We start from the raw sequence: 40,744 nt of genomic DNA, 5'->3' as shown, positions 1-40,744 counted from the left end.
GTCCACGCCTTCACCAATGGCAATGGGGCCCTCCAGACCCGCTTCCACCGGTTGCTGGGCGATGGCTACCGCGAGCGCTTGGCGCGAGGAGTCTGCACCGCCTGGGGCCTGGAGCGCGTGCTGGAGATCGAGGTCGCCACCGACTGCAATACGGCTCAGGCCGCGGCCTGCGGCGTCCTGCCCCCGCTCGGCCTGCCCGGCGAGCCCGCGGCGCCGGACGCCGTGCCCCTGAGCTCGCTGAGGCTCGCGCACGATCCGCCTACCGACACCCTGTTCCTGAGCGACGACCACGGGCCGGTGGGAGTGGCCTACCTCGGGCTCATCCCGCAGTACCGACTCGGCGGTTACATGTCCTGGCTGGCTCTGCTGGGCGATCCGTGGGCCCGAATGGCCCCCTTCGCGGATCACCGGACCAGTCGGAACCTTGACATGACCGGACCGCTGCCGGATGAGGTGGTCCACTCCCCGCGCTCCTCCCATGGGCGCCTGGTCACTCGTCGGGAGTCCTGGACCTTCCCGGCCTCCCGGGTGACCGAGCTCCTGGACCGCGACCTGGCGGCCACCCTGGTGAGAGTGGCGAGACTGCGCGATCAGTGGGGGATTCCCGCGGAGATCTACGTCCATCAGCACATGGATTCCCGGGCGGACCCCGGCGCCACCTTCGACGAGCACAAGCCGCGGTACGTGGACCTGCGGTCACCGGTGTCGCTGCTGGCGCTGCACGGCTGGATCGACCCCGACGTCGAGCACCTGACCCTGGTCGAGGCCCTGCCGACCAGGGATGAGCTCGCGGGTACGACGCCCGACGGCGAGGCGACGGTGCTGGAGTATCTGATCGGCATGCAGTGGCCCAAGTGGCCTAACGGATCCAAGGGATCGCAGGGATCACAGGGATCGCAGACCGGTGGAGGTGTCTGGTGACTACGGTGCAGAACGACGTCGGCGCGGGTTCGCGACCCCGGGCGGAGAGCGGCGGCCTCCCGACAGCCCCGGCAGGAGACCTCATGGCGACAGACCTTGCGGCGACGGGAGCCGGCCTGCTCGGCGGGACCGACCCGTCGGCGGCCAAGCGCTCGCCGGTTCAGGGCGACCCGGGCGCCGCCTCCGTTCGGGCGGACCGGGATGATCGGGACGACCGGGACGTCGATTGGCTGTATGCACGCATCTACTGCGGCGGCGGGGACGACACCGACGCCCTGCTGCCCGACATCGCACGGTGGGTGGATGAGGCCCGCGCCCGCTGGCCGATCCGCTCGGTCCACTTCCTGCGCTTCATCGACCTGCGCGGTCACCATATAAGGCTGCGACTGCAGGCCGCTGCGGATGTGCTGGACGAGGCCTTCGATCGTCTTGATGCTCTGGACGCGGCATCCTTGCGCGCGCGGGTGCGCGTGGTCGAGCTCCTGGTTACCGATCCGATGACCGCCCCCACCGGCAGCGGCCGGGCGGGCGCGGTGTGCTCGGTGTACGGGCCCGAGTACGACAAGTACGGCGGTCCGCCGGGGGTGGAGGAGGCCGAGCGGCATTTCGACGTCTCCAGCCGCTGGTGCCTGGAGAACCGGGTGTGGACGGTGACGCGTCCGCTGCCCAGGGTGGGTCTGACCGCTCGCTTCCTGGCACGTGCGGCCGCCGTCGGACCGCTGCCTGCGGATGAGCTGTTGGGCACGCACCTGCGCACGTGGGGGCCCCGGCTCCCCGAGCGTCTGCGCGACGGCGCCGTCCTCGGCCCTGTGGTGCGGCAGGTGCTCGGGTGCCGGCTGGAGGAGGAGCCGGGATGGGAGCGGGTCGATGACCTGGTTGAGCGGCTGGCCGCCGACGCCGCCCTCACCGTGCGCGGGATCGGTGCCGGTCCCGGCGGGCGCCGGGCGCTCGACGTCATGCACATGGACGCGAATCGTTTCGGCGTCAACCCCGCCGAGGAGTGCGTTGCCGGGGTGTGCGCCCGTTACCTGCTCGGTTCCGGCTGAGGCGGTAGAGACGGCAAAGTCGGCACCGGGCGGCTCCTGCGCTCGCGCTTCTGCCGGCTTCTGGCTCCCGCCAGTGCTTGCGCGTCGAGGTCGACATTTTAGTAAGAGTTCGTCGGGGTGACCGTCGAGCTCCTTCGGCAATGTCTCGTTGGGCGGGGGGGGGGGGGTGCGGGTGGGGACCGCCGGCCCACCCCACCACCGGAGTTGGTCAAGAATTGACGGTGGATTGAACGGTTCGAGGATCGTCGACCTTGGTCGACCGCATCACGATCGCGGTGATTGCTGCGCCAACCACTGCGATGGCGGCTGCTCCGAGGAACACGGCGGAGAACCCGTTCGTCAACTCCGTCAGGTCACCGAGTTGATCAGCGCCGAACACTGCTGCGATTGCGGTCATCACCGCGAGGCCTACAGCCGAGCCGACCTGGTAGCTGACGTTGACGATGCCGGAAGCCAATCCGCCCTCTTCCGGGCGTGCAGCCGAAATCGCCGTACCGAGTGAGGGAATGAACGCCAGCGTCATACCTGCCGCAGCCACGAGCGACGCCGGCAGTACGTCGACCCAGAAGTTGCCGGTGGGCCGGATCAACGACATCCAACCCAAACCGATTCCCAGTACCAGCAATCCGGCTACGATCATTGCTTTTGCGCCGAAGCGCGCCATGGCCCGTGGTGCCACGACGACCATGCCGAGCATGACGAAGATCGTCATCGGCAGCAGCGCCGCACCGGCCGGGAAGGCGCTGTATCCGAGCACTTGCTGCAGGTACAGGTTCAGGAAGAACCACATCGGTATCCAGGCAGCGCCGAGGACGAGCTGAGCGATGTTCGCGGCACCGAGGTTGGGCGCCTTGAAGATTCCCAGACGCACCAGAGGTTCCCGACGCTTCGACTGGATCAATACGAATGCACCCAACAGAGCGGCCGAAACGGCGAGCGCCAGCCACGTCTGCCCGGATCCCCATCCGACATCAGGTGCTCTGACGATGCCGAAGACTCCGACAGCAAGACCTGCGGTGACAGCGAGTGCGCCGAGGAAGTCGATCGACCCGGTACGTGCCGGTGCGTTCGGCATCAGGAGGGGAGTAGCGATCAGCGCGATGACAGCGATGGGAATGTTGAGGTAGAACACCCAAGGCCAGCTGGTGTATTCGGTGATGACGCCGCCGAGGAACACGCCGGCCGTACCGCCGGCCGGGGCGGCAGCGCCGTAGATGGACAGCGCCTTGGTCATCTCTTTCTGCGTGCTGCCGAACAGCATCATCAGCAAGGTGAGCGCCGACGGCGCGATGAGTGCGGCGCCTGCGCCCTGGACTGCACGGCCCGCAAGTTCGACGGCGACGTTACCGGCGGCACCGGCGACAACGGAACCGATCAGCAGGATCAGCCAACCAGCGGAGAACACTCTGCGGGCGCCGAACAGGTCGGACAGGCGGCCGCCGAGGAGGAGTAGCCCGCCGAACGCGATGACGTACGCATTGAAGACCCAGGTCAGGCCTTCTTGGGAAAAGCCGAGATCGCTCTGCATCTGGGGGAGAGCGACGCCGATGATGGAGGTGTCCATGATGACCATGAACTGAGCGGCGGCGATCAACGCCAACGCCCACCACTTACGGGTGGATTTCGGTTGTGTGGACATTCTGAGTTCCTTACCTGTACGGGGTATAGGTGATGCTTGTGTGGTCTAGGGGTGTCGTAAGCGGGCCTGGGTGACATCGGCGCAGCGCTTCGTTGGGGTGCACGGGGAAATGCTGCTCTTGGAACTCATTCGGCCGGCGCTCTGCGTAGATGCGCATCGGATCTCCTTCGAGTGAATTCAGGGTGTTCGAGTAGTTCGTTGCATACCCTAGGGGGGTATGGTACAAATTGCAACAGGTTCGATGTCAAGGAGTGCAGAACCTGACGCAGACGGCAACGAAAGTGCTGCCGACCCAAACTTTGGAGGGCAAGATGTTCAGCGACAACGGCTACACACTGGAATTGGCAACGTCGGAGGCGGCCGTCGGCAGCCATGTCCCCTTGCAGTTCCGGATCCTGGATTCGGTTGGAGCTCCGTTGACCCGGTACACCGACACCCACGACAAGCAGTTGCATCTGATCGTGGTCGGTCTGGACCTGACCGGATTCCAGCACGTGCATCCCGAATTGGACGAGAACGGAAACTGGCGTGTGTCAGTCGATTTCGATCACGCGGGAGACTACCGAGTCTTCGCTGACTTCACCCCGGACGGCGGTGACGGAATGACGCTGAGTGCGGATGTACGAGTCGCCGGGTCCTATGATCCTCGGCCGTTGCCCGCCGCTGCTGCCGTCACGACGGTCGACGGCTATACCGTCTCTCTCGAAGGCGCGGCCCATGCCGGCCAGACATCGAAGCTCACGCTCTCGGTCAGTCTTGACGGAATCCCGGTCACGGACTTGCAGCCCTACCTTGCCGCGTACGGGCATCTGGTCGCGTTGCGTGCCTCCGACCTCGCATATCTCCATGTGCATCCGGACGGTCATCCCGGTGACGGTGTCACGCCGGCTGGACCGGCAATCACCTTCTACGCCAACATGCCGAGCGCTGAGGACTACCGGTTGTTCCTGGACTTCAAACATGGCGAAGTGGTACGTACGGCGGAATTCACGCTGACGGCCGACAATGCGACCACGCCTGGGGCCGAACACTCGAGCCACGCGCACCACGGGCACTGAAACCGAATGCGTTTCGCAGCAACGGGAAAACGGGCATGGGCAATCGCCATGCATCCATCTGTTCGTGCCGTAGCGAAATGCGTGGCGATGTGCGCAGTGATTGCTCTGCAAGACAACGGAAGTCGAAGAGTCTCCGCACATCGCCCCGGTAACGAGAATTGTTGCGAAGTCACGCGTTGACGAATAGGAGGACATCGAATGTCGGAAGCGACAGAAGTGGGCAGTGCGCCAAGCAGTGCTCCAAACAGTGCCCAAGGCAGTGATGCGACCGGCGATGTGTGCTGCACGGGAGATTCGCACGGCTACATCACCGCCAAGGGCGACTACCTGGCGCGTCTGCGTCGCATTGAAGGTCAAGCTCGCGGCCTGCAGCGCATGGTCGACGAGGACAAGTACTGTATCGACATCCTGACGCAGGTGTCGGCGATGACCAAGGGCCTCCAGGCGGTGGCCATGGGCCTGCTCGAGGACCACATCGGCCACTGCGTCGTCAAAGCCGCTGTTGCCGGTGGGCCCGAGGCGGACGCGAAGATCAAAGAAGCGAACGAGGCGATTGCGCGATTGGTCCGCTCATAGAATTGTGATGAATGTTGATACCTTGGTGCGCATGTTCAGTATCGAGATCCGTCGTACATTCGCTGTGAGGTAGGGGCTTCCGGCACCGGTGCGGGACGCGAAGAACTTGCCGCCGCTGATGCCTGCCGAGGGTTTTCGCGTGACGATGCGAGTGGCGTTCTCGTTCGAGGACGACCAACTCGGAGAACGTGGATGGTTTGTCGACACGGACGCTCTGGACGAGTCCGTCGATCGATGTGCCGAGCAATTGGCGAGCGGTGCCTGGCCGGAGATTTTCGATTTCCGTCCGTCATTCGAGAATGTCGCGAAGTGGGCTTTCACTGAACTTGCGTCCAGCATTCCTCAGCTGACCTACGTCGAACTCGACAACGAGACGATCGGTGTGGCAACAAGATACGTCAGATCACAATGATCTGACGTATCTCGTTGACGCACCGCGTTCGGTCGACCGGCCTACTGGTAGAGGCGCAACGCAGAACCGATGAAGGTCTTACCGAATGCGAGTCCGGCCTTGTTGAAGTAGAAGCTCAAGACCGTATCTGCAAACGGGACTGCGGACACCGTTTTGGTGATCTGTGACTCGGCGTCCGCCCACTCCGCGCACGCTGCTTCGCCGGTCAAGCCGGATGCCTTGGCAACGGCTGCTTCGTAGGCGGGGTTGTTGATCGAAGAGAAGTTCTTACCTGCTGCCGGAGCAGGACCGGAGAAGAACGGGACGAACCCGCTGGGAACCGAATTGTTGATCTGGATCCACGCGATGTCCCACTGGTTGTTGTCCTTGCCACTGAGCATGACGTCGACAACCTTGGTCTGGTCGGCTCCTGTCACCTCGACGGTCGCACCGAGGTCGGACCATGCCGACTGGGTGAGCTCGGCTGCCGCGCTGCGCGCATCTTCGCCGGCAGCGTAGAAGAGGCGGAGGGTCAGCGGCTTTCCGTCCTTGCTTCGTTTGCCGTCGGAGCCGGCGGTCCAACCTGCAGCGTCCAGTGTTGCCTTTGCTGCGCTGAGGTCGAAGTCCGGAATGTTGCCTGCGACAGAGTCGTACACACAGGCTCGGGGCTCGACGGAGACAAGACTTGTTGCACGGGTGCCCTGGCCGCCAGTGATGACTTCAGCGAGATCGTCGAGATTGACAGCCTGGACGAGAGCTTTTCGAACGGCGGGATCACTGGTCGGATTGTCCGCAATCTGATTGAAGTACATCTGACCGGCGGGAAGTGGGCGCTGGACCGAGTCGAAATTGGCGGCATCGATGCGATCCTTGTCCGGACCGGCGATCGGAGATGCGCTCAGTTCGCCTGAGAGAAGCTGGTTTGCTGCGGTGCTGACATTGGGTGCCATGACAGCAATGACTGTCTTGGGGACACCCGGTGTGTCGGAGGTGGTGTCGTCGGGCCCCCAGCTGTAACCGTCACGACGCTCGAACGTGTAGTGGTCATTGGCCGAGACTTCGGTGACTTCGAACATGCCGGAGCCCAGCGACTTGTTGTTCGAGGCGGTCGGATCTTCGAGTCCGGCATCGCACATGATCGGGAGGCGACTGATGGTGAGGAGGAGGAACGGGGTCGGCGCCGGAGTGGTTACCGTAATGGTGCGGGTGGCGAGATCGGCAGTGGCCGAAGCGCCGATGGGAACTGTGGTGCCGCGTTGTTGTGAACCCTTGGCTGGATCGGCTACGAAGTTGATGTTGTTCGCGACGGTCTGCGCAGTCAGCGTCGACCCGTCGGTACAGGTCACGCCTTCACGAATGGTGAAGGACGCGGAGGTCGGCGTTTCTTCCCACTTCTCGGCCAACCATGGTTTGAATTCACTGGTTTCAGGATCCTGGTAGACCAGGGAGTCGTACGCCAGCTTCGAAATTTCCGCGGTTGCCGCAGAGCCGGACATGATCGGGTTGAGTGCACCCGGATCGCCTTGCAACGCGTACCGGAAGGTTCCGTCAGTCAGAGGCTCACCGCCGCCGGAGCCCGAGGACGTGCCTCCCGAGCTGCAAGCCGACAATACGAGCGCGAGCCCCGCGGTCGCGGCAAGCGTCGAATAGGAGCGGTGTTTCATTGTGCCTCCGTGAAGGAGCCGGGGCCCGGGAGTGAATCGTGAGGGCGCAGTCGAGTGTGACCGCTAAATCTTGGCGTAGGACGTGACGGGCATCTCGGTCGATCCTCACGAAAATCGGGCGGATTTTTGTTCGATTTCACGAAGGTTGGAGTTCTGGTTCAGTTCACGGGGAGTCGAGGTCACTTCGTCGTGGCCACCCGGTCTCCGTGAGCACGGTGCTGGCACTGACCTCAACGGGGAGGTGGGGTCGAGACCGTGGAGGTCTGCGTCGTCGTCGATTTCGGACCAGAATTCGTCCGCCGAAACATCAAGGCCGAGAACGATCCACGGCGGTCCGGCTTCTTGGAACGCGTACGAGACGGTTCCGGTACGCGGAACTGTCGTATCGAACAGTCGGTCTCCGACGGGATAGCCCTGCTGCTCGCCGACCAAAGTCAAGGTAGTCGGTTCGAAGGATGCATCGCGCAAAATCTTCTCGACTGCGCGGTCGAAGCTCTGCTGGACGCTGAACTCTTCGTCCGAGTTCGAACCGGTGAACTCGGGGAAATGCGCACAACACAAAACGTATGGGCCCGCTGAGTTGCAGTAGAGACGAAACACGGGAAATCCACCGGCCACGACGTGACGTTAGCAGGGCGTCGAAATGGAGAAGTTGCTGTTTCAGCAAAGATGGTTGCGTGAGTTGTGGAAGGTCGTTCATCCTGGGTGCATGAGCAACGAACACCACAATCACCACGAAAACTCCGATACCACCGAGAATCCGTACGCCAAGGCGGACGCACAGTTCTGGAACTCGCTGTACGAGGAACGCCCCGCGCGCTGGAGCGGAAATCCCAACCCACAGTTGATTGCCGAAGCCTCCGACCTGGAACCGGGCACGGCACTCGACGTCGGTTGCGGCGAAGGTGCCGACGCTTTGTGGTTGGCGCGTCGCGGGTGGAAGGTCACCGGCACCGACATCTCGTCGGTTGCGCTCGGCCGCGCCCAGGCTCACGTCGAGGGCGAAGGCGTCGACATCGAATGGCTGGAAGCCGACCTGACGAAGTGGGATCCGCAGGGGCGCTCGTTCGATCTGGTGTCCGCGCAGTTCTTCCACATGCTCGAACCCGCGCGCGGGGAATTGTTCCGTGCTCTCGGAGATCTGGTCGCGCCCGGCGGGAATTTGCTGATCGTGGGCCACTCACCTCACGAGTCGCCGACCGAGCACCATCGGGCCATGCTCCATACACCCGAATACGTGGAGTCGCTGTTCACCGATGGTTGGAAGGTGTTGGTCTCGGAGTCGCGGGAACGTGATCTTCCCGCGAACCCCGAGATGCATCACACGACGGATACCGTTGTGCTGCTTCAGCGATTGAGTGCGAGCACCGACAGCAACTCGTAAGCGACGTGGGCCGCTGCGATACCGGTGATCTCGGCGTGGTCGTACGCCGGCGCTACCTCGACGATGTCGGCGCCGACCACGTTGAGTCCCACCAACCCACGCAGTGTGTTCAACAATTCGCGAGAGGTCATGCCGCCCGCTTCGGGTGTTCCGGTGCCCGGAGCGTGGGCGGGATCGAGTACGTCGATGTCGACGGAGACGTACACCGGGCCACCGTCGAGGCGCTTACGCATGCGCTCGACGATGCTGGCGACACCGTCGACCTCGTAGTCGTCACTGCGGATCACCTGGAAGCCGAGGACGCGGTCGTCTTCGAGGTCCTTCTCGCTGTAGAGCGGTCCACGGATGCCGATGTGCTGCGAACGCTCCATGTCGATCAGGCCCTCTTCGCTGGCGCGGCGGAAGGGGGTGCCGTGGGTGAAAGGCTGACCGAAGTAGGTGTCCCAGGTGTCGAGGTGAGCGTCGAAGTGCAGGACGGCGATCGGGCCGTGATCGCGGGCCAGTGAGCGCAGGATCGGCAGTGCGATGGTGTGGTCGCCGCCGAGCGTGAGCACGGAGGAACCGTCGGCGCGCAGGTCGGTAACGGCGGACTGAACCGTCGTGAGAGCTTCCTGGATGTCGAAGGGGTTGACGCCGATGTCGCCGAAATCGGCTACCTGCTGGTTGGCGAAGGGCGAGACCTTCAGCGCCGGGTTGTACGGACGCAGCAGCTTCGACGCAGCGCGGATGTGGCCCGGACCGAACCGGGCACCGGGGCGGTAGCTGACACCCGAATCGAAGGGGATGCCGAGGATCGTCACGTCGGCGCGCGAGACCTCGTCCAGGCGCGGGAGACGCGCAAAGGTGGTCGGCTCGGCGTAGCGGGGGACGCGCGTGGCGTCGACGGGTCCGATGAACGATCCGGGGTTGTTGGTAGCCATGTGCAGAGGTCCCTGCTCTCGATTCGGCGCACACCGGGCGCCCTTCAGTGATGTAGCTCTCTGAGCAAGTATGGTTTCTTCAAGAGGCTCGGTTGTCAACCCCTGTTTCCTGAAAGGGACACGGCGGTCGTGAAGGAGTGGATTCAGTGGCCAAGGCGAAGGAAGTGGTCGAGCCGGTCGGACCGCGCATCGGGGCGAGGCTCAAGGCGGCACGTCAATCGAAGCGGTTGACCCTCGACGACCTGGCCGAGGCCTGTGGTGTGACCAAGGGGTATCTCTCGAAACTCGAGCGCGATCACGTCAACGCGTCGGTGGCGACCCTGATAAAGGTGTGCGCGGTGCTCGAGATCCCCGTCGGATCCCTGTTCGAGAATGCGTCCGCCGGTGAAGTAGTCCGCGCCGACGCCATGCCGCAAATCAGCTTCGGTGGCGAAAAGATGACGGAGTACCTGCTCACGCCTACCAACGAGCGTCGAATTCAGGTGCTGCTCGGCGAGCTGGAACCAGGCGGCGGAAGTGGTCGGGAGTTCTACAGTCTGCCGATCGACGTGAACTTCGTGCACGTGCTCGAGGGCGGCTTGCGGGTCTCGTTCGAGGGCGGTCGGACGGATCCGAACGGTGAGGCCGTCGATGCCGAAGACGTCGTACTTGCGGCGGGCGATTCCTTCACGTTCACGCCGACGCACAACCATAGTTTTCAGGCCGAAGGCTCGGTTCCGGCGAAGGTTCTGTGGGTCTTGAATCCGGCATTGCCGGAAGGGCCCCGCGCGTCGTCTTCGTGAGACTCGAATCCGTGAATGTTGATTCTTAGGAAACAAGAGTTGACATGATTGGCGGCACCCGTCACGCTGGTAGTTGTCCCCGTCACACACACCGTCGAAAATTGGCGTCACGGAACTCCTGAAGGAGCGCACCATGCATGTCGATTCAGTTCGAGTTGGCCTGTTCCAAGGTCCGCTCACCACTCCGGACACCTTTGCGTCGGTGGAGTTCAACCTCGCTGCAATCGACACTGCTGCCCGCGAGGCTGCGGCATCCGGTGCGAAGATCCTGCTGACGCCGGAGATGTCCGCAACCGGCTACGACATCGGCGAACTGGTGTCGCTACGCGCGGAACCGGCCGACGGCCCGATCTTCGATTCCGTCGCCGCGATTGCTCGAAGTGCAGGCATCGCAGTCGTCTACGGCTACCCCGAACTCGACGGGGGAGATGTCTACAACAGTGTGCAGGTGGTGGACCGCGACGGCACTTCGCTTGCGCACTACCGCAAGACGCATCTGTTCGGCACGCTCGACCGCGAACATTTCCGGCCAGGTGAGACCCTGGTGGTCGGGTTCGATTTCGAGGGCATCCGCTGCGGGTTGTTGATCTGCTACGACGTGGAATTTCCGGAAGCGGTTCGGGCCCATGCCGACGCCGGTACCGAATGGCTCATCGTGCCGACAGGGTTGATGACTCCGTACGAACACATTGCGCAGCAAGTGGTTCCGGCCCGCGCATACGAGAGTCAGATGTTTGTCACCTACGTCAATCGGTGCGGCGCCGAAACCGAGCTGACCTACTGCGGTCTCTCGTGCGCCATCGCACCCGACGGTGCCGAGTTGGCGCGGGCAGGGGGCGGCCAGGAATTGCTCTTCGCGGATATCGCCGCCGCCACCGTCTCGCAATCGCGCACCCTCAACACGCATCTCGACGATCGACGCCTCGATCTGTATCCCGACCTTTCTGTCACGACTGTCTCCAAGGAGAACCGTAGATGACCATCCCAGTAGCTCCGGACAGTTCCTCGGAACCCGGCAAGCAGCCGCCCCTCACGATGTTCGGGCCGGATTTTCCGTTCCCGTACGACGACTACGTTTCCAGTCCGGCGGGACTCGGCTCGGTGCCCGATCTGGCACTGGGTACAGAAGTTGCCGTGATCGGTGGTGGACTCTCCGGCATGATCGCGGCCTACGAGTTGCTCAAGGTCGGTCTCAAACCGATTGTCTACGAAGCTGATCAGATCGGTGGCCGGATGCGGTCGGTCGAGTTCGACGGGCACCCCGGGGTTGTCGCCGAGATGGGCGCAATGCGTTTCCCACCGTCGTCGACGACGTTGTTCCACTACCTGAACGAACTGGGTCTGCAGACCGAAGAGTTCCCCAATCCCCTTGCCGAGGTCACGCCGAGCACCGTCATCGATCTCAAGGGTGAGAGCCACTACGCGCACACTCTCGAGGATCTGCCGCCGATCTACACCGAGGTGGCGCAGGCCTGGCAGCGCACTCTCGAAGAGCATGCCGATCTGATTCCGTTGCAGCAGGCCATTCGTGACCGCGACACCGCAGAAATCAAGCGGATCTGGAACGACCTCGTGGTGCGCTACGACGACCAGACGTTCTACGGATTCCTCGCCGCGTCGAAGCACTTCAAGTCCTTCCACATGCGGGAAGTGTTCGGACAGGTCGGATTCGGTACGGGCGGTTGGGATACCGACTACCCCAACTCGATCCTCGAAATCCTTCGTGTGGTCATCACGGCCGCCGACGACGACCACCGCGGCATCGTCGGTGGATCGCAGCAGCTGCCGATGCGGTTGTGGAACCGCGCCCCGGCGCACATGGCGCATTGGCCTGCCGGTACTACGGTCGCTTCGCTCAACGACGGTGAGACGCGTCCCCGCGTCACCGAACTCCGGCGTACCGAGCCCGGCAACATCACGGTCACCGACTCCGAAGGTTTCATTCGCACGTATGCGAGTGCCGTTGTGACAGTGCAGAGTTGGATGCTGCTGAACAACATCAGGTGTGACGACGATCTGTTCCCGATCGACCACTGGACTGCGATCGAGCGAACTCACTACATGGGTTCGACCAAGGTGTTCGTTCTCGTCGACCGCCCGTTCTGGAAGGACAAGGACCCCGTGACCGGCCGTGATTCGGTGTCGATGACACTGACCGACCGTATGAGTCGCGGCACCTACCTGCTCGATCAAGGCGAGGGCAAGCCAGGCCTGATCTGCTTGTCGTACACCTGGTCGGACGATTCGCTGAAGCTGCTGGCGCTCGACGCCACCGAGCGCATGAACATCATGCTGCGCTCTCTCGAAGAGATCTACCCCGGCGTTGACTTCCGCAGCCACATCATCTCGAGCCCGGTGACGCTGTCGTGGGAAACCGAGCGCGACTTCATGGGCGCATTCAAGGCGAACCTTCCGGGGCACTACCGCTACCAGGAGCGCCTGTTCTCCCACTTCGTGCAGAATGATCTCGAACCGCGTCATCGGGGAATCTTCCTCGCCGGTGACGACGTGTCGTGGACCGCCGGCTGGGCTGAGGGCGCGATCCAGACCGCGATCAACGCGGTATGGGGCGTCGTCAACCATCTCGGCGGCGCTGCGCCTGCCGAGAATCCCGGACCCGGCGACGTGTTCGAGGAGCTTGCTCCGATCAGGTTGGGCGACTGAGCTCACCGCAACTGCCGAAATGTCGTGCCCGATGGGGGTTGGTACTCCTATCGGGCACGACCTCTTTCCGGTGATCCACGCAACACTGGAAAGTGTTCGGATCCAATAATTTCCAGGAGGGTGTTCAATGGCGAGCACATCATCGGCGACCAAGACCGCAGCTGCAGAATCGAGACCGGCAGGCGGTGATCGATCCGGTGACCCGGCGCTCGAACTGGTCGCCGAATTGGCAGCAGCGGGCCAGCGACTCGTCTTCCGTCAGGGCGACGACTTGAACAGCGATGCCCTGAGCAGTGACGATCTGACCTGTGTGGTGCTGTGGCCGTCCGGAGAGCCCTCCCTCTCCGATCTGTGCGAGAACTTCGAGTCCCTCGGACTCCGAGTTTCGACGCACCGCCCCCTTCCGACCGTTCTGGGTTCGGCGCACTACTTCACCTTCGAGCCGAGCACCTTCGACGGCAGTGCGCTGCAGAAGATGGCGGACGCCTTCGAAGCCGTCATCGCCGGACAGACCCGGATGGACGCATTCTCCAGTCTGATCGGACGAGCAGACATCACGTGGCGCGACGCAGAGTTGCTGCGCGCTGCGTGCCGTTTCCTCGCTCAGGCTCGTATCGGGTTGTCCGAGAGCTACATCGTCGGAGTGTTGGCAGCGAAGCCGCTCTTCGTACGGCAGGCAATCGAACTCTTCACCGCGCGTTTCGATCCCGCCGTAGCAGGTTCGCGTGAGACGGCCGTGGCCACCGCGGCGGCGGCCATCGACGAATCAGTCGACGGTGCAGACACTCTCGACGAGGATCGCGTCTTGCGCGGCGTTCGTTCGTTCCTGCAGGCGACTCTGCGCACCAACTGGTACCTGCGTGGTGAGTCCGGCGACCCGCTGCCGTACGCGTCGTTCAAGATCGACTCGCAGTTGCTCTCCACCCCGCAGAAGACCGTTCCCTTCCGCGAGATCTACGTCAGCGCACCCAATGTCGAAGGCGTTCATTTGCGTAGTTCGTCCGTCGCCCGTGGCGGCCTGCGTTGGTCGGATCGATACGAGGACTACCGCACCGAGGCCCTGAGCCTCATGAAGACCCAGAGCGTGAAGAATTCCCCGATCGTTCCTTCGGGTGCCAAGGGCGCGTTCGTGGTTCGGGGCACGTCGTCACCGACTCCGGCGCAGGTGCAGGAGTCGTACAGCACCTTCATTCGCGGCTTGCTGGACGTGGTGGACAACATCGTCGACGGCGCTGCGGTACACCCGGCAGAAGTAATCGAGTACGACGGTGAAGACTCCTATCTCGTCGTGGCAGCAGACAAGGGGACCGCACGGTTCTCGGACGTCGCGAACGGCATCGCCGTCGAGCGTGGTTTCTGGCTCGGCGACGCTTTTGCTTCCGGCGGTTCGGCCGGCTACGACCACAAGGCGATGGGCATCACCGCTCGCGGCGCCTGGGTAGCGGTACGACGGCACTTCGCCGAGCGCGACCTCGATGTCGACACCGATCCGTTCACCGTCGCGGGTATCGGGGACATGTCCGGCGACGTGTTCGGCAACGGAATGTTGCTCTCGCACAAGATCCGTCTGGTCGCGGCATTCGATCACCGCCACATCTTCATCGACCCGAACCCCGACACCGAGACGACGTTTGCCGAACGCGCTCGCCTCTTCACCGTGCCGCGCTCGTCCTGGGACGACTTCGACCGCACCGTGATGTCGCCTGGTGGTGGCGTCTGGCCGCGGAGCGCGAAGTCGATCCGCCTTCCGCTCGAGGCGCGGGCGGCCCTCGGAATCACCGAGGAGAAGCTGACCCCGCAGGAACTGATCCGAGCGATCCTGTGTGCTCCGGTGGACCTGTTGTGGAACGGCGGCGTCGGTACCTACGTGAAAGCGTCGACCGAAAGCAACGTCGACGCGGCCGATCCGTCCAACGACGCAGTTCGCGTCAGCGCTGACGAGTTGCGTGCGACGGTGGTCGGTGAGGGCGGCAACCTCGGCTTCACCCAGCGTGCCCGCATCGAATATGCCGCTGGCGGTGGCCGAATCAACGCCGACTTCATCGACAACGCGGCCGGCGTGGCTACCTCGGACCGTGAGGTCAACATCAAGATCGCACTCGCAGCGTTGGACTCGACCTCGCGCAATGAACTACTCGCGGCGGCCCAGGACGAGGTGGCCGCATCGGTGCTCGAGGCCAGTGAAGATCAGACCCTCGCGATCAGCCTGGCCGAGCACCGCGCACCGGCCCTGCTCGATCAGCACGAGCGGTTGATCGAGAACCTCGTCTCGGCGGGCGCCATGAAGCGACTGGAAGAATCTCTGCCCGACGCCAAGGCGCTGGCGGTCAGGGCGCGTGCCGGGCAGGGTCTCCTGCGGCCGGAACTTGCTGTGCTGGTGGCGCAGTCGAAGAACGTACTGACTGCGGAACTGGGCGCATCGACGGTCCCGGACAATCAGATCTTCGCCGATCGTCTCCCACAGTACTTCCCGCTCTCCGTCGTCGAGGCCGCACCGGACGCAGTCCGCGCACATCGGTTGGGCCGCGACATCATCATCACCTCGGTTGTCGACGAACTGGTCAACCGCGTCGGCCCCGGCGTGCTGTTCCGGCTGGAGGAACACCTCGGAGTCCACAGTCCGGAAGCGGCTCTGGCCTACGCAGTGGTCAGCGAAGTGCTCGGCACCGAGGAACTTCGGCGCGAGATCTTGAACTCGGAGCTGCGCGCCACCGAGCAGTTGCAGGCTCTCGATCGCTTGCAGCAGTTGTTGGAATCCGAGATGAGCTGGGTGTTGCGTCGCCCGGGAGCAGCCGGCCGGTTCACCGTGAACCCGCGAGCCGACATCGATCGATGGGCCGCGCCGGTGCGGGCTCTCACCGAAGGGCTGTCGGCAAGTGAGCGCATCGAGGCTTCTTTCGGGGCGCTCGCCCTGGCTGACATTGCATTGCAGGAGAATACGACGGTTCAGGCCGCAGCTGCGATCTACCGGGAACTCTCCGACACCCTCGATCTGGGCGATGTTCTCGGGGGCGTCGACGTTGCCGTCGGTGCCTCGCATTGGGAGGTCATGGGCAGCGCTGCCGTCCACGCCAGGTTGACGGCGCGTTTCGCAGACCTCGTGTCCGGAGCGCTCGGAGAAGGTATTCCGGAGGTCGTCGAGTTGTGGACCGCCGCCAATCCGCAAGCGGTGCGCCGGTTCACGGCTTTGATGTCGAGCGTGAGCCGCAGTGGAGCGCTGGACACCGCCCGTCTCTGCACGGTCGACGCCGAACTCGAACTGCTCGTCCGCGGTGCGTCGAGCTTCGCTTCGGTGCATGCGGAGGAGCGTTCAGCGGCCCTCCCAGGCGAGTAGCGATAGCAGTAGTTCGGCTCTGACCCTGGCCTGCCCGAGGTCGCATTGCAGCAGTTCCTCTATGCGTGCGATGCGGCCTCGGAGGGTGTGCCGGTGAACACCGAGTTCGGCTGCGGCCGATTCCCATTGGCCGTTCGCCTCGAGATAGGCGCGCAGTGACGCGGCCAGTGCGGTTCCGTGTGCCTGGTCGTGTTCCGTCAGCACCGGGATGGTGTCCGCAGCCATGGCGATCAATGCGTCACGGGCAGGCTCGGATGCCAGAATCGTCGAACCACTCAGAGCGTCGAACTCGAGAATACGCGCCGTAGCCGTCGTGAGGTTGGCCGCGGCGCGGGCCTGGACGAGTGCGCGGGGTGCGTCGAGAAGACGGTGAGGGGTGCTGATTCCGGCACGCACGGCTTTCGCTTCGGTGGGGGAGAGCTGCGCCAGTAGTGTTTTGGCGGTGTCGATTGTGTCGGTTCCGCGGAGGAGGACGGTCAGCGAACCGTCCTCGGATTGCGCGAACAACGGCCGGCCTGCTCGTGCGAGAGCGTTGTCGAGTTCGCGAAGAACGGGGCCGAGTCCGGATCCGCGAACGTGGACGACACGGACGTTGCCGTGCGTGTCGCTCGCTTCGTCCAAGTACGACGGCACACCGTCCTCGGGGATTCGGCCGTCGAGTAAGAGCCCGAAAGCCATGGCGTTGAGTCGAGTTCGCTCGGCCCGCAGGCGAACCGGCTTCTCGAGTTCGAGAGTGAGCAGTGAGACCGCATGCCCGAGCAACACTCTGTCGATATTGCTCAGGGGCCCGGCGCCGGCCATTGCGAGGTAGCCGTGCCAGCTGTCGGTGACGCCGACCGGGGACAGTGTCAGCGTCCGTTCGGGCGTGCTCTGCGAGATCGACGCCGGAGCGTTGGGATCGCGAGTGGTGGCCGCGACCGCGCGAACCTCGGTGATCAACGACTTCTGGTTTGCCGGATGCACCGCGGTGATCCGATCTCCGACAAACGCCACCGAAGTTTTTGTGGCCGTGGCCAGTTCGCGCACGATGGCCGAGACGCCACCGCGCAGTGCAACGCGGGTGATGCGTGTCTGTACTTCTGCCGCGCGGAGTACCGATTCGTATTCCTGCTGGCTCAGACGGGTCATCACCGCGCGCGTGACTGCCGCGAACGGGGTCGTGAACGGCACTTCCAGCAGGGGGAGTCCGCGACTGCGGGCGGCGGCAATCAGGTCTGCGGGCACACTCTCGTGGGAAAGGCCGGTCCCGAAACCCAGAGCCGATACTTCTGCGGCGGCCAGACGGTCGATGTACTCGCTGTAGTCGGTGGCGTCCGCGCCCACCAGTGCCAGCCCGGTGGTGAGCACCAATTCGCCGCCGGAAAGCCACGGTGTGGGGTCCGTCAGCTCTGTGGCCTGCGCGAACGTGACGGGGTGGGTGGCAGCTGCTCGGTCGGTGAGCAGAGCCAGCGAGAGGTGTTTCTGGCGCAAGAGCCACGAGATCGGAACCGTCACCTGATCAAGGCTAGCTGTCGTTGCCGATATGGAGTAGTCCCGAACCTTCGGGTATCCATTTCGGCAGTGCTTGCGATGCTTCGCGCGTCGCATACTCGAATGCAATACACAACCGAGAGGGTGGTCACATGAGTGCAATCGAATACCGGCTTCCGCAGGAGCGTCGCATCGTCACGGAGTTCCCGGGCCCGCGCTCGGCTGCGCTCGCCGAACGCCGTAAGAAGGTCGTCGGCGCCGGCGTCGCATCCACCCTCCCGGTCTACGTCGCCGACGCAGACGGCGGAGTCATCGTCGACGTCGACGGCAACTCGCTGATCGACCTCGGTGCCGGTATCGCGGTGACCAGCGTCGGCGCTTCCAACCCGGCCGTCGTGTCCGCCGTTCAGGATCAGGTCGCGCACTTCACCCACACCTGTTTCATGGTCGCTCCGTACGAGGGCTACGTCGAGGTCGCCGAGCGTCTCGCCGAGCTCACCCCCGGTGACCACGAGAAGCGTTCCGTGCTGTTCAACTCCGGCGCAGAAGCCGTCGAGAACGCCGTCAAGATCGCCCGTCACGCAACCGGTCGCGACGCAGTCGTCGTCTTCGACCACGCGTACCACGGCCGCACCAACCTCACGATGGCACTGACCTCGAAGTCCATGCCGTACAAGAGCGGCTTCGGTCCGTTCGCCCCCGAGGTCTACCGCGTCCCGATGTCCTACCCGTACCGCGAGGGCCTCAACGTCGATGGCTCCAAGATCACCGGTGAGCAGGCCGCACAGCGCGCCATCACGATGATCGAGAAGCAGGTCGGTGCTGCCAACACGGCCGCCATCCTCATCGAGCCCATTCAGGGCGAGGGCGGATTCATCGTTCCCGCAGAAGGATTCCTCCCGACGCTCGTCGCGTGGGCCAAGGAGAACGGCGTCGTCTTCATCGCCGACGAGGTTCAGGCAGGCTTCGCTCGTACCGGCGCCTGGTTCGCCAGCGATCACGAGGGCATCGTCCCCGACCTGGTCACTCTCGCCAAGGGCATCGCAGGCGGCATGCCGCTCGCCGCTGTCACGGGCCGCGCCGAGCTCATCGACGCCGTCCACCCCGGCGGCCTCGGTGGCACCTACGGCGGTAACCCCGTCGCCTGCGCCGCTGCATTGGCGTCCATCGACCAGATGCGTGAGCTCGACCTCTGTGGCCGCGCACGCACCATCGAGTCGACCGTCGTCGGCCGAATGAACGCACTGGCAAAGGAACTCGACGTCATCGGTGACGTTCGCGGTCGCGGCGCGATGCTCGCCATCGAGCTGGTCAAGCCCGGTGGGCAGGAGCCGGACGCCGACATCACCAAGAAGATCGCCGCCGAATGCCTCGCTGCCGGCGTCGTGATCCTCACCTGCGGTACCTACGGCAACGTCATCCGTTTGCTCCCGCCGCTGGTCATCTCCGAAGAGCTGCTCGACGACGCGTTGACCGTCCTCGAGACCGCTATCCGCACTGCAGCACAGGGGAACTGACATGTCCAACGTCTCGGATCTTCTCGACTCGGTACCCAAGGGTCTCTGGCTCGGCGGCAAGCTCGTCCCGGCCGAGAAGACCTTTGCGGTCTACAACCCGGCAACGGGTGAGGAACTCGCCCAGGTAGCCGACGCCACCGCTGCCGACGGTATCCGTGCGCTCGACCTCGCCGCTGCGGCGCAGGAAGACTGGGCGGCCACTCCGGCACGTGTACGCGGCGAGATCCTGCGCACCGCCTTCGAATTGCTGCACGCCCGCGCCGAGGACTTCGCGCTGATGATGACCCTGGAAATGGGTAAGTCGTTGGCAGAGAGCCGCGGTGAGGTCAACTACGGCGGCGAATTCCTGCGCTGGTTCAGCGAGGAAGCAGTACGCATCGGCGGACGTTTCACGCAGGCTCCGGCCGGCAACGGTCGCATCCTGGTCACCAAGGAAGCCGTAGGACCGGTCCTCGCGATCACCCCGTGGAACTTCCCGCTCGCCATGGGCACACGCAAGATCGGACCGGCGCTGGCTGCCGGTTGCACCATCATCGTCAAGCCCGCCGAGGACACGCCGCTGACCATGCAGCTCCTCGGTCAGGTGTTCGCCGATGCCGGTCTGCCCGACGGTGTGCTCTCGATCCTCCCGACGTCCGACGCGGCCTCCATCAGTGGACCGCTGATGGAAGATGCGCGTCTGCGCAAGGTCACCTTCACCGGCTCCACTGGCGTCGGAAAGTTGTTGGTGCGCAATGCTGCTGACAAGCTGCTCCGCACGTCGATGGAACTCGGTGGCAATGCGCCGTTCATCGTCTTCGACGACGCCGACATCGACGCAGCTGTCGACGGCGCAATGCTCGCGAAGATGCGCAACGGCGGCGAGGCCTGCACCGCGGCCAACCGCATCTACGTCGCCAACTCGGTGCGCGAAGAGTTCACCGACAAGTTCACCGCCAAGGTTGCGGCCTTGAAGGTGGGCGCCGGTGACGCCGAGGGCACCAACATCGGACCGCTGATCAACACCAAGCAGCTCGCAACCGTCACCGGACTCGTCGACGACGCCGTGTCCAAGGGTGCTCGCGTTCGCACCGGTGGATCGGCACCCGAAGGCCCCGGGTTCTTCTTCACCCCGACGGTCCTCGACCAGGTGCCCGCCGACGCGCGCCTGCTGAAGGAAGAGATCTTCGGACCCGTTGCGGCAGTGGTCGGTTTCGACACCGAAGACGAAGCGATCGCGGCTGCGAACAACACCGAGTACGGTCTCGTGGCGTACTTTTACACCCGCGACATCGACCGTGCAATGCGCGTCTCGGCCAAGCTGGACACCGGCATGGTCGGCGTCAATCGCGGCGCGATCTCCGATGCTGCCGCGCCGTTCGGTGGCGTGAAGGAATCGGGCTTCGGCCGTGAAGGCGGAACCGAGGGTATCGACGAGTATCTCGATACCAAGTACGTAGCGCTCTAACTTGCTGTGCGCCTTTATTAACCGCGGGCGGTTAATAAAGGCGCACAGTTGTCTATTGACCTAACGGAGTGGGGCGGTAGTACTTGCCCTCGTGGTAGAGCAGCGGTGCGGCAGCGGATTCGTCGTCTTCTTCGGCGTGCACCCGCGTGACGAGACCGATGACCAACGTGTGATCGCCGACAGGGATCAACTGGTCGACCTTGACGCGCATCCAGCTGGGGGTGCCGTGCAGCACCGGTTCCCCGGTGTCGAGCACTGCCCACAGTGACTCGTCTGCAAAACGCTGATCGGCACTACGCGCAAAGCGCTGGGCCAGATGCTGCTGATGTTCGCCGAGAAGGTGGATCACCAAGGACTCGGCTGCCTTGAGCGCATTGATGCTCGACGACGTCTCCGCGATGTTGAACGAGACGAGCGGCGGCTCGAGGGAGACGGACGAGAACGAAGTGGCGGTGAAACCCACCGGGCCGGTACCCGAATCGAGGGTCACGACGGTGACACCGGCGGGGTGGCGGCGAAGCGCAGCGCGGTAGTCACCGGCGCAGATGCCGGTGGACAACTCGGGCGTCGCTGCTACTTCGGGGACGTCGGGGGTGGTGTGGCTGGAAACGGCATTCGGCTTGTCAGACAACGGGAACTCTCCGGCTGGAACTCGAGGTGTGCGGTGTGGTCGAGGTGACTGCGCTCGGCATACACAGACATGCGTCGGTGCGGCACAGATCTACGTGTCGTCGACGCCAGTGGTTACCGGCCGGGGTCCTGGTTGCAGTGCACATGGTGCGTCCAACTATAGGTGGACGCACGTCTGAGTGGGTTCGGACCGGGTTGGCTGAAGTGCGTCAGTCCATGTCGACGGCGAGGCCGGCCGTGATTCGAAGGAGTTCGGAGTACGTCGTGCGAAAGACCGTGTTCGGGTGCCCGGCAGCAGCCCACAATTCGGGGTACTGCTCGAGGGCGGTATCGATGTACGTCGGCAGGTTGGTGGGATGCCCGAGCGGAGCGACCCCACCGATCGGCTGGCCCGTCGCGGACTTCGCCATCTCCAGCGGCGCCCGCGTGAGCTTGCCTTCGAGGCGTTCGCCGGTGGCCTTCAGATTCACCTGATGCGCGCCGGAGACCAGCAGCAGGACCGGATCGTCGTCGAGAAGGAACACCAGTGACTTGGTGATCGCGCCTACCTCCACCCCGACGGCCGCCGCTGCCTCGGCCGCGGTGTGCGTGGCGTCGGGCTGCGTGACGATGACGCCGTGGTGACCCCGCGAGATCAGTGTTTCGGCGACGTGCGAGGCGTTGGGGTGGAGGAGGCTCGTCATGAGTTCAGACTAGGACTAGTCGGCGTTCGCCACAGCTGGAGTCGGCGTCGTGTCGGTGGACTTTCGGTTACGACGGATCGTGAAGCCGAACAGCATGACCGCACCGATCAGCGCGTAAAGGAACAGCGTCAGAGCAGGCTGGCCGACGCCGACGTTGTTGAAGTAGACGATGCTCCGGACGCCTTCGGTGCCGGCGCCGGGTGTGATCCACCGGCCGATGGCGGCGTAGAACGAGGGAATCACGTTGGAGCCGAATGCGCCTCCCGCACTGGGATTGCCGAGGATCACGAAGACGGCGATAGCCAGCGGGACTGCCAGAACGCCGATGGCGGCGCGCAATCCGAGTGTGAACATGGCGGTGCCGAACACCACGGCTGTTCCCAGGATCCAGAGCGGGAACCAGTGGCCGGCGAAGGTTCCGAGTACGTGTGAGGTGATGAGGGCGCCGAGGGCTCCCGAGATGATCGAGTAGATCGCGATCACGCCCGTGTGTGCGCTTGCCTGGCGGAGAGTCTTCGGCGCACCGATGAACAGTCCGATGGCTGCCGCAAGGAGATAGCCGCCGACGACCCAGCCGACCGAGAGGTAGAAGCCGGAGAGGCCGCGGTTGTCGTGTGCTCCGACGGGGATCTCGTCGCGGACGACGAACTGTCGGTCCTGTGTCGCCTCGACCTTCGTGAACACCGCTTCGAGTGACGTCGCGATGGAGCTGCCGCCCGCGCTCGCGGTGATCAGGGTGTCCGGCCCGGCCGGGTTGATGACAAACGCGCCCTGGATCTCGCGGTCGTTGATCATGCGGCGAGCGGTCGCCGTGCTGTCGACCACCTGAGCGTCGAGCGGGCTGCCGTCGATGGCGTTAAGTTTGTCGGCGATCTGCTGATCCATGCCGTCCGGTGTGCCCTGATCGGCGATGACCGCGATTTCGATGTCTCGCGGAGTCGGCTGATGGAAGGCGGCGACGTAGCTGAGGATGAAGCCCATCTGCAGCAGGAGCACGCCGACGAACAGCGCGGCCATCACCTTGGGTGCGCCGTATTTCACCAGCAGATTGTCGTGGTGGTGTTCGTCGTGGGTGGAGCTGTTGTCTGGTGCGGCGTGTGCCGGATGCGTAGTGGTCACGAAAGAGTCCTGATCTTGTCGAAAGTAAAGAGCTTGTCAATACCCGAGGTATTGAATACTCTAGGTATCGTGACTGAATCTCGTCAACCGGACTGGACGCCGGTAACCCGCCCCGGACGTGACGTGGTGCGGCAAAGACTGCTCGACGCTGCGGCGGAAGAGTTTGCGGAGCGCGGATTCAGTGCTGCACGTCTCACTGAAGTTGCTCGCCGAGCGGGCTTCACCAAGGGGGCTGTCTACTCCAACTTCGAGTCGAAACAAGATCTGTTCGCCGAACTGTTCGCGCAACGGTCTCTCGAACTGGCCGGCCGTGTGCTTGCCGAGATCGCCGGGATGAACCCGGCCGACGCGGCGGGCAAAGGTGGCGAGGCCATTGCAACATGGATGGTCGACGACCCGGGGTGGTCACTGCTCGTCCTCGAATTCGGAGTGCTCGCCGGACGTGATCCGCAGATCGCTCAGGCGTACTTACGTGAGCGTCGCCACTTGCGCAGTCAACTCGTGGAGTTGATCGGTGAACGTGCCCGTGAATGGGGAGTGGACGATTCCTTCGATGTGCGGACCACTGCAATCTCGTTGATGGCCTTGATATCCGGGCTCGTTCTCGAGCACTCGGTGGATCCGGAAGAAGTTGATCAGAGCGTCATGGGTGCCGCCGTGACGGCACTCTTCGCCGGCGCCGTCGCACGGGCAGGATTGCCCGCCGTCTGAGTTGCTCGGTTGACAGGCAACGGATTTGAGAACTACCCTCTGGGTGCAGTACCTCGTTAGGTGAGGCTTCTGCACGAACACAGGCCACTGATCTCACGACGTCGAGAGACGCCCAAGGTTAGGACAGATCTCCCCGGCTTAAGGGGTGATCCAAAGTGGCTTCCTGGTCGCGATCGGGACACGTCGTGCAGTGCCAAAACTCGGACGTGGAGGTGTTTTCGCAGCTTGATGCCGGTTTCTTCCGGCGAAGGCGAGAGTACGTCGATATTCGGTTCTCCTGGCGTGTGCTGTGCGCATGTACTTGTGTGGCGTCATCGGACGCCCCGAACTTTCAGGAGGTGACCATCGTGGACGACCCGCCGAGTCGATATTCGACCCATCCTTCTGTTCTTGCCGACGATGCTCACCCCGGTCTTTTGCTCTTCAGTCACTGACTCTTTGCATCCTCGGCTTCATCTGCGCGGCTTTGCCGCGTCCGCTGACGACTTCCATTGTCGCTCAGCGCATTCTGCTGCCCTCATGCACTGGCATGGTCCGGCGTGTTCGGGCAGCCGAGGAGATTCGTCATGTCATTTTCCGTTCTCGCATTGCGGCCACGGCCCACGAGAAACAGTGCACAACAAACACCTTCAACAGTCCTGGCAAAGGAAAGCGCACAGGAATTGGTCGACTACTCGGCCTCGGACACGCGCACCGTCCTCGCCGATCTGACCACGACGGCCAACGGCCTTCGCGACGATCAGATCGACGATCTTCGTCGGCAATACGGGCGCAACGATGTCCGCCACGACCGCCCGGCGCCGGCAATCGTGCAGTTCGCGGGGGCCTTCAAGAACCCGTTCATCCTGATCCTGGTATTCCTCGCCCTGATCATGGTCGGGACCGACGTGGTCTGGGCGGACCCCGAGGACGGTCCTTCCTACGAGGGCATCATCACTCTCGGGTTGATGATCTTTGTCAGTGTCTCACTGAGGTTCTGGCAGGAATACCGTTCGAGCCGCGCCGCCGAGGCGCTCAAGGCGATGGTTACGACGACCGTCGCGGCCACCCGCAAGATCAACAACACCGTGGTCACGGCTGAGATTCCGATCGAGCAGTTACTGCCAGGTGATGTAGTCCAGCTTGCCGCCGGCGACATGATCCCGGCCGATGTCCGCATCATTCGGGCCAAGGATCTACAGGTCAATCAGTCCATGCTCAGCGGTGAATCGATGCCGGCCGAGAAGTCGGCGGACCCGTCGTCGGGGATCGACGTCGATCGGCTGCTCGAAGCCGAGAACATCGGGTTCATGGGTACTTCCGTCGTGTCGGGCAGTGGCACCGCCGTTGCGGTGCACACCGGCAAGCGGACCTACTTCGGTGCCATGACAGCACAATTGGCGTCCAAGCGACCCGAAACCAGCTTCGACGTCGGGGTGCGCAGTGTCAGCTATCTGCTGATCAAGTTCATGCTGATCATGGTTCCCGCGGTGTTCATCATCAACGGACTGACCAAGGACTGGAGCCAAGCACTACTCTTCGGCGTCGCCACCGCCGTGGGGTTGACTCCGGAAATGTTGCCGCTCATCGTGACGGCGAACCTGGCCAAGGGTGCGCTCCACATGTCGCGCAAGAAGGTGATCGTCAAGCAGATCAACGCGATTCAGAACTTCGGTGCCATGGACGTTCTGTGCACGGACAAGACCGGAACTCTCACCGAGGACCGCATCGTTCTCGGTGAGCATCTCGATACTGCCGGACGTAAGTCCGAGGACGTATTGCGGCTAGCGGCGGTCAATTCCGTGAATCAGACCGGATTGCGCAGTCTTCTCGACGACGCGGTGATCGAGGCCGCCGGTCCCGAAGTGGTCGAGGAGATCTCGCGTCGCCACGGGTTGGTGGACGAGATTCCCTTCGACTTCAAGCGCCGTCGACTCTCCGTGGTGGTCGACCACGGAGACGCCGATCTGATCGTAACCAAAGGTGCAGTGGAAGAGCTCCTTTCGATCTGTGAATCGGTGGAACTGGACGGGGTGACCCACCAATTGACACCGGGATGGCTGGCCCGAGTCGACCGTCTGGTCGCGGAGCTGAACGGTCAAGGCAAGCGAGTGCTTGCGGTGGCAACCAAGACAGTCGTCGAAGAGCAGCGCCGCGAGTACTCGACGGCCGACGAAGAGGGCATGACCCTGGTCGGGCTGCTGGCATTCCTCGACCCGCCGAAGGAATCTGCGGCCGGGGCGATCGAAGCCCTCGCGAGCCACGGAGTCGCGGTCAAGGTAGTGACGGGTGACAACGAACTGGTCGCCGAAACCGTCTGCGGCAAAGTCGGTATCGACGTGGGAACTGTTGTATCCGGCGCCGAGATCGAAGCGTTGAGCGACGACGCCCTCGACGAGTTGGTGCAGCGGACAACCGTATTCGCGAAGACAGATCCGATGCAGAAGGCACGCATTGTCGAATCGCTGCGCCGGGTCGGCCACACGGTTGGTTTCCTCGGTGACGGTGTCAACGACGCACCCGCACTGCGGGCTGCGGACGTCGGCATCTCCGTCGACACAGCGGCGGACATCGCCCGCGAATCCGCGGACATCATCTTGCTGGAGAAGGACCTCGGTGTACTCGAACAAGGAGTCATCGAAGGGCGTCGTACCTTCGGAAACATCCAGAAGTACATCAAGATGACTGCGTCGTCGAACTTCGGGAACGTCTTCTCCGTGCTCGTCGCCAGCGCCTTGCTGCCGTTCATCCCCATGATTCCCGTAGTTCTGTTGTTGCAGAACCTGATCTACGATCTCTCGATGCTCACGATCCCGTGGGACCGCGTCGACGACGACTTCCTCGCGAAGCCCCGCAAGTGGGAGACCAAGAGCCTTCGCCGGTTCATGGTGTTCATCGGCCCGATCAGTTCGATCTTCGACATCTCGACCTTCGCGCTGATGTGGTTCGTGTTCGCCGCCAACTCTCCCGAGCACGCAGCCCTGTTCCAATCGGGTTGGTTCATCGAGTCATTGATCTCGCAGACGCTGATCGTTCACATGATCCGCACCCGCAAGATCCCGTTCATCCAGTCGCGTGCATCGCTGCCGGTACTGCTCAGCACGGGCGCCGCCTGCGTCTTCGCGCTGGTGTTCCCGTTCACGTCCTGGGGTCATTCCCTCGGGTTGGTTTCACTGCCGTGGAACTACTTCCCGTGGCTGGTCCTCACTCTCGCGGCATACTGCGTCGTCACGCAGGTGGCCAAGGGAATGTTCATCCGTCGATTCGCGACCTGGCTCTAGGAGTTCACCGTGGAAATCCACGTCATCCTTGTGCGGATAGCGCTCGGGCTCGTCCTCGGCGCTGCCGTCGGGATCGAAAGGCAATGGCGCGCAAGGATGGCGGGTCTGCGAACCAACGCGTTGGTGAGCTTGGGTGCGACGCTCTTCGTCATCATGGGCGCGTACGGGTTTCAGGGCCCGGACGCTGATCCGACGCGCGTCGCAGCGCAGATCGTCTCGGGGATCGGTTTCCTCGGTGCTGGAGTGATCATGAAGCAGGGTGCGTCGGTCACCGGCCTGAACACTGCCGCCACTCTGTGGGCCACGGCCGCAGTCGGCGCACTGGCCGGCGGCGGAATGTACTGGGTCGCGGTGTTCGGTGCCGGCGCAATCATGTTGGCGAACACGCTGTTGAGGCCGTTGGGCCGGATGATGGATCACCAGCCTGCCCGAACCGGACGCGAAGAACCACCCGCGGACTACACCTTCGAGGTGACCTGTCACGGCGACGCCGAAGCTCACATCAGAGGTCTTACCGTGCAGTCCATTTCGAGGCCCGAGTTTCAGCTCCGGTCAGTGCAGTCCTTCGACATCCCGGACAGCGACCGCGTGCGGGTGGTAGCCGAACTGGCCGCAGCGGAGCGTGACGACGGACTCCTGGAATCCGCCGTCAGCCGACTTAGCCTTGAACCGTTGGTGACTCACGTTCGGTGGGAGGTGGAACCGTCGAAGTAGATTCGGGGTCGCTGTCAGTCAGCGCGCATGTTCCTGCGGCGCAAGTGAGTTCCCCGGTGCAATGTTCGCGCAGTTGGACGGTGCAGGCTTGCCGTTCAAGCGGTCGTCGACCCAGGCGAGCGCACCGGGCAGCCAGAGCATGGCGCCGAGGAAGTGGCTGATGGTGTCGTACTGGTCGTACTGAATCGCCAGGCCGGCGTCGCAGTACTTGCGTGCGAGGGTGCGGACGTCGCCCGTGATCATCACGCCGTCTCCCGCTCCGACACCGGGGCCGCCGGGTTGGGTGCCCTCGATGGTGCCGTTGGCCGCCTGCGCGATGAACATCGGAATGGTCGGTGTCGCCGCGGTGCCCATGTTGATCTTGTTCACGACATCGACGTACTCGGGAACCGTATTGGGATCGGCGTACTCGGGTTTGACCAGATCCTGCCAGGTCAGTCCGGGATACTGTGCCAGCACATTGCCGATGGACGCGTCTTCGAGTCGAGCCATGACGTCGCGTCCACGGTCGCTGAGATACTTTCCGAAATCGATGTCGTACGAACGCGCAACGCCGACGATGGCCATGCCGACGACGCCGCCCCACCCGATGCTTCCGCTCGCGTAGCGAAGGTTGTTGGCCGGATTGACCAGCACGCCGCCTTGCGCGGCACCGATCAAGTTATCGTTGATCTCCGGTGCGTACGCGGGAGCGAGGATCGAAGCCCAGTTGGTGGCGATCGCTCCGCCGGAGTACCCCATCAGCGCGATCTCTGCGTCGTCGGTGATTCCGGTTTCCGGGACATCTTTGGCCGCACGCAGAGCGTCGAGCGTCATCATCCCGTATTCGGGTCCGGCAGCGAAGTTTGCATCCGGGCCTTCGGTGTCCGGGACGACGATCGTGTAGCCGAGGGCGAAGAGCGGCCCGAACAAGGCTGCCTCGATGGACGTGAAGGTTCCGCCGACGTTGAAATTACGCCCACTCGGCGTCCAATCTCCGATCGGGGTGTTGCCCGCGATAGCCCGCGACGGACTGTCGTCGGGGTTCAGTGAATCGTAAAAGGATTGGTACGAAACAACTTTGTCCGGTTGAGCGTTGGCCGGGCGCAGGATCGAGGTGACGTTGGCCGACGGCTGACCGAGGGCGTCGGTTGATCGGTAGAGAACCTGCACTGCCTGTATCGGGGTCGGGATGTTGAGAATGGTGTACGGCACGGTGCGAGTCTCGAGGACCGCGCCTGGAGCATACGACGAGAGAGGCGCCGCGCCCTCGTAGCTGTAGAAACTGTCATCAGGGGACTGGGCAAGAGCCGGCTGCGCGAGTGCTGCCGGTGCACCGACGCCTGTCAGTGCAACCGCGAGTACTCCGACAACTGTGCGAGATAAGACCCTTGACGACATACTCGTCCTCCACATTGGTGTGCCGCGCCCCACCCTGAGATCGCGGTGTGACGACCACCATATATTACTCGCGGGTAATGTGGGGATCGGTCAGATCGGGCGCAGGCTCGAGGTCTCGGCGTAGGAAGATTTCGGAGGGCTCGCCTGGGAGTAAAAGAACTCCCGCGTCGGTGTATCCCATTGCGCGATAGAAGTTCTGGGCTGATTCGTCGGCGAGTGTGGAGGTGAGGACCTGCGAGTGTCCCGCGCGGCTCATGCGTTTTTCCCAATCTGTGACCAAAGCGCGCCCGATGCCTTGGCCGCGGTTCGAAGACAGGACGGTCAGCATGTTCATGAACGGAATCTCGTCCCAGAACAAGCCCCAGCGCAGCCAGCCGATTGGATTACCGTTGTCCTCGGCGACGAGTATCCGGCCGCGTTGGATCACTGACGCGAGTTCCTCGGCTGCGATGTGTGAGTCGTGCTCACGTAAGAACGGCAAGTCTGTCTGCGCTGCGACGCGAATGTTCATCACAGAAGTCAGTATCGCCGTTCAGTCGGAGTTGATGGCGTTCGGCTTGGACAGGTAGACGACTCCGGGGATGTGGCTGGGGTCCGGCGGCAATTGGGAGTAGCCCGCTCGGGTGTACAGGCGAATGTTCCGCACGCTCTTGCTTCCGGTGAACAGCTCGAAACTTGTGGTGTGCTCCGGAGCGTTCTGTTCCACGTGTTGCAAGAGGCGTCGGCCGAGGCCGTTGCCCGCCAAGTCCGGCGCCACCATGAGGCGCCCTATCTGCCATGCGGTTCCGTCCGCGGTTCCTCGCACGGCCCCGACGAGCCGTCCGCCGCGTCGTGCGGCCCAGACCGTCGACTGCTGAACCCAGGCTCGGACCGTGGGTAGGTCCTCGTGGAGCGGGGGTATGTCCATGCTGTTGTTCGAGATTGCTTCCGAGACCCAGCAACAGCGTTGTAGAACAAGGATTTCCGCGGCGTCCTCGTCCGTTGCGCGCTCTATGACTATCTCGTTCATTGTCAGTCTTCGTTGTCGACTTGTTCTTCACGAGGGAGATCGGACGCCTTCGGGGCGGCGGGGACCCATTCACGGAGCGGTTGAACGACTTCGGAGTAGAAGATTTCGGCCGAACTGGTCACACTGTTGATGAAACTCGCAGCAGTACCCGAACGCTTGCTGCCGAGTGTGAAGGACTGTGTCAGTACGAATGAACTGAGTTGGCCGCCTTGACTGTCTGTCAACAGACGTGGCGTTGTGCGCGCGGATGCAACGGTCTCGCAAGTCGACGAGGCCGGGCCGGTGAACAACGCTTCGACCAACAATTCGGCAGGAGCATTCTTCAACTGACGCAAAACCCAGGTGACTCGTTTTCCCGAAGTGCCTTCGTCTGGTGCAGAAACCGTTGTACTGCAGCTCACTTTGTTGGTTCTCAAATCAGCAGTAACCCGTAGCTCTCCGGCTGCGTCGGGGATTCGGAGGGTGGCGCTGAAGGTGCCGTCGTTCGCCAATTCGTTGACCGTCAGCGCGGTACGCGCATCCGCATCGTTGACCACCCGACGGGGCAACACGTGTTTGACGACGACACCGAGATCTGCAGTGAACCGCAGCGCAAGGTTCCGCGCGAGCGCGATCCACGACTGAGCGACCGCCGCTGCCTTCGGATCTCCAGGACGTAGAGTTCCGGCGCTCACGGAATCGCGTATCGATACCCAGTGCCGACCCATGTCGACGAACTCCGCGGCCCCGGACTTGGGATGTTCGATGTACCGGAGAAATTCGCTGAGAATCCAACCTTGCAGCGGATTGTCGATTCCGCCGTGCGAGAGCACCATCCGAGCCTCGTGGATGACTTCTGCCCAAGAGAGATGCCGCAGCGCAACTTTGGTGAGCTTGCGCTTGTCCACCTCGACGGGTAATTCGCCGGCGCCGGCAGGCAAGTCGTTGGAGAGGCTGATCACGACGTCGTACTTGTTCTTCTTGGCGACGTCGAGATAGTTTTCGAGCTGCTCTCGGGTATGGGTGCCTGCTCCAGTCTTTGCCTCGAGCAAGCCGGTCCAGAGCCGGCTTCCGCGGGCGATGCGCCACACCGCATCCGGGATCACCCGAGATTCACCTTTGACGTAGGGAACTTCGACATAGCCCTCGAACGAGCCGGCCGGCGCGCCCACGCGGGACGAAACCGCCCGCGCAAACAATGGAACCGCTTGCATCGTGGAAACCAATGCCGACGTTGTGCGTCGTTCTTGTTCCTCACCGGTTCCGACGCCGATCACCGAGAAGAGTCGTGCAGGTTGCCAGGCCTCGGACTCTGCGTGCTTGAATTCGGGTAGTGGGGCTTTCTTGGGCACCGGCTTCGCTGTACGAACACCACGCTGTCGGACGGGCTTCGCGGGCGTTGAGGGCTCTGTGACTGACGGTTCCTGTTCCGATATCGGTTGGATTGCCTCGAGCTCAGGTGACCCAGGCTCCTCGACGGGGGCATCCTCACTCACGTCGACTCCGAAGTCTTCGGCGAGCCCGGCGAGGCCTGATGCCCAACCTTGGCCGATTGCGCGAAGTTTCCACTTCCCGCTACGTCGATAGACCTGGCCGAAGACGAATGCGGTTTCGGTGGACGCGTCGGCGGTGACGTATTCGGCGATAGGAGAGCCACCGGAATCAACCAGTTGGAGCGCAAGTTTGCCGAGGTCGCCGAAAGAGCCGGTGTCGACGCTGCCTATCAAAGCGATCGCGTCGACCTGATCGGGTACAGCAGCGAGGTGGACGAGGAGGCGCTCGTGCGGACCGGATTCGGCTTCGCGGCGGCCGAGATAGCGAACCGAGCCGTCAGCAGATTCCTGTTGGTTGTAGAAGACGAAGTCCGCGTCGGACCTGACTTTTCCGTCGGCACCCAGAAGCAATGCCGAGGCATCGACACCGAATTCCGTATTGTCCCAGGTGATCACGATGTCGATCTGATCGAGTTCGTCGGGGAGCTCGATGTTCTGGCCTTTGGACAGAAATTGGTCTTCCACGAATTTCCCCTCATCGCTGTGCACAGTCGGATTTCGCATCTTGATTGTCCAGGGGCAGATCGAATTTTGTGTGGTTTCGAATCCGCAGGGCAATTGTTCAGCCGCAGGCTGAATTTGGCGCGCGGCTGAACAATTGGCGCGCGGCTGGGAATGCAGAGAGTTTCAATTCAGGCATAACAAACAAAACGCCCGCAACCAATTGGTCGCGGGCGTTTCGTGAAAAAGAACGTCAGACAGTTGCCGGAGTGTTCTCGTCCAACTTCGGATCTGCGTTCGCGATTCGCTTGTTGCGAATGAGGCTGCTGATGAAAGCAGCGCCGATCAAGAAGACACCGACCAGGCCGGTGATGATCTCGTTGATGTGAACGCCGATGGACACCATCAAGATGACGGCCAGAGCGCCGATGGCCCAGTGCGCACCGTGCTCGAGGTAGACGTAATCGGAGAGCGTGCCCTTGCGGACCAGGAAGACCGTGATGGAACGGACGAACATCGCGCCGACGAAGCCGAGGCCGAGGGCGATGATGATCGGGTCTGCCGTGATGGCGAATGCGCCGATGACGCCGTCGAACGAGAAGGACGCGTCGAGGACCTCGAGGTAGAGGAACAGGAAGAAGCCGGCCTTACCGGTCGCCTTCGCGAGCTGCGTGGGGCCGCCGGACTTGGCGGTTTCTTCCTCTTCGCCTTCTTCCGGCAGATTGAACAGTTCACCCAAGCCGTTGACCGCGATGTAGGTGATCATGCCCAGAACGCCCGAGATCATGACGGTGGAGACCTTGTCGTCAGCGGCGAGGAACGAACCACTCAGTACCAGGACGATGCCGGCCACGACGACGGAGAGCTGATCGAGCTTGCCGATGCGAGCGAGGGGCTTCTCGAGCCAAGACAGCCAGGTGATCTCACGCTCTTCGAAGATGAAACCGAGGAAGAGCATCAGCAGGAACATGCCACCGAAGGCAGCGATCTGCGGGTGAGCGTCCGTGAGGATGGTTTCGTAGCTCGGCTCGTTCGTGCCGGGGAAGTACGCTGCACCGTCCGGCGGCGGGTTGAGCGCGAGGTCGAGTGCAGCAACGGGTCCGAGACCGGATGCAGCCCAGACGATCACGAGTGGGAACACCAGACGCATACCGAAGACGGCGATGATGACGCCGATGGTGAGGAAGATCTTCTGCCAGAATTCACTCATTCTTTGCAGAACAGTGGCGTTGATGACGGCGTTGTCGAAGGAAAGCGAGATTTCCAGAATCGACAGGATGATGACGAGGAACAGTGCCTCGGGTCCGCCGTAGATGAACGCAACGATCATCGCGAGGATCGAAATTGCGATGGATAAACCGAATATTCGCAGTACCACGGAGCGTGGCCCTTTCTAGTTGGTCAATGCAGAGTGGTTACTGCAAGCGGTCTCTCACCGCATCCGAACGTGAAAACGGGGAGGGTTCCACAGACTACTGCGGAACCTTCCCCGAGTCAGCTCGTCGAGAGCGAAGATCAGACGTTGACGCCGTAATCGCGCGCGATGCCCGCGAGGCCGGACGCGTAGCCCTGGCCGATTGCGCGGAACTTCCACTCTGCACCGTTGCGGTACAGCTCACCGAAGACCATGGCGGTCTCGGTGGAAGCGTCCTCGGAGAGGTCGTAACGAGCGAGCTCGTTGCCGTTCGACTTGTCGACGACGCGGATGTACGCGTTGCGGACCTGGCCGAAGGACTGCGAGCGAGCTTCTGCGTCGTAGATCGAGACGGGGAAGACAACGCTCTCGACCTCGGCGGGAACCGCTGCGAGGTTCACGTCGATCTGCTCGTCGTCGCCTTCGCCTTCGCCGTCCGTGTTGTCACCCTTGTGCTCGATCGAGCCGTCGGGCGAACGGAGGTTGTTGAAGAAGATGAAGTGCTGGTCGGAGAGGACCTTCTTGTTCGAGCCTGCGCCGATTGCGCTGGCGTCGAGGTCGAAAGCAGCTCCGGTGGTGGAACGCGCGTCCCAGCCCAGGCCGACGACCACTGCAGTCAGGTTCGGGGCCTCCTTCGTGAGAGAGACATTGCCGCCTTTGGTCAAGCTGACGCCCATTCAGGGGTCCTTTCAAGAGGAGAGACAAGGCCCACTACGACGCGAAGTCGTCTTGGGAGTGTGTTTACCTCCACCACCCTAACCGCAGTTCCGGTGTGTTCGCCGTAACAGCAGAATTACGAACCGAGAAGCGAAGTGCTGGACCCGTAGGATTCAATCGTGGTGGGAAGATGGTCGGAGCGCTTCAATCGGGGGGCAAGAGTGGGGGAGTCGGTCAGTCGTGCGCGGGAGGCGCAGACGGCCATGGTTTCGGCGTTCCTCGACATGGACAAGCGGCAGACCATCGCGTCGGCAGCAGTCGACGCTTCCGCCGAGCTGTACCCCGAGCGAGGGCTGCGCGCTGCGTGGGAACCCGTTCGGGATCGGTGCTTCCAGGCTGCGTCGGACTACCTCGACACATCCGAGCGCTATGGCAACGATCAGGTACTTCACCAGAACCCGAACGGTGCTCGGGTGGCATTCGAAAAGTCGGTAGCCGAACTCGTCGAGGCGGCGAAGGGCGTCGACGCCTTCTACAACGGGCATCGTGCGCACCTCGAGCAGGCGACGGTCACGATGTCCGCCATTCCCGTCCTCGGCCAGCAGGCCCGAACCCTGGCGAACGCCGTCCGGGAAAAACTGGCTGCCACCGATCAGCGCTATCGCGAGTACCCGTCGGTGGTGACGGCCTCCGAACACCTCGACGACGCGGTTGCAGCGCTCGACAATGCGCGCTCATCCGGTCGCGCCGACGCAGTCCGCACGCGGGCCGAGAGTGTCCGCGAAGCGGTATCGGCGCTCGAGGAAGCATTGGCAGAAGCCCCGTCGACCCAGCACCGTGCCGAGATGACGATTTCCTCGGTCTCGACCAGGTTGTCGGCAGTGCGCACTCGAGTGGACCGCCTGGATCCGGCGTACTCCGCATTGCTGCGCGAGTTCAACGCCGCGAGTTCCGCTGACCTCGTCGACAACAGCAGTCGCAGCCGAGCACATATCGATCAGGCCGACATCGATCTCAAGGAAGCGAAGCAGTCGTTGGCTGCGGGAAACCCCGAACATGCACTGGCTTTGATGGCCGAAGCCCGCGTGCACCTCGCCGACGCCGAAGCGTGTGCCGACGCCGTGACGGACCGTCTCGCTACTCTGCGTGCAGTTCGGGCAGATCCGAGCCAAAAGGAACGTGAGGTTCGTTTCCGGCTGAAAGACGCCCAGATGTTCGCTGTTAACCAAGGGTTGGTGGCGGAGTGGGGCTCTGTACTCGATGCTCAACTAGCAAGGATCGAGCGAGCGAGTGCGTCACTGTCGGGAACTCATCCGGACTACTGGTCGTATGTATTACAGCTGGACTCGGTATCGACGTTCATCACCGAAGTTGTCGAGAAGATGCGGGCGCGAGCCGGCAAAAACTGAATGGTCGGGCCGATCGGGGGATCGGAGTTGCCCGACGCGTTGTCACAGGGGGTCGTTTCATGGACTTGATTGCGGTTACAGAGAGAAGAGAAATGCAGCACTTTCAACATCTCGAGGATGACGTGCGGGAGCAACTGTTCCTGCATGCGCCTCGATCGTTCGCGGATTCCGACGAGAGGGATCTGCTCGCGATTGCTCTGGGTGCAACTCTCTACGTTCCTGCCACCCGGGCCGGGTTGGCCGACATCGTGTCCAAGCGTGCGTCCGAGGGCGTCAGTTCGATGGTGCTCGATCTCGAGGATGCCGTCGCCGATCACGAGGTCGAATCGGCGCGAGCGAACGCGGTCGAAGCTCTCGACAAGATCGCGTCCACCGACGCCGTCGGCATGCTGTTGTTCGTGCGGGTTCGTGAAGTCGCGGACATCCACAAGGTCGCCGCGTCGTTGACCGAGGGGCGCGCCGCGCTCACCGGGTTCGTCATCCCCAAGTTCGGCAGCGAGTCCGGCCCCGTGTTTCTCGACGCCGTCGCGGACGCATCCGAGTTGCTGGGCAAGCATCTCTACGCGATGCCGGTACTCGAATCACCCGCGCTTGTGCACCGCGATACTCGCGATCTCGAATTGCGCACCATCAGTGGGATTCTCGCGCAACACCGCGATCGAATCCTTGCCGTCCGCATCGGCGCCACCGACATGTGCAGCACCTTCGGCATCCGTCGTGACCGCGATCTGACCATCTACGACGTGCGCGTGGTGGTCGACGTCATCGCCGACATCGTCAACTATCTCGGGCGCGCGGACGGTTCGGGTTTTGTCATCACCGGGCCCGTGTGGGAGTACTTCGCCGATCACGAACGCATGTTCCGGCCGATGCTGCGCGCCACCCCGTTCGAGGAACACGACGCCGTCCGGTTCCGTCAGCATCTCGTCAGCCGCGACCTCGACGGTCTGCTCCGTGAGATCGCGCTGGACCGAGCCAACGGAATCCAGGGCAAGACGGTCATCCACCCGTCGCACGTCGCAGCGGTCAATGCATTGTCCGCCGTCACGCACGAGGAATATCACGATGCCCTCGACATTCTCGGTGCCGACGCCGGGGGAGTTCAGGCGTCCGGCTACCGGAACAAGATGAACGAGATGAAGCCGCACCGCAATTGGGCCCATCAGACTGCGCTCCGAGCTCACGTGTTCGGTGTGACCAACAAGGGAATCACGTTCGTCGAGTTGCTGACGGCGTTGGTCGATCGATGACAGAGGTTGTCCAGTCCCGGGACGTTCCCTGGGCTACAGCAGAATTCGGCTTGGACCTCGTTCACGGTGATTCGTCACTCGGGCATTCGGTGCCCGATCTGGTGATCCCGGGACTTCGGCGGAATCCGCGTCGCGCTCACCTGCTGGTGTCCACTGTGCTGGGAAAGCACGTGCCCACCGAGCCGTCCGTGGTCATCGGTGCTGCCGACGACCTCGGCGATCTGGTGCGGACAACCCTCGGTGAGGGTGTCGACGTCGTCGTGCTCGGGTTTGCCGAAACCGCAACAGGTTTGGGTCATTGCGTTGCGGCCCGTCTGCGCGCTCACTGCTACCTGCACTCGACTCGTCGCGACGTACCAGGTGCTACGACGCTCGCCGGGTTCGAGGAGGGGCACTCGCACGCCACGAGCCATCTGATGCAGCCGACGTCCGCCGAACTGTTCGAGAACGACCTGCCTCTGGTCCTCGTCGACGACGAGATCTCCACCGGCGCCACCGCGATCGATGCCATCCGGGCGCTGCACGGGCAATGCCCGCGAAGCCGCTACGTCGTGGCCTCGCTGGTGGACATGAGAACCGAGGAACACCGAGTCGCCGGCGAAGCCGCGGCGGCAGAGTTGAATGTACGAATCGACTACGTCTCTCTCGCTTCGGGTTCGACGGTCCTGCCCGACGGCCTGACCGAGCGCGTCACGGCGCTGGATGCTCCGGATCTGAATCCGATCGGTGACCGCCGCGGCACGCTGTCTCAGATGGATCTGCCGTGGCCGGCACATGTCCCCGACGGTGGCAGGCACGGCTTTCTCGACGGCGACACCGCGGCATTCGAGTCAGCCGTCGAGGCAGCGGTGTCCATTCTCAAATCGTCGATCGACGCGTCGCGTGCTGTGATCGTGATCGGTCACGAGGAGTTGATGTACCTGCCACTGCGCATCGCTGCAGGCTTGGAAAGCTCTGGGCGAGCGGTTCGGTACCAGACCACAACTCGCTCACCCGCGTACGTCGTCGACGTGCCGGGATACCCGCTGCGTCGCGGGTTCACCTTTCCGGCACCCGAACTGGGTGAGAACGACCCTCGATACGTCTACAACGCGCAGTGGCCTGATGCGGCGGTCGACGCCCTTGCGTTGCTGGTCATCGACGAGCCCGCAGACACCGATCGGTTGACGGCGATGGACGGAGTGATCGAGGTGTTGCGGAACTCCGGCACCGACGTCCTGGTCGCCACCGTTCGCGGGGCCGATCCGTCGGCGCTGCGAGAATCCAGAGCAGGGAGCTCGTCATGAACGAACCATTGGTCGGGCCCGAATTCGGTTCGTACGCGCCGGGCGAAGTGAAGTGGCTGCTCAAGGATCTTTCGCACGTGGATCTCGAAGCGGATGTATCCGTGCGCGAGAAGCGTATTCAGTCGGGTGAGGCGCACTATGCCGAGTCTCTTCCCATCGAGTACCAACCCGATCAGGCATACCGGGATCTTTTCGAGACGGTGCTCGCCGAGAGCGCTCCACGGTTGGCGCGCGCTGTCGGGACCGTGATGGACCTGGTCTTGGCCGAGCGGGGGAGTGACATCACGCTGGTCTCACTCGCCCGGGCCGGAACACCGATCGGGATTCTGATGCGGCGCTGGGCCCAGCAGACCCGCGGGTTGACGTTGCCGCACTACGCGGTGTCCATCGTCCGTGGCAAAGGAATCGATTCCGTCGCACTCGATTATCTTGCGCACCATCACGACTCGGAGAACGTCGTCTTCGTCGACGGCTGGACGGGCAAGGGCGCCATCGCCCGCGAACTCGACGCAGCGTTGACGGAGTACCACGAGGCAGGCGGAGCGAAGTTCGACTCCGATCTGGCTGTTCTCGCCGACCCCGGACACTGCGTGCGAACGTACGGGACCCGTGACGACTTCCTGATCGCATCGGCGTGCCTCAATTCGACGGTGTCCGGCTTGGTCTCACGAACTGTCCTCAACGACACCCTCATCGGGCCCGGCGATTTCCACGGCGCCAAGTTCTACGCCGACCTCGCCGACGTCGACGTTTCCAACAGGTTGCTCGACGTGGTCTCGGCCGAGTTCGATTCGGTTCGCGGCGACGCAGCGGATTCTCTTGCTGCAGTGCTCGATTCCGATCGGACGCCGACCTGGGCCGGTTGGGAGTCGGTGGAGAAGGTGCAGGCCGAGTACGGGATCTCGACGGTCAACTTCGTCAAACCCGGTGTCGGAGAAACAACCAGGGTGCTGCTGCGCCGGCTTCCCTGGAAGGTTCTGGTGCGCGAACTCGAAGCCCCGGAGCACGCGCACATCCGGTTGTTGGCACAGGCCCGTGGGGTCCCGGTCGAGGTCGTCCCGGATCTTGCCTACTCGTGTGTCGGCCTGATCAAGGACATCACGTGAGCCGTGTGGACACCGCTGCGTCCCAGGTCCTGATCGCCACGGATCTGGACCGCACGATGATCTATTCGCAGGCCGCGATCGGCGGCGATCCCAGTGGCTCCGACCTGGATTCGGCACCGAGCCCGCTGTGCGTCGAGTACTACAACGGCGGTCCGCTCTCGCACATGAGCGTCGAATCGATCGAACTGCTGATTGCGCTCAGCTCGCGGGTTCCGGTGATTCCGACGACGACCAGGACCATTGCGCAGTTCCAGCGGATCGATCTTCCGGGCGGACCGTGGAAGTACGCGATCACGAGCAACGGCGGAAACATCCTGGTGGACGGCGAAGCCGATCGCGACTGGCGAAACGAGATCGACCGGTCGACCCGTAAGGCCGGCGCCGAGTTGCCGCAGGTTCAGGCCGAACTGGAATCGCGGATCGACTCGAGCTGGGTCAGCTCCATTCGTGTTGCCGACGACCTGTTTCCATACCTGGTCGTCGATCTGGCCGTGATGCCGAGTGAATTCGAAACCGAATGGAATCACTGGTGCGTGACGCGGGGCTGGAATGTTTCGCGTCAAGGCCGGAAGATCTACACGATGCCCGACGCCGTGTCGAAGTCACGAGCGCTGGCAGAGGTGCGCCGCAGACTGGTCGAGTCGGGTGATCTGGATCAGTCCGCCGTCGTGATGTCGGCTGGTGACGGCGCATTGGATGCGGACATGCTCGAATACTCCGATTTCGCGATCAGGCCCAGGCACGGTGAGCTGGAAGAACTGAATTGGCAACGGCCGACCGTTACTGTGACAGAAAGGTCCGGTATCGCAGCGAGCGCGGAGATCTTGCGGTGGTTCTCTTCCGCGCTCGGGTAATACACGCTCTCTATGAAGGGGATTTAGTTGTCTGTATCGCTTGCCAAAGGGCAGAACGGCCCGCTGGACGTCTCGGATGTAGTTGTCTCGGTTCAGCTGGCTGCGGCCGCTGACCTGTCTGCACTCCTCGTGACGAGCAACGGAAAAGTTCGTTCCGACGCCGACTTCGTCTTCTTCAACCAGCCGACCGGACCCGGCGTGCAATTGGTACCCAACCCGGGTGGCATTGCCTCACTCCGAGTCTCACTCGCCGGCGTACCCGCCGATATCGAGCAGGTTCGCGCCGTCATCACGCTCGACGACGCTTCGTCGAACTTCGGGCGCACTGCTGCACCGACCGCTCGGGTCTCCGATGCGGCCGGGAACGTGTTGTACGAGTACGTGATCGACGGCCTCACCACCGAGTCCATCGTCATCGCGCTCGAGGTGTACCGACGCCAGGGTGCGTGGAAGGTGCGCGCCGTCGGCCAGGGGTA

The 40,744-nt window shown here is 63.1% G+C and carries 35 protein-coding genes and 1 riboswitch; of the genes, 21 read left to right on the top strand and 14 right to left on the bottom strand.

What is annotated here, in order from left to right:
* Both RWT78_RS09980 and RWT78_RS09975 read left to right on the top strand, forming a co-directional pair.
* Nucleotides 1–921 (top strand): hypothetical protein (locus RWT78_RS09980; protein ID WP_314675498.1); only part of this gene is annotated, 921 nt, incomplete at its 5' end.
* 83 nt (nt 922–1,004) lie between these two features.
* A complete protein-coding gene (locus tag RWT78_RS09975) occupies nt 1,005–1,967 on the top strand; it encodes a lantibiotic dehydratase C-terminal domain-containing protein (RefSeq protein ID WP_314675497.1) in 963 nt (320 codons plus the stop codon).
* Nucleotides 1,968–2,175: 208 nt separating this feature from the next.
* Here RWT78_RS09975 and RWT78_RS09970 read toward each other — a convergent pair whose 3' ends face one another.
* Nucleotides 2,176–3,606: an MFS transporter gene (locus RWT78_RS09970; RefSeq protein WP_003941200.1), complete on the bottom strand. Its 1,431-nt coding sequence runs from the start codon at nt 3,604–3,606 to the stop codon at nt 2,176–2,178.
* 251 nt (nt 3,607–3,857) lie between these two features.
* Here RWT78_RS09970 and RWT78_RS09965 point away from each other — a divergent pair, with 251 nt between their 5' ends.
* From RWT78_RS09965 to RWT78_RS09955, 3 genes are all read left to right on the top strand, one after another.
* Nucleotides 3,858–4,664: a hypothetical protein gene (locus RWT78_RS09965; RefSeq protein ID WP_003941194.1), complete on the top strand. Its 807-nt coding sequence runs from the start codon at nt 3,858–3,860 to the stop codon at nt 4,662–4,664.
* A gap of 198 nt (nt 4,665–4,862) precedes the next feature.
* Nucleotides 4,863–5,240: a metal-sensitive transcriptional regulator gene (locus RWT78_RS09960; RefSeq protein WP_003941137.1), complete on the top strand. Its 378-nt coding sequence runs from the start codon at nt 4,863–4,865 to the stop codon at nt 5,238–5,240.
* 145 nt (nt 5,241–5,385) lie between these two features.
* Nucleotides 5,386–5,652 carry a 6-carboxytetrahydropterin synthase gene (locus RWT78_RS09955; RefSeq protein WP_249347261.1) on the top strand — a complete coding sequence of 89 codons (267 nt, stop codon included), beginning with the start codon at nt 5,386–5,388 and terminating at the stop codon, nt 5,650–5,652.
* A 41-nt stretch (nt 5,653–5,693) separates the two neighbouring features.
* On the opposite strand, the gene RWT78_RS09950 is transcribed toward RWT78_RS09955, so the two are convergent.
* The gene (locus RWT78_RS09950) at nt 5,694–7,295 is read right to left on the bottom strand and encodes an ABC transporter substrate-binding protein (RefSeq protein ID WP_003941166.1); all 1,602 of its coding nucleotides are present in this window, start codon (nt 7,293–7,295) and stop codon (nt 5,694–5,696) included.
* Nucleotides 7,296–7,400: 105 nt separating this feature from the next.
* Nucleotides 7,401–7,913: a hypothetical protein gene (locus RWT78_RS09945; RefSeq protein ID WP_314675495.1), complete on the bottom strand. Its 513-nt coding sequence runs from the start codon at nt 7,911–7,913 to the stop codon at nt 7,401–7,403.
* 91 nt (nt 7,914–8,004) lie between these two features.
* Between RWT78_RS09945 and RWT78_RS09940 the strand changes: the two genes are divergently transcribed.
* A complete protein-coding gene (locus tag RWT78_RS09940) occupies nt 8,005–8,679 on the top strand; it encodes a class I SAM-dependent methyltransferase (protein ID WP_314675494.1) in 675 nt (224 codons plus the stop codon).
* Here the strand turns inward: RWT78_RS09940 and speB are convergent.
* Nucleotides 8,643–9,599: an agmatinase gene (speB, locus tag RWT78_RS09935; protein WP_003941134.1), complete on the bottom strand. Its 957-nt coding sequence runs from the start codon at nt 9,597–9,599 to the stop codon at nt 8,643–8,645. The two genes, RWT78_RS09940 and speB, sit on opposite strands and share 37 nt — an antisense overlap.
* Before the next feature lie 146 nt (nt 9,600–9,745).
* Here speB and RWT78_RS09930 point away from each other — a divergent pair, with 146 nt between their 5' ends.
* The 4 genes from RWT78_RS09930 to RWT78_RS09915 all read left to right on the top strand — a co-directional run bounded on the left by RWT78_RS09930 (nt 9,746) and on the right by RWT78_RS09915 (nt 16,379).
* Nucleotides 9,746–10,381: an XRE family transcriptional regulator gene (locus RWT78_RS09930; RefSeq protein ID WP_314675493.1), complete on the top strand. Its 636-nt coding sequence runs from the start codon at nt 9,746–9,748 to the stop codon at nt 10,379–10,381.
* 133 nt (nt 10,382–10,514) lie between these two features.
* Nucleotides 10,515–11,360, top strand: coding sequence for a carbon-nitrogen hydrolase family protein (locus RWT78_RS09925; protein ID WP_019746722.1), 846 nt, complete (start codon nt 10,515–10,517; stop codon nt 11,358–11,360).
* A complete protein-coding gene (locus RWT78_RS09920; RefSeq protein WP_042452042.1) occupies nt 11,357–13,045 on the top strand; it encodes an NAD(P)/FAD-dependent oxidoreductase in 1,689 nt (562 codons plus the stop codon). Before RWT78_RS09925 ends, RWT78_RS09920 begins: the two co-directional genes overlap by 4 nt.
* Before the next feature lie 127 nt (nt 13,046–13,172).
* Complete coding sequence (locus RWT78_RS09915) at nt 13,173–16,379, top strand: NAD-glutamate dehydrogenase domain-containing protein (RefSeq protein ID WP_003941144.1); 3,207 nt, start codon at nt 13,173–13,175, stop codon at nt 16,377–16,379.
* On the opposite strand, the gene RWT78_RS09910 is transcribed toward RWT78_RS09915, so the two are convergent.
* Nucleotides 16,356–17,873 (bottom strand): PucR family transcriptional regulator, encoded by a 1,518-nt coding sequence (locus RWT78_RS09910; RefSeq protein ID WP_003941127.1) that lies wholly within the window; start codon nt 17,871–17,873, stop codon nt 16,356–16,358. The genes RWT78_RS09915 and RWT78_RS09910 overlap by 24 nt on opposite strands.
* Before the next feature lie 128 nt (nt 17,874–18,001).
* On the opposite strand from RWT78_RS09910, the gene gabT reads away from it, so the two are divergent.
* Nucleotides 18,002–19,366 (top strand): 4-aminobutyrate--2-oxoglutarate transaminase, encoded by a 1,365-nt coding sequence (gene gabT / locus RWT78_RS09905; RefSeq protein ID WP_007727077.1) that lies wholly within the window; start codon nt 18,002–18,004, stop codon nt 19,364–19,366.
* Nucleotide 19,367: 1 nt separating this feature from the next.
* Nucleotides 19,368–20,813: an NAD-dependent succinate-semialdehyde dehydrogenase gene (locus RWT78_RS09900; RefSeq protein ID WP_042922728.1), complete on the top strand. Its 1,446-nt coding sequence runs from the start codon at nt 19,368–19,370 to the stop codon at nt 20,811–20,813.
* A 52-nt stretch (nt 20,814–20,865) separates the two neighbouring features.
* Here RWT78_RS09900 and dszD read toward each other — a convergent pair whose 3' ends face one another.
* The 3 genes from dszD to RWT78_RS09885 form a co-directional block, all read right to left on the bottom strand.
* Nucleotides 20,866–21,444, bottom strand: a complete 579-nt coding sequence (gene dszD / locus RWT78_RS09895; protein ID WP_003941189.1) for an NADH:FMN oxidoreductase DszD — start codon at nt 21,442–21,444, stop codon at nt 20,866–20,868.
* Nucleotides 21,445–21,652: 208 nt separating this feature from the next.
* The gene (locus RWT78_RS09890; protein WP_003941167.1) at nt 21,653–22,126 is read right to left on the bottom strand and encodes a YbaK/EbsC family protein; all 474 of its coding nucleotides are present in this window, start codon (nt 22,124–22,126) and stop codon (nt 21,653–21,655) included.
* A 15-nt stretch (nt 22,127–22,141) separates the two neighbouring features.
* Nucleotides 22,142–23,245: a membrane protein gene (locus RWT78_RS09885; RefSeq protein ID WP_003941129.1), complete on the bottom strand. Its 1,104-nt coding sequence runs from the start codon at nt 23,243–23,245 to the stop codon at nt 22,142–22,144.
* 126 nt (nt 23,246–23,371) lie between these two features.
* On the opposite strand from RWT78_RS09885, the gene RWT78_RS09880 reads away from it, so the two are divergent.
* The 3 genes from RWT78_RS09880 to RWT78_RS09870 all read left to right on the top strand — a co-directional run bounded on the left by RWT78_RS09880 (nt 23,372) and on the right by RWT78_RS09870 (nt 27,930).
* Nucleotides 23,372–23,956 (top strand): TetR/AcrR family transcriptional regulator, encoded by a 585-nt coding sequence (locus RWT78_RS09880; RefSeq protein WP_029254386.1) that lies wholly within the window; start codon nt 23,372–23,374, stop codon nt 23,954–23,956.
* A gap of 45 nt (nt 23,957–24,001) precedes the next feature.
* A riboswitch (M-box (ykoK) riboswitch) is annotated at nt 24,002–24,175 on the top strand.
* Between the two features lie 347 nt (nt 24,176–24,522).
* Nucleotides 24,523–27,216: a magnesium-translocating P-type ATPase gene (gene mgtA, locus RWT78_RS09875; RefSeq protein ID WP_314675491.1), complete on the top strand. Its 2,694-nt coding sequence runs from the start codon at nt 24,523–24,525 to the stop codon at nt 27,214–27,216.
* Between the two features lie 9 nt (nt 27,217–27,225).
* Nucleotides 27,226–27,930: an MgtC/SapB family protein gene (locus RWT78_RS09870; protein WP_003941187.1), complete on the top strand. Its 705-nt coding sequence runs from the start codon at nt 27,226–27,228 to the stop codon at nt 27,928–27,930.
* Between the two features lie 18 nt (nt 27,931–27,948).
* Here RWT78_RS09870 and RWT78_RS09865 read toward each other — a convergent pair whose 3' ends face one another.
* The 6 genes from RWT78_RS09865 to RWT78_RS09840 form a co-directional block, all read right to left on the bottom strand.
* Nucleotides 27,949–29,310, bottom strand: coding sequence for a lipase family protein (locus tag RWT78_RS09865; RefSeq protein ID WP_314675490.1), 1,362 nt, complete (start codon nt 29,308–29,310; stop codon nt 27,949–27,951).
* Nucleotides 29,311–29,374: 64 nt separating this feature from the next.
* A complete protein-coding gene (locus RWT78_RS09860) occupies nt 29,375–29,821 on the bottom strand; it encodes a GNAT family N-acetyltransferase (RefSeq protein ID WP_256520695.1) in 447 nt (148 codons plus the stop codon).
* Nucleotides 29,822–29,842: 21 nt separating this feature from the next.
* A complete protein-coding gene (locus tag RWT78_RS09855) occupies nt 29,843–30,319 on the bottom strand; it encodes a GNAT family N-acetyltransferase (RefSeq protein ID WP_084326123.1) in 477 nt (158 codons plus the stop codon).
* A gap of 2 nt (nt 30,320–30,321) precedes the next feature.
* Nucleotides 30,322–32,316 carry a TerD family protein gene (locus tag RWT78_RS09850; RefSeq protein WP_042922784.1) on the bottom strand — a complete coding sequence of 665 codons (1,995 nt, stop codon included), beginning with the start codon at nt 32,314–32,316 and terminating at the stop codon, nt 30,322–30,324.
* 229 nt (nt 32,317–32,545) lie between these two features.
* On the bottom strand, nt 32,546–33,670 hold the full coding sequence (locus RWT78_RS09845) for a DUF475 domain-containing protein (RefSeq protein WP_054781742.1): 1,125 nt from the start codon (nt 33,668–33,670) through the stop codon (nt 32,546–32,548).
* Between the two features lie 137 nt (nt 33,671–33,807).
* Entirely contained in the window at nt 33,808–34,383 is a 576-nt protein-coding gene (locus RWT78_RS09840) for a TerD family protein (RefSeq protein ID WP_003941199.1), read from the bottom strand.
* A gap of 243 nt (nt 34,384–34,626) precedes the next feature.
* On the opposite strand from RWT78_RS09840, the gene RWT78_RS09835 reads away from it, so the two are divergent.
* From RWT78_RS09835 to RWT78_RS09810, 6 genes are all read left to right on the top strand, one after another.
* Nucleotides 34,627–35,772, top strand: coding sequence for a hypothetical protein (locus tag RWT78_RS09835; RefSeq protein ID WP_064233754.1), 1,146 nt, complete (start codon nt 34,627–34,629; stop codon nt 35,770–35,772).
* A 92-nt stretch (nt 35,773–35,864) separates the two neighbouring features.
* Complete coding sequence (locus RWT78_RS09830; RefSeq protein WP_037129307.1) at nt 35,865–37,022, top strand: HpcH/HpaI aldolase/citrate lyase family protein; 1,158 nt, start codon at nt 35,865–35,867, stop codon at nt 37,020–37,022.
* Nucleotides 37,019–38,308, top strand: a complete 1,290-nt coding sequence (locus RWT78_RS09825) for a phosphoribosyltransferase family protein (protein WP_314675489.1) — start codon at nt 37,019–37,021, stop codon at nt 38,306–38,308. Before RWT78_RS09830 ends, RWT78_RS09825 begins: the two co-directional genes overlap by 4 nt.
* Nucleotides 38,305–39,414 carry a cysteine protease StiP family protein gene (locus RWT78_RS09820; RefSeq protein WP_003941082.1) on the top strand — a complete coding sequence of 370 codons (1,110 nt, stop codon included), beginning with the start codon at nt 38,305–38,307 and terminating at the stop codon, nt 39,412–39,414. Before RWT78_RS09825 ends, RWT78_RS09820 begins: the two co-directional genes overlap by 4 nt.
* 56 nt (nt 39,415–39,470) lie before the next feature.
* Entirely contained in the window at nt 39,471–40,268 is a 798-nt protein-coding gene (locus tag RWT78_RS09815; RefSeq protein WP_050793979.1) for an HAD family hydrolase, read from the top strand.
* A 27-nt stretch (nt 40,269–40,295) separates the two neighbouring features.
* Nucleotides 40,296–40,744 (top strand): TerD family protein (locus tag RWT78_RS09810; RefSeq protein ID WP_314675488.1); only part of this gene is annotated, 449 nt, incomplete at its 3' end.

The sequence above is a fragment of the uncultured Rhodococcus sp. genome, assembly GCF_963525155.1.
In the GTDB taxonomy this organism is placed as follows: domain Bacteria; phylum Actinomycetota; class Actinomycetes; order Mycobacteriales; family Mycobacteriaceae; genus Rhodococcus_F; species Rhodococcus_F qingshengii.
This window is presented reverse-complemented; position numbering and strand designations above follow the sequence as displayed.

Excerpts from the sequence above, each read along its gene's own strand:
- RWT78_RS09975 (WP_314675497.1), top strand. The coding sequence starts at position 1,005 with ATGGCGACAGACCTTGCGGCGACGGGAGCCGGCCTGCTCGGCGGGACC.
- RWT78_RS09970 (WP_003941200.1), bottom strand. The coding sequence starts at position 3,606 with ATGTCCACACAACCGAAATCCACCCGTAAGTGGTGGGCGTTGGCGTTG.
- RWT78_RS09960 (WP_003941137.1), top strand. The coding sequence starts at position 4,863 with ATGTCGGAAGCGACAGAAGTGGGCAGTGCGCCAAGCAGTGCTCCAAAC.
- RWT78_RS09955 (WP_249347261.1), top strand. The coding sequence starts at position 5,386 with ATGCGAGTGGCGTTCTCGTTCGAGGACGACCAACTCGGAGAACGTGGA.
- RWT78_RS09950 (WP_003941166.1), bottom strand. The coding sequence starts at position 7,295 with ATGAAACACCGCTCCTATTCGACGCTTGCCGCGACCGCGGGGCTCGCG.
- RWT78_RS09940 (WP_314675494.1), top strand. The coding sequence starts at position 8,005 with ATGAGCAACGAACACCACAATCACCACGAAAACTCCGATACCACCGAG.
- speB (WP_003941134.1), bottom strand. The coding sequence starts at position 9,599 with ATGGCTACCAACAACCCCGGATCGTTCATCGGACCCGTCGACGCCACG.
- RWT78_RS09925 (WP_019746722.1), top strand. The coding sequence starts at position 10,515 with ATGCATGTCGATTCAGTTCGAGTTGGCCTGTTCCAAGGTCCGCTCACC.
- RWT78_RS09920 (WP_042452042.1), top strand. The coding sequence starts at position 11,357 with ATGACCATCCCAGTAGCTCCGGACAGTTCCTCGGAACCCGGCAAGCAG.
- RWT78_RS09915 (WP_003941144.1), top strand. The coding sequence starts at position 13,173 with ATGGCGAGCACATCATCGGCGACCAAGACCGCAGCTGCAGAATCGAGA.
- gabT (WP_007727077.1), top strand. The coding sequence starts at position 18,002 with ATGAGTGCAATCGAATACCGGCTTCCGCAGGAGCGTCGCATCGTCACG.
- RWT78_RS09900 (WP_042922728.1), top strand. The coding sequence starts at position 19,368 with ATGTCCAACGTCTCGGATCTTCTCGACTCGGTACCCAAGGGTCTCTGG.
- RWT78_RS09890 (WP_003941167.1), bottom strand. The coding sequence starts at position 22,126 with ATGACGAGCCTCCTCCACCCCAACGCCTCGCACGTCGCCGAAACACTG.
- mgtA (WP_314675491.1), top strand. The coding sequence starts at position 24,523 with ATGTCATTTTCCGTTCTCGCATTGCGGCCACGGCCCACGAGAAACAGT.
- RWT78_RS09865 (WP_314675490.1), bottom strand. The coding sequence starts at position 29,310 with ATGTCGTCAAGGGTCTTATCTCGCACAGTTGTCGGAGTACTCGCGGTT.
- RWT78_RS09860 (WP_256520695.1), bottom strand. The coding sequence starts at position 29,821 with ATGAACATTCGCGTCGCAGCGCAGACAGACTTGCCGTTCTTACGTGAG.
- RWT78_RS09855 (WP_084326123.1), bottom strand. The coding sequence starts at position 30,319 with ATGAACGAGATAGTCATAGAGCGCGCAACGGACGAGGACGCCGCGGAA.
- RWT78_RS09840 (WP_003941199.1), bottom strand. The coding sequence starts at position 34,383 with ATGGGCGTCAGCTTGACCAAAGGCGGCAATGTCTCTCTCACGAAGGAG.
- RWT78_RS09835 (WP_064233754.1), top strand. The coding sequence starts at position 34,627 with ATGGTTTCGGCGTTCCTCGACATGGACAAGCGGCAGACCATCGCGTCG.
- RWT78_RS09830 (WP_037129307.1), top strand. The coding sequence starts at position 35,865 with ATGCAGCACTTTCAACATCTCGAGGATGACGTGCGGGAGCAACTGTTC.
- RWT78_RS09825 (WP_314675489.1), top strand. The coding sequence starts at position 37,019 with ATGACAGAGGTTGTCCAGTCCCGGGACGTTCCCTGGGCTACAGCAGAA.
- RWT78_RS09820 (WP_003941082.1), top strand. The coding sequence starts at position 38,305 with ATGAACGAACCATTGGTCGGGCCCGAATTCGGTTCGTACGCGCCGGGC.
- RWT78_RS09815 (WP_050793979.1), top strand. The coding sequence starts at position 39,471 with ATGATCTATTCGCAGGCCGCGATCGGCGGCGATCCCAGTGGCTCCGAC.